The organism is Nocardioides sp. NPDC058538, from assembly GCF_042719275.1.
Classification (GTDB): domain Bacteria; phylum Actinomycetota; class Actinomycetes; order Propionibacteriales; family Nocardioidaceae; genus Nocardioides.
This window is the reverse complement of sequence record NZ_JBHXNY010000027.1, coordinates 1-57671: the sequence shown is the minus strand read 5'-3', so window position 1 is coordinate 57671 and position 57671 is coordinate 1. Positions and strand designations below refer to the sequence as shown.

Genomic DNA, 57671 nt, shown 5'->3' with positions numbered 1-57671 from the left:
GACCCGGTCCAGACCGCCGCCACCGTCGTCGACGGCTGGCTGCACACCGGCGACATCGGCCACTTCGACGCCGATGGCTACCTCTACGTCGACGACCGGATCAAGGACCTGATCATCCGGGGCGGGTTCAACGTCTTCCCCCGCGACGTCGAGGACGCGCTCCTCGCCCACGAGGCCGTCACCGCCGCAGCGGTGGTCGGGCGCCCGGACGCTCAGCGAGGCGAAGAGGTGGTTGCCGCCGTCGCGCTCCATCCCGGCGCCCGCACCACCCCCGAGGAGCTGATCGCCTTCGTCAAGACGCGGCTCGCGCCGCACAAGTACCCCCGCGAGGTGCTCATCCTCGACGCCGTCCCGGTCACCAGCGTGGGCAAGACCGACAGAAAAGCCGTACGCAGCCTGGTCCGCACCACCGAAGGAGAGTCATGACACGCCAGATCGAGGGAACCTCCGTCATCGTCACCGGAGGCGCTCGTGGCATCGGTCGCGCCACGGTCGAGCGGCTGGCCCGCGCCGGGGCGACGGTCGCCGTCGGCGACCTGGACCCGGGCCTGCTCGACGATCTGACCGCCGAGCTCGGGCCGCGGGTCGTGGCCGCGCATCTCGACGTCACCGACCCTGCCTCCTGGCGCACGTTCCTCGAGTCGGTCGGGGACCTGGGGCCGTGGGACGTGCTGGTCAACAACGCCGGGATCATGCCGCTCGGCTCGGTCCTGAAGGAGGAGGACGCGCTCACCCGGGCGATCTTCGAGGTCAACGTGCACGGCCCGATCAACGGGATCAAGGCGGTCGCGCCGGCGATGGTCGATCGGGGCCAGGGTCACATCGTCAACGTCGCCTCGGCCGTCGGGCGGGTGCCGGTGCCGGACGCGGCGACCTACTCGGCCTCGAAGTTCGCCGTCGTCGGCTTCTCGGAGGCGCTGCGGATGGAACTCGCGCCCTCCGGCGTCGACGTCTCGCTCATCCTGCCGGCGGTGGTGCAGACCGAGCTGGCCGACGGGGTGCCGCAGGCCAAGGGGATGAAGCCGGTCACTCCCGAGGACGTCGCCGCCGCGATCGAGTCGGTCATCCGCGAGCCGCGGCCCGAGGTCTGGGTGCCCAGCTGGACCCAGGCCCTGACCAAGATCACCCAGGCGATGCCGCGCCGGTTCCAGGACTTCGTCGACCGTGCCACCAACGCCTCGCAGCTGCTCGCCGGCGTGGATCCGGCGGCGCGGGCGGCGTACGAGAAGCGGGTGCGGCGCAACGTACGTTAGCGCCGGATCGGTCCAGGGATTGGCCCAGGAGACGGGGGCCTGATTGGCCGGGCGCGGAGGGCTCTGCGCTCACTAGCGTCACACTTGTGAACAACGACGGAATCTCCGTACCCCAGGGCGCGGCCCTCACCCTCGGTGCGGTGCTCGGCACCGGTGTCATCTCCCTGCCCGCGCTGGCGGCGAGCGAGGCCGGACCGGCCTCGCTGGTGGCCTGGCTGGCGCTGATCGTGCTCTCGGTGCCGCTGGCGGCGACCTTCGCCGCGCTGGGGGCGCGCCATCCTGACGGCGGCGGGGTGGCGACGTACGCCCGGCTCGCCTTCAACCAGCACGTCGCGACGATGGTCGGCTGGGCGTTCTACCTGACGATCGGCGTGGGGGCGCCGGTCGCGGCCGGGTTCGGTGGGGCGTACGTCGCCGACGCCTTCGGCGGTGGCCGGGCGATGTCCATGTCGGCCACGGCGGGGATCATCGTGCTGGTCACCGTCATGAACTGGTTCGGGATCAAGGTGTCCGGGGGCGTGCAGCTGGCGATCGCCGGGGCCATCGCGGTGCTGCTCGCGGTGGCGGTCGTGGTGGCGCTGCCGCACGCCCAGCTGGAGCGGCTGACGCCGTTCGCGCCGCACGGGTGGGGCTCGGTCGGCACCGCGGCGGCGATGCTGGTGTGGGCGTTCGCGGGGTGGGAGATCCTCTCCTCGCTCTCGGCCGACTACCGCGACCCGGCGCGCGACATCCGCCGGGCGACGGTCATCGCGCTGGTGGTCGTGACGGTTCTCTACCTCGGGATCGCGTTCGCGACGGTCGCCGCGCTCGGGTCCACCTCCGGTGCCGCACCCCTGGCCGACCTGCTCGTGCTGGGCTTCGGGGAGCCCGCACGGCCGGTCACGGCCGTGGTCGCCGTGCTGCTGACCATCGGGGCCATCAACGCCTACTTCGCCGGCGGCTCGCGGCTGGGGGCATCGCTGGCCCGTGAGGGCGGGCTGCCGCGGGTCCTCGCCGCGCCGGCGTCCGAGATCCCCCGACGCTCGCTGCTCGCGATCAGTGCCGTTGCGCTCGGCACCCTCGCGGCGACCTGGGTCGCCGGCGCCTCGACGGACGCGGTGCTGCTGATGGCCTCGGGCACGTTCTCGCTGCTCTACGTGGTGGGCGCCGCGGCCGCGCTCCGGCTGCTGCCGCGGGGAGGACGGTCGTGGTGGGCCGCCGTCTGCTCGCTGGTCGCGGCGCTGATCCTGCTGGGTCTCACCGGCGCCCACCTGCTCGGCCCGGTGCTCTGCGGCGGGGCGGGTCTGGCCTGGTCGCTGGTTGCGTCACGCCGAGAGCGGTCACGCCCAGTCCGCGAGGGTGGCCAGCAGCTCGAGCCCGCGGGGCAGGCTCTCTGTCCGGACGGCTCCGTAGCCTAGGAAGAGTCCGTCGCGTCCAGGCAGCAGTCGATGAGCGGCGATCGTGTCCAGCGCCAGGCCCTCGGCAGCGGCACGCTCGGGAAGGTCGGCGGGGAGCTCCGCGTAGGCGGACAGGTGCAGCCCGGCGGCCGACGGGAGCACCTCGACCGGCCAGGTGGAGAGGGTCTCGAGCAGAAGCGAGCGGCGCTCGGCGTACGTCTTGGACGCCTTGCGCACATGACGGGCGAGGAGGCCCTCCTCCAAGAAGCGGGCCAGGGCGGCCTGGGGCTGGACGGGGCCGAAGCCGTCGCCGAGCTGCTTGGCGGCCAGGAGACTGTCGACAAGCGATCCCGGGGCGACGAGATAACCGGTGCGCAGGCTCGGCAGCAGCGACTTGGAGAAGGTGCCGACATAGATCACCCTGCCCTGATCGTCCATCGCGTGCAGCGGTTCCAGGGGCCGCTCGGTGAAGCGGAACTCGCTGTCGTAGTCGTCCTCCACGATCCCCGCGTCGTGCGTGTTCGCGAAGGCGAGCAGGGCTCGGCGGCGTGGGAGGGAGAAGCGTACGCCGAGCGGGAACTGGTGGCTCGGGGTCGTGTAGACCAGCCGGGCCTGCTCCGGGATCTCCTCGACAACCAGCCCTTCCTCGTCGACCGGGACCGGTACGACCCGGGCGCCGTGGGAGGCGAAGAGGTCGATCGCGGACGGGTAGCCGGGGTCCTCGACGGCGACGACGTCGCCCGGCTCCAGCAGAACGCGGGCGACGAGATCGAGCGCCTGCTGGGTGCCGCTGGTGACCACGATCTGCCCCGGGTCGGCCCGCACCCCGCGGTGGTAGGCCACCGTGTGCGCCAGCGCCTCGCGCAGCCTCGGCAGACCGGCCGGCGAGGCGTAGGTGCCGGGGTTGTGGCCGCGCAGCCGCGACTCGGCCGCGAGGATCCGCCGCCAGGTCTCGAACGGGAAGAGCTCGGCATCAGGGATCCCCACCCGCAGGTCGTACGCCGGGACCGGCGCCTCCGCGCTCGTCGGCCGCGGTGCCCAGCGCCAGCCCGGGCGCGGGGTCAGGGAGCCCGGTGCGCTGGCTCTTCGGGTTCCCGCGGCGGCCGCGACGTACGTCCCCGCGCCCACGCGCGACTCCAGGAACCCCTCCGCGACCAGCCGCTCATAGACCGTGGCGACCGTGTTCCGGGAGATGCCGAGGTCCTTGGCCAGCGCCCGGCTCGCCGGGAGCCGGTCGCCCGCCTTCAGCCTGCCGTCGCCGAGCGCGTCGCGCAGCGCCTGGTAGAGCGACGCGGATCGTACTGCGCGGTCGGTCAGGTCAAGCGCGAGGTCCACAGCGGGATTGGACCATATCCATGTCGATGGTGGGGGGCCTTCAGCTCGGCAGCCCGAGGCGCCCGATGATCTTCTCGGCCACCTCGGCTGCAGTCAGATCGGTGTTGTCGATGACGAAGTGCGGGAGGTCGAGGGGGAACGGCACCTCGGGACCGGTCGAGAGCTCCCAGCGCTCGTTCGACCCGATGACGTCTCTGCGTGCCCATTCGGCGTCGCGTTTGGATGGCTTCGCCGCCAGCCGCTCGGGCGTGCCCTCACGGGCGAGCCGGATCGCCACGTCGGCGTAGAGCTCGACGAAGTCGATCCGCGCTCCCGCCTCGACCGCGGGCGCGATCATCCACTCGACCTCGTCCGCATCCGCGGGGACGTCCAGAGCCCACGCGAAGGTCAGGATCAACCCCGGAAGGTCGTACGCCACCGCCTCCTCGATCACCCGCCTGCGGAACTCCTTCTTCAGCGTGTTGAACGGCGCGGTCCCCCAGTCGAAGACCTCCAGCAACGGCTCGATCGTGGCGTGGTTGTGAAAGAGGCGGTACGTCGTCCGGGACGCGATCTCCCGGCCGACACTCATCTTGCCGACCGCCTGCGGGCCGAAGAGGACGACGAGGTGCATGAGGTCAATCATGGCGTCCGGATGTCGGTGGTCGCGACTAGGTTTGTCCCTATGAGGGACACGCCCCAAGCGTTGGCGCAGTTCAGCGACCCGACATGTACGTGGTTCGCGGCCGCTTTCGCGGCGCCGACCGCGGCTCAGGCCGGCGCCTGGGAGGCGATCGGGGCGGGGCGCAACGCGCTGGTGGTGGCGCCCACAGGATCGGGCAAGACGCTGAGCGCGTTCCTGTGGTCGATCGACAAGCTGCTGAGCGAGCCCGTGCCGGAGAAGAAGCAGCGGTGCCGGGTGCTCTACATCTCCCCGCTCAAGGCGCTCGGCGTCGACGTGGAGCGCAACCTGCGCAGCCCGCTGGTCGGGATCCGGCAGACCGCCGAGCGACTGGGCGTGGAGGCTCCCGAGGTGCGCGTCGGGGTGCGCTCCGGCGACACGACCGCGGCCGACCGGCGCAAGCTGACCACCGCTCCCCCGGACATCCTGATCACCACGCCCGAGTCGCTCTTCCTGATGCTCACCAGCCAGGCCCGCGAGACGCTGCGGAGCGTCGAGACGGTGATCGTCGACGAGGTCCACGCGGTCGCGGCGACCAAGCGCGGCTCCCATCTGGCGCTGACCCTGGAGCGCCTCGACGCGCTCCTGGACAAGCCTGCCCAGCGGATCGGGCTCTCCGCGACCGTACGCCCACTGGAGGAGGTCGCGCGCTACCTCGGCGGTGCCCAGCCCGTCGAGATCGTCGCCCCTCCTGCCGAGAAGCGCTGGGACCTCAGCGTCGTCGTGCCGGTCGAGGACATGACCGCGCCGAGCGCCTACGGCGAGGAGGAGGACGACGATCCGCAGCGAGCCTCCTCGATCTGGCCCCACGTCGAGGAGCACGTCGCCGACCTGGTCACCGCCCACCGCTCCACCATCGTCTTCGCCAACTCGCGCCGGATCGCGGAGCGGCTGACCGCGCGGCTCAACGAGATCGCAACGGACCGCCTCTGGCAGACACCCGCTCCATCCGCTGGTCGGGGCCACTCCGTTCAGACCCCGAGGGAGAGCGAGCGTGTCGAGACCAACACGGTCGGCTCGAGCGCGTCGGGGAACCGTGTTGGTCTCGACACGCCTCCGCCTAGCGGCTCCGGCGGCTCGACCAGCGGCGGGCCGCCTCCCGCACAGGTGATGGCGCAGTCGGGGCAGTCCCACGGCGCGGCCCAGGTGATCGCGAAGGCTCACCACGGAAGCGTGTCCAAGGAGCAGCGTGCTCTGATCGAGGACGACCTCAAGTCCGGCCGGCTGCCGGCCGTGGTCGCGACCTCCAGCCTCGAGCTCGGCATCGACATGGGTGCGGTCGACCTCGTCGTCCAGATCGAGTCGCCGCCGAGCGTCGCCTCCGCTCTCCAGCGCGTCGGGCGCGCCGGCCACCAGGTCGGCGAGGTCTCCCGCGGGGTGCTCTTCCCGAAGCATCGCGGCGACCTCGCGCAGACCGCGGTCAGCGTGCAGCGGATGCGGCAGGGCCTGATCGAGTCGATGAGCCTGCCGGCCAACCCGCTCGACGTACTCGCCCAGCAGATCGTCGCCGCCACGGCACTGGACACCTGGGACGTCGACGAGCTGTTCACGCTGGCCAGAAGGACGGCGTCGTACGCCACCCTCCCCCGCTCCGCCTACGACGCCACCCTCGACCTGCTCGCCGGGCGCTATCCGAGCGAGGAGTTCGCCGAGCTGCGGCCGCGCATCGTGTGGGACCGGGTCGCCGGGACCGTGACCGGGCGTCCGGGAGCGCAGCGGCTGGCCGTCACCAGCGGCGGCACCATCCCCGATCGCGGGCTCTTCGGGGTCTACCTGGTCGGCGAAGGCACCGGAAGGCGCGTCGGCGAGCTCGACGAGGAGATGGTCTACGAGTCCCGGGTCGGTGACGTCTTCGCCCTGGGCGCGACGAGCTGGCGGATCGAGGACATCACCCACGACCGGGTGCTGGTGACCCCGGCTCCCGGCATCCCTGGGCGGCTGCCGTTCTGGAAGGGCGACTCGCTCGGCCGGCCCGCGGAGCTCGGCGAGGCCGTCGGCGCCTATACCCGCGAGCTCGCCGCGCTGCCTGCGAAGAAGGGCGAGGCGCGAGCGCAGGAGGACGGCCTCGACGCCTACGCCGCCGCCAACCTGGTCACCTACCTGCACGAGCAGGCCGAGGCCACCAACGTCCTCCCCTCCGACAGCAACATCGTCGTCGAGCGCTTCCGCGACGAGCTGGGCGACTGGCGGCTGGTGGTCCACTCCCCCTACGGCCGCCCCGTCCACGCACCGTGGGCGCTGGCGATCAATGCGCGGATCCGGGAGCGCTACGGCGTCGACGGGCAGGCGATCGACAGCGACGACGGCATCGTGATCCGGCTCCCCGACACCGATGCCGAGGCGCCGACCGGCGAGATCATCGTCTTCGAGCCCGAAGAGATAGAGGACCTGGTGACCACCGAGGTCGGTGGCTCGGCGCTGTTCGCCAGCCGCTTCCGGGAGTGCGCGGCGCGGGCCCTGCTGCTTCCCCGCCGTGACCCCGGCCGTCGCTCGCCGCTGTGGCAGCAGCGCCAGCGCTCCGCCGCCCTGCTCGAGGTCGCCTCGCAGTACCCGAGCTTCCCGATCATCCTCGAGGCCGTACGCGAGTGCCTCCGCGACGTCTACGACCTCCCCTCCCTCGTCGGCCTCCTCCGCCGCATCGAGCGGCGCGAGATCTCGATCGTCGACGTCGCCACCCCGACCCCGTCGCCCTACGCCCAGTCGCTCCTCTTCGGCTACGTCGCCCAGTTCCTCTACGAGGGCGACTCGCCCCTCGCCGAGCGCCGCGCCGCCGCCCTCACCCTCGATCAGGGCCTCCTCGCCGAGCTCCTCGGCCGCGCCGAGCTCCGTGAGCTCCTCGACCCCGAGGTCCTCGCCGAGGTCGAGTCCGAGCTCCAGCGCCTCGCCCCCGGCCGCAGAGCCCGAGGCGCCGAAGGCATCACCGACCTCATCCGCACCATCGGCCCGCTCACCCTCGACGAGATCACCGCCCGCACCGCGTCCTCACCGCTGGTCGAGCCCGCGAGCGAAGCGAGCGGTGTCGAGACCAACACAGTCGACTCGAGCGCCGATGGGGACCGTGTTGGTCTCGACACGGATTCGTTCGTTCCTCACGAATCCGGCTCGACCAGAGGGGGCAATGGGATACCCGAGGTGCTCGCGGAGCTCGCCAACGCTCGACGGGTGGTCGAGGTGCGGGTTGCCGGGGAGGGTCGGTGGGCGGTGGTCGAGGATGTGGCCAGGCTTCGGGACGGGCTGGGGGTGGCGGTCCCTCCGGGCGTACCGTCGGCCTTCACCGAGCCGGTCGAGGATCCGGTCGGTGACCTGGTCTCGCGGTACGCACGCTCGCACGGTCCGTTCACGGCCGCCGACGTGGCCTCGCGGCTGGGGCTGGGCGAGGCGGTCGTCCGGCACACCCTGGCGCGGCTCTCGGCGCGCGGGCGGGTGCTCGACGGGGAGTTCCGGCCCGGTGGGAGCGGGCTGGAGTGGTGTGACGCCGACGTGCTCCGGATGCTGCGCCGACGCTCGCTGGCCCGGCTGCGCAAGGAGGTCGAGCCTGTCGAGCCGGCAGCGCTGGGCAGGTTCCTGCCGGCGTGGCAGAAGACATCCGTACGCAAGGGCGCGCTGCGCGGGGTCGACGGAGTGCTGAGCGTGGTCGACCAGCTCGCCGGCTGCCCGGTCCCGGCCAGCGCGCTGGAGAGCCTGATCCTGCCGGCCCGGGTGGTGGACTACGAACCCGCGTTCCTCGACGAGCTGACCTCCGGCGGGGAGGTCCTCTGGGCCGGCCACGGCACCCTGCCCGGCACCGACGGCTGGGTCTCGCTGCACCCGGCCGACACCGTCGAGCTGACCCTGCCGCCGCCTGCAGAAATGCCACCGGGCCCGCTCGCCGAACGGCTCCTAGAGGCCCTGGAGCCCGGCGGAGCCTGGTTCTTCCACCAGCTCGCCCGGACGGTGGCGGCCGACAGCGAGGAGACCCCGAGCGACGCCGACCTGAGCGCCGCGCTGTGGGAGCTGGTCTGGTCGGGACGGGTCAGCAACGACACCCTGCTGCCGTTGCGGGCGCTGACCCGTTCCGGCACGCCGTCGCACCGCTCGCGCAGACCCCCGCCGAGGGCTCGCGGCGGTCGCTACACCGGCAATGCGCGGATGCCCGCCCGGGCCGGTCTCCCGCAGACGGCCGGGCGCTGGACGATCCTGCCCGAGCCCGATCCCGACCCGACCAAGCGCGCGCACGCAGCTGCCGAGCGGCTCCTGGACCGTCACGGTGTGGTCACCCGCGGGGCGGTCCAGTCCGAGCGCACCCCCGGAGGGTTCGCCGCCGTCTACAAGGTACTCAGCGCATTCGAGGACTCCGGCCGGGCCCGCCGGGGCTACTTCGTCGAGGGCCTGGGCGCGGCCCAGTTCGGCACCGCGGGCTCGGTCGACCGGCTGCGTACGTTCTCGCGGGTCGAGCCGGCCGACAAGCCGGTCGCTCTCGCGCTCGCCGCGACCGACCCCGCGAACCCCTACGGCGCGGCCCTCCCGTGGCCGGTCGCGGACGAGGGCCACCGGCCCGGCCGCAAGGCGGGCGCGATCGTGGTGCTGGTCGACGGCGAGCTGGCGATGTACGTCGAGCGAGGCGGCCGCACCCTGCTGACCTGGTCGGAGGACCCCAACCTCCTCGAGCCCGGCGCCGAGGCGCTCGCCGACGCCGTCCGGCGCGGGGCGCTGGGACGGCTCACGGTCGAGAAGGCGGACGGCGCCCCGCTGCTCGGGTCCGGCGACACCCCGCTGCGCCAGGCACTCCAGTACGCCGGCTTCATCGCCACCCCGCGCGGCCTGCGCCTGACCTCGCCGAGCAGGTGAGGTCGTGCCCGAGGGTGACGCGGTGCTCCGGACCGCCCGCAGGCTCGACAAGGGGCTGGCGGGGCAGGTGCTCAGGCGTACGGACTTCCGGGTGCCGCAGCTGGCCACGGCGGACCTGTCCGGCGGCACCGTGCGCGGGACGCTGACCCGCGGCAAGCACCTGCTGACCCGGATCGACCACCGCACCGGCGAATGGACGCTGCACACCCATCTGAAGATGGAGGGATCGTGGCGGGTCTTCGAGGCGGGCCGGCGCTGGCCGAAGCCGGGCTTCCAGGCGCGCGTGGTGCTCCGCACCGAGAGGACCGAGGCGGTCGGCTTCCTCCTCGGGATCGTCGAGCTCGTCCCCCGCGACCAGGAGGAGCGACTGGTCGCCCACCTCGGCCCGGACATCCTCGCCGACGACTGGGACCCCGACGCAGCCGTCGAACGCCTCGCCCGGCAACCCGAACGGCCGCTCTTCGAGGCGCTGCGCGACCAGACCAACCTGGCCGGGATCGGCACGATCTACGCCGCCGAGACCTGCTTCATCGCCGGGATGAACCCGCTGCGTACGGTCGCGGATGCCGGCGATCGACTCCCCCGGATCCTTCAGCGAACCCGCGACCAGATGCAGGCCGACTGGTCACGCTCCCGCCAGATGTGGGTCTATGGCCGCCGGGCATGCCGACGCTGCGGCGGCACCGTGACCGTCGCCCGGGTCGGCCCTCCGGGCAAGGAGCGCCCGGCCTACTACTGCGCGAGCTGCCAGGCCTAGCGCCCGTGGAGCAGGCGCAATCGGATCTGGGCGATCCGGACGCGGGTGTCACGCATGTGGCGGGCGACATGCGTCCGCTCGCCGGGAGCGACCGAGGTGAACTCATCGCGAAGGATGTTCAGGGTCTCCTCCAGCCCGAAGAGCTCGGCCTCGAGCAGATCGGGAGAAAGCACGTCGCCCTCGAGACCCGGTGTCGGCACCGTCAGGTCTGGAAACTCGTTCTCGACTGCCATGGTCATCGCACCATCTCCCCATGAATGCGCGAGCCCGTGGTGGGCCCACATCGGCAAGGAGACGGAACCGTCGGCGTTGAGACACCGGGGAGGAAAGCTCCCCCAGATTGGGGAAGAGAATCAGGCGGCTGCGGCGTCGGCCGCGGCGCGGACCGGCATCCGGAGGATGGTGGCCTCTTCGACGGCGACCGCGTTGGAGACGTCGCGAAGGACGTCGGAGAGAGCGACGTCGAGGGCGCTGCAGAGCGAGGCGAGGAGCTCGGAGGAGGCTTCCTTCTGGCCACGCTCGACCTCGGAGATGTAGCCGAGGCTGACTCGCGCCTGCGCGGAGACCTCGCGCAGGGTCATCCCACGCTCCAGCCGCTGGGCACGAAGCACCTCGCCGAGAAGTCGACGGAAGAGCACCATTGCGGTCAGCCTCCTACAGTTCACAAGTCACCGACATCTGGGTGACGTCCTGCTCCAACGCTACCTGACCCTTCGATGTTCCCGCCGAAGTAGTCCGAGTAGTTCATCAACAGCGAACAAACACGTATCACGCTGGATCTCCATGCGCGAGCCCGACAGCCCGAGAAGCGTCGTTGTTTCACCGTGCGGACCGGAAACACCCACATACACCGTCCCGACGGGCTTTCCCTCCTGCTCCTCGGGCCCGGCCACGCCCGTGGTCGAGAGTCCGTACGTCGCGCCCGACCGTTCCCGCGCCCCGGCCGCCATCGCCGCCGCGCACTCCGCGGAGACCACCCCGGCGGTCTCGATCACCGAGACGGGGACACCCAGCAGGGTGTGCTTCAGCTCCGTCGCGTACGTCACGAAACCCCCGCGAAACGTCTTCGAGGCGCCCGGAGGATCGGTGATCATCGCAGCCAGGCGGCCGGCGGTCAGGGACTCGGCGGTCGCGACCGTCGCACCGGCATCGCGCAGCGCGGCATGTAGCTCTTCGACAGCACTCATGGCGACGACGGTAGCGGCCCGGCCGTCGCAGTGACGACCGGGCCGCTGTACCTGTCCCTGATCAGCGAAGCAGCTTCCAGGGACCGTGCTTGTCGCCCGGCCGCTGGTTGCGGGTCCACCACTTCGCCTCGTAGCGGCGGCCCTCGTGAACCACCACGTCACCGGCGGTGAAGATCCGTGACGGCGTCCAGACTGCGGTGCCGTCCTCGGCGGTCACGATCTCCTCCCAGGGGCCGTAGGGGAAGCCGGGCTCCACCGCGGCCGTCCACCACAGCGCCCGCCACAACGACCCTGCATAGGTCACCTCGTCGCCGGTGCGGTAGATGGTGCGCGCATCCCAGGCCGGAGCCTGCGGAACCACCTCCTCGACCGTGATCGGCACCAGCACGGTCGTGCCGGTGCGCTCGCCGACGACGGTGAGCTGGTTCGCACCCGGCGGCGCTGTCGAGGGCAGGACCACCGAGACCGAGGCGGTGCCGTGGTCGTCGTACGTCACCGTGCCGAGGGTGTTGTCGACCGCCGCGGTGCCCAGCACGGTGTCACCGAGCGTGATCTCCACTGACGAGTCGGTGAGGTCCTGACCGGTCATCGCGAGGGAGGCGAGGTCGAAGGTGACCGTCTCCCCCGGTGCGTACTCCGAAGGCGCGGAGGCCGCGAAGGCCACCTCGACGGCCCGCTGCCCGTAGTCGACCGGCAGCGGCCCCTCGGCAGTGCGATCGGCGAGGTAGTCGACCATCGCGCTCAGGTCGATCTTGCCGGTGTCGCGCTTGCCTGCGCCGTTGGCGAGCTCGCGGAAGTTGTCCCCACCGGAGGCCAGGAACGAGTTCACCGTGACCGAGTAGGTCTCCTCCGGGTCCAGAGGCGAACCGTCGAGCCACATGCCGGTCACCGTGCCCAGCGGGGTGCCGGGATGGGCCGGGTCGTCGGCCTGCGTGTAGGTGTAGGTGAACCCGTCGGAGACCCCGAGCCGCAGGAACGGCCGGGACGGCACGGCGCCGGAGGCGTCACGCTGCCACTGCTGCTCCAGGACGGTCTTGATCTGCGCACCGGTCAGGTCCATGTTGACCAGCGTGTTGGCGAAGGGCTGCACCAGCGCGGCCTGCTTGTAGGTGATGTCGCGAGCCTCGCCGGCCGCGGTTCCGGCCATGTCCGCGCGCAGACCGCCGGGGTTCATGAACGCGATCTGCGCCTCACCCGACTCAGGCGCCGCGGTCGCCCAGCGCTGCACCTCGGCGACCGTGTTGCCCAGGGTCGACTCCCCGCCACGGTTCTCGGTGGTCCCGTTGGCGAGCTTGGCGCGGTTGAGCGGCGCCTCGATCTGACCCAGCACCTCGGCACCGAGCACGTCGGCCTTCGCCACCGCGTCGCTGACGATCTTCGCGGTGGCCGCGTCGGGCTGGAAGCCACCCGAGGCGAGCGCGACCAGGCTCGTGGAGAGCCCCTCGACCTCACCCGAGGTGGGGTCGACGGTGTAGACGAGACGGTTCAGGTTGGTGCCGTACTGCCCCGCGGAGACCACCGGCCGCTCGGTCACCGCCCGGTCGGCCCACTCGGCGACCGGGAAGGAGCAGTCGTAGGCCAGATGGGTGTGCCCCGAGACGATGGCGTCGACGTTGGCGTTGACGCCGGTGACGATGTTGCCCCAGGTCGTGCCGGGGTCGTCCATCGCGGCACAGTTGATCGAGGGGGCTCCCTCGTGGACGAGCATGACGACCACGTCGGCACCTTCAGCCTTGAGCTCGTCGGCGTAGGTGTTCGTCGACTCGACGATGTCGCTGACCTCGAGGTCCGCGATGCCCGCGGGCGAGACCAACGACGGGACCTCCTCGGTGACCGCCCCCACGAAGCCGACCTTGACGCCGGACATCTCCTTGATCCAGGTCGCCGGGACGGCCGGGTCACCGGTCGCCTTGAGGGTGACGTTGGCCCCGATGTAGGCCCACTCCGCACCACCCTCGGGGTTGGTCTCCTCGTCGTAGGAGGCCATCACCCGGTTGATCAGGTCGTCGTAGCCGGCGTCGAACTCGTGGTTGCCGACCGCGGAGACCTCGAGGCCGGCCTCGTTGAGCGCGTCGATGGTGGGCTTGTCGTGCTGGATGAACGACTCGAAGGTCGAGGCGCCGATCAGGTCACCGGCGGCGGCGAAGACCGTGTTGGGGTTCTCCGCGCGCATCTGCTTGACCGCGCCGGAGAGCAGCGCTGCGCCCGCCTCGGCCCCGTTGGCCTGGATCCGGCCGTGGAAGTCGTTGGTGGCCAGCACCTGTACGTCGACCGGCGCCGCCGCCGCGGAGATCCCGACGACCACGGGGTTGTGGTCCGAGGAGCGCCACGGGCCGTTCTGGTGCAGGTCGGTGCCGGTGTAGTTGTAGCGGCTGTACTCCTTCAGGATCGGCTCACCGGAGTTCACGTTCCAGATGTCCGTGCCGGTGACCCGGGCCTGCAGCGAGGAGCTGAGCAGGATGTGGTCGAGGGAGCCGACAAGGCCGGAGAAGAGGTAGCTGTACTCGGCGTTGCCCGAGACCTTCTCGGAGTCGGCGTAGCCGGCCTCGTAGAGGACCTGCAGCGGGTCCTCGGAGGTGTAGGAGTTGAAGTCGCCGGCCAGCGCCACGTCGGTGACACCCGCAGACTCCTGGACCGTGGCCACCCAGTCGCGCAGTGCCGTCGCCTGACGGACCCGCGACTCGTTGGAGGCACCCTGGCCGTCACCGGTGTCGGCATCGCCCGGCCACGGACCGGCCGAGCCCTTGGACTTGAAGTGGTTGACCACGAACAGGAGCGGCGCGCCGCCATCGGCCGGCTCGAAGACCTGGCCGATCGGCTCGCGGGCGTTGCCGAAGGCCTGGTCGTCGTTGCTCTGGTCGCCCAGGGCGAGCGCCTCGCCGACCCGGCTCACCGAGCCCGGCTTGTAGATGATCGCGTTGGTGATCACGTCCATGCCGTCGGCCGGGAGCTGGGAGGAGATCGGGTTGGCCGCCCAGGTGCCTGCACCGGCCGCCGCGTTGAGCGCGGCCACGAGCGACTCGGTCGCCTCGCCCGGCTCCTCGCCGAGCGTGGTGGAGTTCTCGATCTCCATCAGGCCCACGACGTCGGCGTCGAGCGCGTTGATCGCGGAGACGATCTTGGTCTGCTGGCGCTCGAAGTCCTCGGGGTCCCAGGCGCCGCGCTGGTCGCAGCCGCCGGAGACGTTGGTGCCGTCACCTGCCCGGTCGGAGTACGCCTCGCAGCCACCGTCACCGACGTTGTCGTCGTCGGCGTCGCCGAGGGTGGTGAAGTAGTTGAGCACGTTGAACGAGGCGACCTTCACGTCGGCGTCGCCGAGCTTGGCGGCGTCGGGGGCCTCGGTGCGTACGTTCTCGAAGTCACCCGGCCACGTCGACGGGTCGGCCGAGATCGGGGCGGTCGGCTGGAGCCGGTAGGTCGGGGCCGTGGGCGAGCCGCCCTCGGTGAAGATGACCGGGTCCAGGTCGGCGGAGGCGCCGACCGCGATCGGGGCGTCGTTGGAGACCCACGGGACGTCCGCGTCGGTCGGGAGCCGCCACGAGGTGGAGCGGCCGTCGTCGAGGACGATCCGGCGGGCGGCGTTGTCGGCCGCGACAGCCGCGGCCTCCGCCGAGCCCGGACGGGCGACCTCGGTCGGCTGGAGCAGCGGCTTGTCGCCGGAGGCGAGGCCGAGCTCGCCGTAGACCGTGGAGCCGGTGTAGGTGTCGGCGACGGTGAGCTCACCAGGGGCGAGGAGCATGCCCTCCAGCGACTCCTTCTGCGCGACCGTGCTCGGCCAGTCGGTCCTCACCGGCGCGATCTCGCCGGTGCCGTCGGCCACGATGGCGGCCGCCGAGCTGACCTCGACCTCGGTCAGACCGGCGTACTCCTTGACCAGGCCGGTCACGGTGACCTTGTCGCCGACCTCGGCGGTGACGGAGCCGGCGGCCTGGGTCTGGTAGACGAAGACCGCGTCCGATGCCGGGTGCTCCGCGAGCGAGCGCTCGCCGCCGGTGCCCTCGGTCTGGAGGTAGAAGCCGGAGAACCCACCGGAGGGGTAGGCCGCGGTCACGATGCCGGAGGTGGTGACGGTCTGGCCGGCCAGCGGGCTGGTGGTGCTCTCGCCCTGGACCTCGGCCGGGGTGGCCGCGACCGGGTCGCCGGGCTCCTCGGGCTCCTCCGGCTCGCCGCCGGAGGGGGTCGGCGTCGGCGCGGTGCGGGTGAAGTCGGCCGAGTTGTCGTCGGTGTCCGCACCGCCGGTGCGGCTCAGCGACTGGGTCGCGGTCGCGGTGGTGCCCGCGGGCGCACCCTCGAAGGAGGTCGCACCCGAGGTGCCGAAGAAGTCGACGATCCCCGCGACCCCGACGGTCGACCCGGAGGTCGCGACCACCGCGGTGCCCTCCTGAAGGGAGATCTGCCCGCCCGCCGCGGCCATCGAGAAGGCGGGCGACGCGGTGTGGTCAGGGGTCGGCAGCGCCTCGCCGGTCGTGCCGGCCGCCGACATCTGGATCAGGTAGTGCGCGCCCGCCGCGACCGAGCCGGACAGCGCCTGCGGGGCACCGCCGCTGCCGCCGCTCGCGGAGCGGTAGTGGACGGCCAGACCGTCGAGGGCGATCGCCTCACCGGTCGGGTTGAAGAGCTCGACGAAGTCCGCGTTGTAGACCGCGCCGGAGTTTCCTCCGGCGCCGTAGACCTCGGAGATGACCAGGTTGTCCCCGGCAGGCGTTGCCTGCGCGACCGGGACAGCCACTGCGTACAGACCGGCGGTTGCGACCGTGAGGCCCACCGCCGATCCGAGCAGCGTACGTGCTGACAGCATTGAGACGACTCCCCGCATGAGGTGAAAGAGTGAGTGCGCCAGCCGGCCTGCCCGATCAGTGCGATCGCTGAGGACCGACCGAAACGACGTGACTCTAACCCGGCGTACGTCTGCTTGGGAGCGCCTTGGGTGAACGTCGGGTAACGGAGTTACAACTAGTGGAAATGGTCCAGACCAGTCGCGGCTACTCGGCGCCGCCACGCAGCGAGGCGCGCTGCTTCCACACCCCGGCGAAGAACTGGGCGCCGGACCACATCGTCAGCGCAACCGCGACCGCGAGGCAGATCTGGAAGGCGTAGAAGAGCAGCTCCCAGACCAGGGCGTCACCGAAGGCACCGCCGTGGGCCGAACCGTGCGGGAGCGGCAGCAGCAGGCCGCCGAGGGCGACCGCCTGCACCGTGGTCTTGATCTTGCCGAGCTGGTCGGCCGGGATCACGATCTTCTTCAGCACCGAGAGCCGCAGCAGCGTGACGCTCCACTCGCGCAGCAGCACGATGATGGTCACCCACCACCAGACGTCGCCCACGATCGAGAGGCCGATCAAGGCCATCCCGGTGACCGCCTTGTCGGCGATCGGGTCGGCGATCTTGCCGAAGTCGGTGATCAGGTTGTGCTTGCGAGCCAGATCGCCGTCGATCTTGTCGGTGATCATGGCCAGCACGAAGATCACGAAGGCGACCCAGCGCAGAGTCGGGTTGTCACCGCCGTCGGCGAGCAGCGCCCACGCGAAGAACGGCACCGCGAGGATCCGCAGCGTGGTCAGCGCGTTGGGTACGTTCCAGTTGCTCGTCTTCTGCACCGATTCCTCGGGGGCAGTGCTCTCGTCGTTCACGCGGCGAACCCTATCCGTTCACTTCGGCGACCAGGTCAACGCCTTCGGAGGCGATGACGGTCGCGTTCACGAGATCACCCGGACGTACGCCCTCGACGTCGCCTTCGAGAGACGTCATCCCGTCGACCTCGGGCCCCTGGTGGGCGGCCCGGCCCAGCACTTCACCGTCGGAGATCTCCTCGACGAGCACGACGACCCGCTCCCCGATCCGCTCTTCGGCGCGCTGGGCGGTGAGCTCCTCGACGAGCTCGTTGACGTGCTCGACGCGGGCGCGGATCTCGTCGGCGTCCAGCTTGAGCGACTCGTCGAAACCGGCTGCCTCGGTGCCCTCCTCGTCGGAGTAGCCGAACACGCCGGTGACGTCCATGCGCGCGGCGACCAGGAAGTCGGTCAGGATCTCGAGGTCCTCCTCGGTCTCACCGGGGAAGCCGACGATGACGTTGGACCGCACCCCGGCCTCGGGCGCGTAGCCGCGGATCTGCTCGAGCAGGCCCAGGAAGCTCTCCGGGTCGCCGAACCGCTTCATCCGCCGCAGGACGGCGTTGGAGGCGTGCTGGAAGCTCAGGTCGAAGTAGGGCGTCACGCCCGGCGTGGTGGCGATGACCTTCAGCAGGTCGGGCCGGGTCTCGGCGGGCTGCAGGTAGGAGACGCGTACGCGCTCGATGCCGTCGATGGCGGCCAGCTCCGGCAGAAGCGTCTCGAGCAGCCGGATGTCGCCGAGGTCCTTGCCGTAGGAGGTGGAGTTCTCCGAGACCAGGAAGAGCTCCTTGACGCCCTGCTGGGCCAGCCACTGGCCCTCGTGGAGCACGTCGGAGGGGCGCCGCGACACGAACGAGCCGCGGAACTGCGGGATCGCGCAGAAGGTGCAGCGGCGGTCACAGCCCGAGGCGAGCTTCAGCGGCGCCCACGGGGCGTCGTCGAGCCGCGTACGCCCCGCGAAACCGGGAACCTGGTCGACGGCCGCCATGCCGGGGACCGAGATGGCGGAGGCGTCGCGCTCGACCGGGGAGATCGGGAGCAGCAGGCGCCGGTCCTGGGGGGTGTGCGGGTGATGGGTCTCCCCGGCGAGGATCGCACGCAGCTTGGCGGCGATGTCGGGGTAGTCGTCGAAGCCGAGCACCGCGTCGGCCTCGGGGAGCTCGGCGGCCAGGTCCTTGCCGTAGCGCTCGGCCATGCAGCCGACCGCGACCACCGCCTGGGCGCGACCCGTCTCCTTGAGATCGGCGGCCTCGAGCAGCGTGTCGACCGAGTCCTTCTTCGCCTGCTCGACGAAGCCGCAGGTGTTGACGACCACGGTGTCGGCCTCGTCCGGGTCGGCGACCAGCCGGAAGCCTCCCGCCGTAAGCCGGCCGGCGAGCTCCTCGGAGTCCACCTCGTTGCGGGTGCACCCGAGGGTCACCATGGCGACCGACAGGAGTGGCTGGGCGGTCTCGGCGGAGGGTTCGGTGGCTGTGCTCATCACCGTGAAGTATGACGCGCACACGCCCCGGAAACCGAACCCTCGCGCCGTGGAGCGGCGATCAGTCTGGCACGGAGCCCGGCTTCACGGAGAGGACCGGGCAGGACGCGCCGAGCAGGATCCGCTGCGCGACGCTGCCCATCAGCAGCTTGCCGACCGGCGTACGCCGCCGCAGACCGACCACGACCAGCTTGGCGTCGAGCTGCTCGGCGGCGTCGAGGACGGCGCCGGCGACGTCCGGGTCGATCGACTGCCGGATCTCGTGCGGCCGGCCCGACTCGGTGAGCCGGCGCTCGAGCTCGGCGACCTGCTCCTCGAGGGCGTAACGGTCGTCGACCAGGGTGTCGCCCCGGGAGGCGTTGACGACCACGACGCCACGGTCGCGACGCTCGGCGTCGGCGAGCGCCCAGTCCAGCGCGACCGAGCCGTAGACGTCGGGCGCCCATGCCACGACCACCCAGCCACCTGCGGGAGTCTCACTCATCACAGCACCTTCTCCTTCTCGTCCTCGAGCTCGTCGGGGTCGGCCGACTGCTCGGCCCGTGCCCTGAGCCGGGCGATGAACGGCCGGCCCAGGATGAACAGTGCGATCAGCACATAGATGACCACCGCCAGCGGCTCGCTCAGCAGCGCCGTGTAGTCACCGCCCGAGATGGTCAGCGCCTCCCGCAGCTTGGTCTCCATCAACGGGCCCAGGATGACACCAAGGATCAGCGGCAGCACGGGCAGGCCGAAGCGACGCATCATCAGCCCGAGCAGACCGAAGGCGACCAGCAGCGCGATGTCGAACGGATCCAGGTTGGTGGCGTACGCACCCAGGCAGGCGAAGAACAGGATGCCTGCGTAGAGCTGCGGCCTCGGGATCCGCAGCAGCCGGGCCCACAGCGGCGCCAGCGGCAGGTTGAGCACCAGCAGCAGGGTGTTGCCGATCAGGAGGCTGGCCAGCAGCGTCCACACCAGGTCGGCGTGGTCTGTCATCAGCTGCGGGCCCGGGGTGATGCCGTAGCCCTGGAGTGCGGAGAGCATCACTGCGGCCGTGGCGGTCACCGGCAGGCCGAGAGCCAGCATCGGCACGAACATCCCGGCGGCCGAGGCGTTGTTGGCCGCCTCCGGCCCGGCGACACCCTCGATCGCGCCCCGGCCGAAGTCGCCGCGCTTGGAGAGCTTCCGCTCGGTCAGGTACGAGAGGAACGTCGGGATCTCCGCACCACCGGCGGGAAGCGCACCGAACGGGAACCCGAAGGCGGTGCCTCGCAGCCACGGCTTCCAGGAGCGGCCCCAGTCGTCGCGTCCCATCCAGGGCCGGCCGACCGGAACCACGTGCGCCGGGCGTCGGCGCAGGTGGGCGGCGACCCACAGGGCCTCGCCGAGGGCGAAGATGCCGACCGCGACGACCACGATGTCGAGGCGGTCGACGAGCTGGGTCACGCCGAAGGTGAGCCGCGGCTGGCCGGTGTTGAGGTCGAGACCGACCAGGCCGATCGTCAGGCCGAGGAACAGCGCGGCGAAGCCGCGCAGGGCCGAGGTGCCGAGCACGGTCGTGGTCATGACCAGGGCCAGGACCATCAGCGCGAAGTACGAGGGCGCGCCCAGGTTGACGGCCACATCGGCCAGGGCCGGCGAGAAGAAGGCCACCAGGATGGTGCCGATGGTGCCGGCGACGAACGAGCCGACCGCGGCGGTGGCCAGCGCCTGCGCGCCACGCCCCGCTCTGGCCATCCGGTTGCCTTCCAGTGCCGTCATCACCGAGGCGGACTCCCCCGGTGTGTTCAGCAGGATCGAGGTGGTGGAGCCGCCGTACATGCCGCCGTAGTAGAGGCCGGCGAACATGATGAACGCGCTGGTCGGCTCGAGCCGGTACGTCACCGGCAGCAGCAGCGCGATGGCCATCGCCGGACCGATGCCGGGCAGTACGCCGACGAAGGTGCCCAGCAGCACGCCGATGGCGGCGTAGAGCAGGTTCATCGGGGTCAGGGCGGACTCGAGTCCACCCATCAGAAGTTCGAAGTTCTCCATCAGTCAGTCCTCACAGGATCCCGTCGAGTACGCCAGGGGTGAGCGGGATGCCCAGACCGACGTAGAAGGCGTACCAGCTGGCGACCGAGAGGACGAGCCCGACGATCACGTCCCGCACGAGCGTCCGGCTGCCGAGGCACCAGGCGGCGCCGGCGAACAGCGCCGCGCCCGAGATCGCCCAGCCGAGCAGGTTCACGGTCGCGACCGTGAACAGCAGGACCGCGACCAGCTTGAGGACCGTCAGCCAGTCGGCCGACGAGCTCAGGTCGACGTCCTCGCCCTCCTCGGGCTCAGGCTGCGAGCCGCGGGCGGTGGCGACCGCCAGCAGCACGCCGACGACGACGAGGCCGGCCCCGATGACGTACGGGAAGACGCGGGGGCCGACCGGGTCGGCGAAGCCGACCTGCAGGCCGGTGGCGTCGATGACGGTGTAGATCCCGACGACGACCAGGAACAGGGCCAGGCCGTACTGGGCCACGTCGACCCGGCGCGCCGGGCTCTTGGGCTCGGGGGGTTGAGTTTCGGTTTCGTGGACGCTCACAGCAGATCCAGCTCCTTCAGGGTCGAGGCGACACGCTGGTCCTGCTCGACCAGCAGGTCGTCGAAGTCATCGCCGGTGATGAAGGCGTCGGTCCAGCCGTTGTCCTTCAGCGCCTGCTGCCACTGCTTCGAGTCGTGCATCCGGGTGAGCAGGTCGATCAGCTCCTGCCGGCGCTCGTCGCTGATTCCCGGCGGGGCGAGTACGCCGCGCCAGTTGAGGAAGACCAGGTCGATGCCGCTCTCGGTCAGCGTGGGTGCATCGGCGAAGACGCCGGTGCCGCGCTCGTCGCCCGAGACGGCCAGGACCCGCAGCTCTCCGGCCTCCACCTGGCCCTCGAACTCGGCGAGTCCGGAGAAGCCGACGTCGATCTTCTGACCAAGGAGCGCGCTGGTGAGCGGGCCACCGCCGTCGTACGGGACGTACGTGACCTTCTTCGGGTCGATGCCCGCGGCTTCGGCCAGCTGCATCGGGAAGAGGTGGTCGGGGCCACCGGGCGAGGAGCCGCCGCCGACCACGATGGACTCGGGGTCCTCGGCCCAGGCCTTCACCAGGTCGTCGATGGTCTTGAACGGCGAGTCGGCCGGAACCAGCACCCCCTCCTGCTCCTCGATGAGCTGGGCGATCGGGGTGGCGTCCTGGGGACGGGCGTCCACACCGAAGGAGTAGGTGGAGCCGACGACGCCCAGGCCGATGGTCATGAGCAGGTTGCCGTTGCCCTCCTCGCTCATCAGGCGGGACATCGCGACGGAGCCGCCGGCGCCCAGGATGTTGGTCACCTGGATGTCGCCGCCGGTCATGTCGCCGCGGTCGAGGACACCCACGGCCGCACGGCCGGTCTGGTCATAGCCGCCACCGGGGCTGTTCGGGATCCACATGTCGAGGTCTTTGGACTCCGCGCCACGGGTCACGCCGCAGGCCGATGCCGCGGCGAGCAGGCAGGTCACGAGCACGACGGCGAGGGCACGGGTACGGCGTATGCTCGCTGCCCGGCCCCGCTGCGTCGGCAGCGGCGGTCGGGGCGGGGACTGCGATGTCGGCGTCGACAACGGCTGGCCTCCAGACTCAGGGGGATGAAACGGTCAGTGGCGATGGTCACAGTCCGGGGTGACCGCCGTCACCATTCGGCAACCAAAGGAGGTTGTGTAACTTGTGGTCACAGGGACCGCGGCGCCACCTGACGCTGGCCGGGCAGGTGCTGCTGCTGCAGCTCTCGGTGCTGCTGCTCGTCGTCGTGGCGACCAGCATCGTCTCCCTGCGGCAGAGCGACGCCGACTTCCGTGACTCCCGCGAGGACCGGCTGCGCGCCGCCGCGGAGAGCCTCGCCGGGATCGCGGCGGTCCAGGACGGGCTCCTGACCAACACTCCCGACCGGCAGGCGCTGGGCTTCTACCTGCAGACCCGGGCCGCGGACGCGGGCGCCGACACCGCCTACCTCACCGCGCTCGACGGCGAGGTCCTCGTCGCCACCGACCCCACCCGGGTGGGCGAGAGGCTCGACCTGGGCAGGCGCGAGACGAGCCGGGCCTGGTCCGGCGACATCGACGACGCCGGCCGCCGGGCTATCGCCGCCCAGGTCCCGGTCTACGGCGGAGGTTCGACGGGTGCGGACGCCGAGGCGCCGCGTCCCGTCGGCGTGGTCGTGGTGACCGAGGACTACCCGCCGCTGACCGAGCGGCTCGCCCGCACCTGGGCCGATGCCCTCACGGTGCTGCTGGCCGGTCTCGCGCTCGGCGTGCTCGGGTCGTGGCTGCTGGCGCGGCTGATCAAGCGGCGTACGCGTGGGCTGGAGCCGCGCGACATCGCCGCCCTCGCCGACCACCGCGAGGGCCTGCTGCGCTCGATCCGCGAGGGGGTGCTGGCCGTCGGCGCCGACGGACGGGTCAGCCTGATGAGCGACAGCGCCCGGGACCTGCTCGGGTTGACCTCGGACCCGACCGGACACCGGCTCGACGAGCTCGATCTGCCCGCCGAGACGCTCGCCCTGCTGAGCGGGCCCGAGGAGGTCCACGACGCGCCGCTGGTCGCCGGTGAGCGGGTGCTGGTGCTCAACCGCAACCGGGTCCGCCACGACGGCCGCCCCGCCGGCACCGTCACCACGCTGCGCGACCGCACCGAGCTGGTGGCGCTGCAGAGCGAGCTCAACGCCCGCGAGAGCGTCACCGAGACCCTGCGGGCGCAGACCCACGAGTTCAGCAACCAGCTGCACACCATCACCGGGCTCCTCGAGCTGGAGGAGTACGCCGAGGTGGGCCGGTTCGTCACCGGGCTGACCGCGCGCCGGGCGGCGCTGAGCGACCACATCACCTCCCGGATCGACGACCCCGCGGTGGCCGCGCTGCTCATCGCCAAGGCCAGCCTGGCCGCCGAGCGGCGAGTGAGCATCGACCTGGACGCCGCCAGCTCGCTCCCCCGGCTCACCCCCGACGGCTCCGCCGACGTCGTCACCGTCCTCGGCAACCTGGTCGACAACGCCGTCGACGCCGCTGCGCAAGGGTCTGTCCCTGAATTCGAAAGCGGCGGCCAGACGCCGCGAATTCAGGGACAGACCCTCGGGCCGCTCGACGGTCGGGTCGGCGTACGCCTGACGGCCGAGGGCGAGACCGTGACGGTCCGCGTCTCCGACACAGGCGGCGGCGTACCGGCCGAGCGGCTGCCCGAGATCTTCCGGCGCGGCTTCAGCACCAAGCCGCGCGACGCCAGCGGCCGAGGTGTCGGGCTCGCGCTGGTCCAGCTGGTGTGCCGTGCGCGCGGCGGCGAGGTCGAGGTGGAGAATAGCGGGTCGGAGGAGCGCCCCGGAGCGGTCTTCATCGCGACCCTGCCGGCCGCCGCGCCGCTCGCCCCACCCACCACCACCGCCCCCGAGGAGGCCCGATGACGTCCGCACCGGAGCTCACCGTGCTCGTGGTCGAGGACGACTTCATGGTGGCCTCTATCCACACCCGCTTCGTCGAGCGCGTCGAGGGGTTCCGGGTCGTCGGCGTGGCCGCCACCGGTGGGCAGGCGCTCGAGGAGACCGCCCGCCTCTCCCCCGACGTGCTGCTGCTCGACGTGCACCTTCCCGACTTCAGCGGCATCGAGCTGCTGCGCCGGCTGCGCGGACGAGGCGACGACGCCGACGTCATCGTCATCACCGCCGCCCGCGAGGCGGACACGGTGCGCGCCGCCGCGGCCGGCGGCGCCGCCCACTACGTGGTGAAGCCGTTCCCGTTCGAGGACCTGGCCGCCCGGCTCGATGACGTACGCCGCTCCCGCGAGGCGCTCGCCCGGATCGGCCAGCGGGCCGATGGAGCCGGGGGTGCCGAGCATCGCGACGAGGTCCAGGCCGGCATCGACGAGGTCTTCAGCCATCAGGGCGCACGCGAGGCTCGTGAGCGGCTGCCGAAGGGGCTCAGCGCGGAGACCGCCCGGGCCGTGCTGGCCGCGCTGCAGACCGCCGGCGAGCTCAGCGCCACCGAGTGCGCCGACGCGATCGGGGTCTCCCGGGTGAGCGCCCGTCGCTATCTCGAGCACTTCGCGAGCACGGGGCGGATCGGCGTACGTCTGAACTACGGCACCGCCGGGCGACCCGAGCGGCGATACCGCGCGGGTGACGCCTGAGGCTCCTGGCTCAGGCGGACTCGCGGATCACCAGCCGCGTCGGGAGCACGACGGAGGCCTCGACCTCCTCCCCCGCCACCAGGCGGAGGATCTGCTCGGCGAGGCGGGTGCCGATCTCGTGGATCGGCTGGTGCACCGTCGTCAGTGGCGGGTCGGTGAACCGCGCCGCCTCGACGTCGTCGAACCCGATCACCGCCACGTCGTCGGGCACCCGGCGGCCGACCCGGCGCAGCGTACGCAGGGCGCCGTCGGCCATCAGGTCGGAGGCCGCGAAGACGGCGTCGATGCCGGGATCGCGCTGCAGCAGCCGCTCCATCGCGTCGATGCCCGACTGGCGCATGAAGTCGCCCTCCTCGACCAGCGGCACCGCCCCGGGGACAGCTTGGAGACCGGTGAGGTAGCCCGCCAGGCGCTCGCGCCCGGCGACCATGTCCTGCGGCCCGGCGATGGTCGCGATCCGGCGCCGGCCGAGACCGACGAGGTGGTTCATCGCCGCTTCGACCCCGCTGGCGTGCTCGACGTCGATGTACGGCACCGTCGCCTCACCCAGCGGCCGCCCGCTGGTGACGACCGGGACGCCCGCCACCCGTAGCTCCTCGGGCAGGGTGTCGGCGCCGTGCATCGAGGCCAGCACGACACCGTCGACGGTACGGCCGTGCACGTAGCGCAGGATCCGGTCGTGGCTCGACTGCGTCGAGGCGAGCAACAGCACCAGCTGCTTGTCCGCCTTCTCCAGCGCCTCGCCGACACCCCGGATCACGCCGGGGAAGAAGGCGTCGTCGGAGAAGACCCGGGTCGCGGACTCCGGCAGGATCAGCGCGATGGAGTCCGTACGCTGCGTCACCAGGCTCCGCGCCGCCGGGTTCGGTACGTAGCCGAGGTCGGCGATGGCCCGGCGGATGCTCTCGGCGACGTCGGCGCGCACGGTCGTGGAGCCGTTGACGACGCGCGAGACCGTCGCCCGCGAGGCCCCGGCCGCCCGCGCCACCGTCTCCAGCGTCGGCCGGCCGGCCGGGGTCTCGTTCATGAGTGGAACCTATCGCCTCCCGCTCACCGGGAGAACGTGAACCAGTTGAGGTTCACGAAGTCGGCCGGCTGGCCGCTGGTGAACCGCAGGAACACCGTGTGCGTGCCGGTCACCCCGCTGATGCTGCCCGGGACCGTACGCCAGCTCTGCCAGCCTCCGGTGTTGGCCACCGAGAAGCTGCCGATCGGGGCGTTGTTCACATTGTCGAGGCGTACCTCGACCAGGCCGCTGACCCCCGCGGGCGCGCCGGAGGCGACCCGCGCCGAGAACGTGCGCGCCGCGGACGAGCCGAAGTTCACGCCGTCGTAGCGGAGCCAGTCGCCGTTGCTTAGGTAGCCGACGTTCTGACCGCCGCCGGAGTCGGTGGTCGCCTCGGTCTGGGTGCCGCTCTGGGCGTTGTAGGACTCCGCCTGGATGGTGGCGTAGGCGTCCCGGCTCCCCGGGGCGGGCGGGTCGGTCGGCTCGGTGGTGCCGCCGCCCTTGGAGTAGACGGCTACGTAGTCCACCAGCATCGGCACACCGGAGGCGGTCGCCGAGGTCGGGTTGCCGGGCCAGCCGCCGCCGATCGCGACGTTGAGGATGATGAAGAAACCGTGGTTGGTCGCGTTGTTCCAGGTCGTCGCATCGACCTGGTCCGAGCGGACCGTGTGGTAGAGCGTGTTGTCGACGTAGAACCGGATCTGCTGCGGGCTGGTGCTGCGGTCCCACTCCATCGCGTAGGTGTGGAACGACGACTGGCAGGTCGAGCCCGGGCAGCCCTGGAGGGTCCCGCCGAGGCCGGTGGTCTCGTTGCACGGGCCGCCGGGCGAAGTGCCGCAGTGCAGCGTGCCCCAGACCTGGTTGGCGCCGTTTACGTTCTCCATGATGTCGATCTCGCCGATGCCCGGCCAGTTCCAGTAGTTGCCGCGGAAGGGCTCTCCCAGCATCCAGAACGCCGGCCAGATGCCCTGGGCCGCCGCGCCGGTGACGTTCGGCATCTGGATGCGGCCCTCGACGCGGAGCACGCCGCCGGAGGGCGGCTGGAAGTCGGTCCGGGTCGTCTCGATGCGGCCGGAGGTCCAGTTGCCGGCACCGTCGCGGATCGGCTTGATGACGAGGTTGCCGTTGCCGTCCTGGTAGACGTTCTGGGTGCTGTCGCTGTGGTACGCGATCTCGCCGGTGCCCCAGTTGGCGGCACCTCCGGGGTAGGAGTGGCCGATGTCGTACATCCAGTTGTTGGTGTTGATCCGCGACCCGGCAGCGCCGGTGAAGTCGTCGCTCCACACCTTCGTCCAGCCGGCCGGGGTGCCCGGCTCCGACGCCTCCGACGCCTGCCCTAACGATGTCAGCGGGATCGCCACCGCGACCACGCCGGCCGCGATCACAGCGGCTCCTAATGCCTTGAGATTTCTCATGATGACTCGCTTCCCGATGAATGAGCGATGAGTCCGGCGACTCGTGAGAGCGCTCTCTCGAGTGTCATGGTCCCAAAGCGGATGTGACCCGCGTCACCAAATCCCGATCTCTTTAACAACCCGCCGAGTCGGCGCGTTCTGACCGAGAACAGCGCCGAGTCGGCTCGTCATGACGAGCCGACTCGGCGTGCTTGAGGTTGAGAGCGTGCTAGTTGGCGGTGTAGGTGCGCTGAGCGGCTTCCCCGGTCTTGCCGAGGGCCTTGGCCTTGCCGTCCCCGACAGCGACCTTGAGGGAACCGTCGGAGGTCTGTACGCGCAGGGGCGGGGTGACCTGGAGCGACTTGGACTCGCCGAAGGCGAGGTCACCGCTGAAGACGACCTTGCCGCGCGAGTCGCGGACGACCACGTGGGCACCGCCGCCTGCGGCGGAGACGGTCACCGCTACGGGCGAGGACTTGCCGTAGGGGCTGTCGGTGCCGGCGGAGCCGTCGAGCTGGATCGCCCCGGCCTCGGGCTCGTGCTGGGTGCCGTCGATGACCAGGCGCGCGACCGACCAGACCAGGATGACCGCCATCACCGCGGCGACCAGGACCGACCAGGACGGCCCGCCACGCATCCGCCGGACCGGGCGGATCGCCGCGCTGTGGGCGAGCTCGGCCTCGAAGACGGCGCGCGGGCTGACCGGGCCGGAGGCGTACTTCTCGTCATAGGTGCGCAGCAGCGGCGCGACCTCGATGCCGAGGACCCGGGCCAGCGTGCGCAGGTGACCGCGGGCGTAGAAGTCGCCGCCGCAGGGGCCGAAGTCGTCGACCTCGATCGCCTCGATGACGTGCGGACGGATCCGGGTCCACTCGGCCAGGCCGTCCATGTCCAGGGCGAGCCGGCGGCGGGCCGCGGCGATCTCGGCACCGATCTCGGGGACCTTGGTCGGCACCACCTCGGTGGGCTCATCGTCGAGACCGTCGATCCGGTGTCCTGAGCTTGTCGAAGGGGCCAGCGCCTTGACCTCCTCGTCAGGCACTGCGATCGGATGTACGCCCTCGAGCTCGGAGTCTTCGACGTCGGACTCGATCGCATCCGCGTCCTCGACGTCCGCGTCGGCGAACGCCGCCTCCGCCAGGTCCAGCTGGAGCGCGTTGGCACCGTGGACCGCGATGGTCTCCTGCGGCTCCTCGGGCACGTAGCGTACGTCCACCCGGACCGCCGTCGAGGGCTCGCGCAGCGGTGCGACCGGCTCCGCCACGGAAGCCACTTCGGGCTCGGGCTCGGGGTCGGTCTTCGGCGTCGTCTCGTCCTGGTTCGTGTCCCGGTCCACCTGGTCCTGCTCCGCCTCGTCCACCACGTCTGCGGCATTGATATCAGGCTCGTCCAAGACCCGGAGCATCCGGGGGTTGGTGTCTCCGGCCTGCTCGGAGAGGGGCGGTCGGACCGCGGTGTCACCGTCGTCCGAGGCGGCATCGACAGTGTGGTCTTCGGTGCTCTCGTCGGTGTCCGCCTCCGGCTCCTCCGCCTCGAGCGCAGGATCGATCTCGACGACCTCGACGCCGTCGGCGGCGACGATCGCGATGGCCTCGGTGACGTCGTCACCGGCACCCAGGACGCGGGTGGAGAGCCCGAGCGGGAGCGAGAACGGGAGGCCGTAGAGGCGCTCGGTCAGCATCGCCTGGCGCCGGGCGGTCGGCGAGAGCTCATCGAGCACCTCGTCCTCGTCGTGCAGCAGCACGCCGATGCGGCCGTCCTTCCAGAACCGCTCGATCCCGTCCGGGCGAGGGGTGTGCTCGACGGACTCGATCTTCGACCACGGGATGCCCTGCCAGGTCTGGCCGAAGCGGAGGCGTACGCCCTGCTCGTCGACGAGCAGCAGCGGCATCCGCGAGTCCCAGACGGTCCAGCCCTGCACCGCCGCGACGGCGAGCAGGATCAGGCCGACCAGGTAGCCCTCGATGCCGCCGCGCAGCACGAAGGCGAGGCCGACCAGCAGCGACGCGAGCGCCACCACCAGCGCGAGGCGTCCGTTGCGGCGTACCTCGACGACGTCGACATCGTGGGCCTCGGCAGAGTCGACTGCCTCGGCAGGATCGACTGTCTCAGCAGGATCGGCGGTCTCGGCAGGGTCGGCGGTCTCGACCGCCGGTGAATTCTCGCTCACATCTCCCCCTGGATCGTTGCGATGACGCCGTCGATCTCGTCAGGCTTGACGAGTACGTCGCGTGCCTTGGAGCCCTCGGAGGGACCGACCACGCCGCGCGACTCGAGGATGTCCATCAGGCGGCCGGCCTTGGCGAACCCGACGCGGAGCTTGCGCTGCAGCATCGAGGTCGACCCGAACTGGGTCGAGACGATCAGCTCGATCGCCTGGATGACCAGGTCCATGTCGTCGCCGATGTCGTCGTCCAGCACCCGCTTGGATTCCGCGGGAGCGGTCACGTCCTCGCGGTAGGAAGGCTCGAGCTGGCCCTTGACCGACTTCACGACCGCGTTGATCTCCGACTCGGAGACCCACGAGCCCTGCACACGGATCGGCTTGGAGGAGCCCATCGGCAGGAACAGCCCGTCACCCTGGCCGACCAGCTTCTCCGCACCCGGCTGGTCGAGGATGACGCGCGAGTCGGCCAGCGACGAGGTCGCGAAGGCGAGCCGCGAGGGCACGTTGGCCTTGATCAGACCCGTGACCACGTCGACCGAGGGCCGCTGCGTGGCCAGCACCAGGTGGATGCCGGCGGCACGGGCGAGCTGGGTGATGCGTACGACCGCGTCCTCGACGTCGCGCGGGGCGACCATCATCAGGTCGGCGAGCTCGTCGACGATGACCAGCAGGTAGGGGTAGGGCGACAGGACCCGCTCGGAGTCGGGCGGGAGCTGCACCTTCCCGGCGCGCACGGCCTTGTTGAAGTCGTCGACGTGGCGGAAGCCGAAGTTGGCCAGGTCGTCGTAGCGCATGTCCATCTCGCGTACGACCCAGGCCAGCGCCTCGGCGGCCTTCTTCGGGTTGGTGATGATCGGCGTGATCAGGTGCGGCACGCCCTCGTAGGAGTTGAGCTCGACCCGCTTGGGGTCGACCATGATCATCCGCACCTCGTCGGGCGTGGCCCGCATCAGCACCGAGGTGATCATCGAGTTGATGAAGGACGACTTACCCGAACCGGTCGCGCCCGCGACCAGCAGGTGGGGCATCTTGGCGAGGTTGGCGACCACGAAGCCGCCCTCGACGTCCTTGCCGACACCGGTGATCATCGGATGGTGGTCGCCGCGCGCGGCGTTGGAGCGGAGCACGTCGCCGAGGGTGACGATCTCCTTGTCGCTGTTCGGGATCTCCACACCGACGGCCGACTTGCCGGGGATCGGCGAGAGGATGCGTACGTCGGCGGAGGCCACCGCGTAGGCGATGTTCTTCTGGATGCCGGTGATCTTCTCGACCTTCACGCCGGCGCCGAGCTCCACGATGTAGCGGGTGACCGTCGGGCCACGGGTGTAACCGGTGACCGCGGCATCGATGTTGAACTCCTCGAGCACCGCCTGGAGCCGGCTGACGATCTCGTCGGAGGCCTTGGAGCGGGCCTTGTGCGGCGAGCCGGGCTTGAGCAGGTCGCTGCCCGGGAGCGTGTAGGCCACGTCGCCGGCGAGCATGAGCTGCTCGACGCGCTGGGGCAGCTCGGCGTGCGGCGGCGGCTCGAGGTCGCGCCGCTTGCCGGGCTTCGGGGCGCCGTCGTTCATGGACCCGGTCGCGACCGCGGGCAGGAGGCCCGCCGCGTCGCTGGGCACAGCCTCGTCGGGCTGGGTGTCGGCGTCCGAGTCCTCGTCGAGGGCGAGCGCGATGTCGAGCCCGTCCTTCTTCCGCTTCTTCTTCGGCTTCTCCTCCTCGAGGAGCGGCGTCTCGTAGGGCTCGAAGCCCTCCGGGTCGAAGGTGTCGTCGTCGGCGAAGAGCTTGTTGCCCCGTCGCACCCGCCGGATGTTGGTGCCGCTCTCGCTCATCTCCTCGGGCGGCGTCAGGCCGAGCGCGCGATCGCGGAGCTCCACCAGGCGACTCGGCACCTGGTAGAGCGGGGTCCCGGTGATCACCAGGATCCCGAAGACGACGAGAAGCGAGAGGAGTACGACGACCACGGCCGTCGAGCGCATGACGTCGAGCAGCAGGCTGGCCACGACGTAGCCGATCGCGCCGCCGGCCCACTGCAGCTCGCTGCTGTCGCCCGAGGTGGGCTGCGGGTTGCCGTTGGCGATCTGGATGATGCCGAGCGTGGCCATCAGGAACGCGGCCCAGCCGATCGCGAGCCGGCCGACCGGGGCGGCGTCGACCGGGTCGCGCATCAGCCGGGCACCGGCGACGACGAGCCCGACCGGCACCAGCCAGCCGACCTTGCCGACGACGCCGGCCACGGCGATGCGGACCACGTCGAAGAACTGCCCGCCGAGCTGGAACCAGACGCCGGCGGCGACGAGGACGGAGAGGCCGATCAGGAACAGGCCGGCACCGTCGCGCCGGTGCTCCGGCTCGAGATCACTGGCGGCCTGGCCACCGACGCGGAAGATGGCCGCCACTCCCCCGGCGATCGCCAGCCACAGGCTCGCGATGGTCGAGAAGATGGCGTCGAAGAGGACCGCGATCGGGCTGGGCCCGTTGCGTACGGCACGAGGTGGCGTACGGTTCGTCGTCTTCCGGTTGGCTGGCCTCTTGTTGGCTGACTTTGCGGCGGGACGGCGCTTGTTCTGGCCTTTGTTCGGCGCTGCCTTTGAGCGGGCCCGGCTCGTGGCCGTTGCTCGCTTTGTCGTGGTCGTACTCCGGGGACGGGTGCTCTTGTTGGTGGTCGAGCTCCGCGAACCCGGCGGGGAAGACGTACGGGTCGCCATACAAGCAGGGTATTTGACCGAGCGGCCTGGCTCCGGGACCCCATGGGGGTGTGTTGCATCGGTGTAGTTTGCCGCCATGCAGAGCCTCGCAGTCCTCATCGCCCTTCTCACCGTCGCCGATGCCGTGGCGGACTGGACCTGCGTGTGGCTCGGCTGGCGGCGAATCCATTACGTCACCAAGCCCCTGGTGATGGTGGGGCTGATGGTGTTGGTGGGACTCGTCAGCGACGGGGAGCCGGCAGCGTGGTGGCTGATCGTCGCGCTCTTCTTCGGGATGCTCGGCGACATCTCGATGATCGGGTCCTCGGCGCGGCGGTTCCTCGGCGGTGTGGGGCTCTTCTTCGTCGGCCACCTGGCATACGCCATGACCTTCCTCGCCCTCGGCCTGGAGACCCCGACGTGGTCCTGGGCAGGCTTCGTGGTCGCGGTCGCGCTGGCGATCCCGATGGGCCGGGTGCTCCGGGGCGCCCGGGAGATGGGCGGCGTGCCGATGGCTGCGGCCCTGGCCGCGTACTCCCTGGTGATCGCCACCATGCTCGTGCTCGGTTGGCTGACCGGGAGCGTGTGGATCGCCGCGGGAGCGACGATCTTCGTCGTCAGCGACACCCTGATCGGGCTCAATCTCGCCGAGCACGGCAACGAGCCGCCGCGCCTGACCGACGTGCAGATCATGGTGACCTATCACGTCGGCCAGGCGCTGATCACGGCTGGCGTTCTACTACAGCTTGTCGCCTAGGTTGCTTCACAGCGTGGATCTCGACCCGATCGATCCCTTCGCGTTGGTCCTGCGAGCTTCGCTCGCAGGACCAGGCTCAGGCCTCGATCACTACGGGGACGATCATCGGGCGGCGGCGGTGGGTGCTGGAGACCCAGCGCCCGAACGTACGCCGGATGGCCTGCTGTAGCTGGTAGGTGTCGGTCGCACCCTCCGAGATGGCCCGGTTGACCGCCTTGACGATCGGCTGCTTGATCGGCTCGAAGGCGTTGTCGGGCCACACATGGCCGCGGGCATGGATCTCGGGGCCGCTGGCGACGGTGCCCTTGACCGAGTCGACCACGACGACGATCGAGACGAAGCCCTCCTCGGACAGGATCCGGCGGTCCTTGAGCTCGGACTCGGTGACGTCCCCGACGGTGGTGCCGTCGACGAAGACGTAGCCGCACTCGACCTTGCCCGCGATCTCGGCCTTGCCGTCGATGAGGTCGACGACGACGCCGTCCTCGGCGTAGACGACGCTCTCGACGCCGGTCTGGCGGGCCAGGTCACCGTTGGCGAGCAGGTGACGCACCTCGCCGTGGACGGGCATCACGTTGCGTGGGCGGACGATGTTGTAGCAGTAGAGCAGCTCGCCGGCGCTGGCGTGGCCCGAGACGTGCACCAGGGCGTTGCCCTTGTGGACCACGTTGGCGCCCAGACGGGCGAGCCCGTTGATCACCCGGTAGATCGAGTTCTCGTTGCCCGGGATCAGGCTGCTGGCCAGCAGGACGGTGTCGCCCGGCTCGATGTGCACGAAGTTGTGGGTGCCGTTGGCGATGCGGGACAGCGCCGACATCGGCTCGCCCTGGGAGCCGGTCGAGACCATGACGACCTTCTCCGGCGGCAGCTCGGCGAGCTCCTTGGCGTCCACGATGACGTCCTCGGGCACGTGCAGGTAGCCCAGGTCGGAGGCGATCTGCATGTTGCGGACCATCGAGCGACCGACGTACGCCACCTTGCGGCCGTGTGCGACCGCGCTGTCGAGCACCTGCTGGACGCGGTGCACGTGGGAGGCGAAGCAGGCCACGATGATGCGCTGGTCGGACTCGCGGAAGACCTGCTCGATCGCGGGCGCGATCTTCTTCTCGGCGGTCGTGAAGCCGGGGACCTCGGCGTTGGTGGAGTCGGTGAGGAACAGGTCCACACCCTCCTCGCCGAGCCGGGCGAACGCGCGCAGGTCGGTGATCCGGCCGTCCAGCGGCAGCTGGTCCATCTTGAAGTCGCCGGTGTGCAGAACGAGGCCGGCGCCGGTGCGGATCGCGACCGCGAGCGCGTCCGGGATGGAGTGGTTGACGGCGACGAACTCGAGCTCGAACGGCCCGAAGGAGATCGTGTCGCCCTCGCGTACCTTGTGCTGCACCGTCTCGCGCAGACGGTGCTCGCGCAGCTTGGAGCCGAGCAGGGCCAGGGTCAGCTCGGAGCCGACCAGCGGGATGTTCTGGCGCTCGCGGAGCAGGTAGGGCGTCGCGCCGATGTGGTCCTCGTGGCCGTGGGTCAGGACCAGCGCCTCGATGTCGCCGAGCCGGTCACGGATCGGGCCGAAGTCGGGCAGGATCAGGTCGACACCGGGCTGCTGCTCCTCAGGGAAGAGCACGCCGCAGTCGACGATCAGCAGCCGGCCGTCGTACTCGAAGACGGTCATGTTGCGGCCGACCTCACCGAGGCCGCCGAGAGGGGTGACCCGCAGGCCGCCCTTGGGGAGCTTGCCGGGTTCGGTCAGCTCCGGGTGTGGGTGAGACAAAGGCGTTCCTTCTAGAGAAGGCCAGAGGCCTCCAGCCCGGCTCGCAGCGCCTCGACCTCGTCCGCGTCGAGCGCCACCAGGGGCCCTCGTACGCTGCGGTTGTCGATCACGCCGGTCAGCTCGAGAGCGGCCTTGGCAGTGGTGGCTCCGTAGTTCGGGACGCCCATGATGGCGTCGATCGCGGGGAGCATCCGCGCATAAGTCTTGCGGGCGGTCTCGATGTCGCTCGCCGCGAAGGCGTCGATCATCGTCCGCGTCTGGTCGCCGAGCACGTGGGCGGCGACGCTGATCACGCCGACGGCGCCGTGCGCCAGCCAGGCGAGGGTGAGCGCGTCGTCACCGGAGTAGATCGAGTAGCCGAGGTCGAGCAGCCTGGTGCCGCGCGGGAAGTCGCCGGCGGCCTCCTTGACCGCGACGACGGTGTCCCAGGTGATCGCCTCCCGGTAGGTGTCGAGGGTGATCGGGGAGCCGGTGCGGCCGGGGACGTCGTAGAGGATGACCGGGGTGTCGGTAGCGGAGACGACGGTGCGGAAGTGCTCGCGGATGCCGCGCTCGCCCGGCTTGTTGTAGTAGGGCGTCACCAGCAGGAGGCCGTCGGCGCCGATCGAGGCCGCCTGCTTGGCGAGCTCGACGGTGGTGCGGGTGTCGTTGGTGCCGATACCGGCCACGATCTTGGCGCGGTCGCCGACGGCGTCCTTGACCGCGGCCAGGATCTCGCCGTCCTCGGCCGGAGTGGTGGTCGGCGACTCGCCGGTGGTGCCGGAGACGACGATGCCGTCGTGGCCGTGATCGACCAGGTGCTTGGCGACTTTCTGGGTCTGCTCCAGGTCGACCGAGCCATCGTCGTTGAACATCGTGACGAGTGCGGAGAGCACGGTGCCGAAGGGAGCATCAGTCATGGCGTACAGACTATCGTCAGACGCGCTGCATGACCTCGTCGGCTACGAGTGCGAGATGGTCCAGATCGCTCAGGTCGAGCACCTGGAGGTAGATGCGGGTCGCGCCGGCGTCCTCGAACCGCTTGATCTTGGCGACCACCTCGTCCGGGGTGCCCCCCAGACCGTTCTCACGCAGCTCGGCGGGCTCGCGGCCGATCGCCCGCGCACGGCCGGCGATCTCGTCCTCGTCGCGGCCGACGCAGAGCACCTGGGCGGCGGAGTAGATGATCGAGTCGTCCCGGCCGGCCGCCTCCACGAAGCGACCGACGTTCTCGAACAGCGCCTGGGACTCCTCGACGGAGACGAAGGCGGCGTTGAACTCGTCGGCGAAGGTCGCGGCCAGCGTCGGCGTACGCTTCTTGCCGCCGCCGCCCACGATCACCGGGATCGAGCCGGCGTGGCCACGGGTCTGGATCGGCTTCGGCAGGCCCGGGCTCTCCTTGATCGTGTAGTGCTTCCCGTTGAAGTCGAAGGTCTCCCCCGGCTCGGTCGCCCACAGCCCGGTGATGATCTCGAGCTGCTCCTCCAGCCGGTCGAACCGCTCCCCCAGGGCCGGGAACGGGATCCCGTACGCCTCGTGCTCCTCCTCGAACCAGCCCGCTCCCAGGCCGAGCTCGACCCGGCCCTCGGACATGTCGTCCACGTTGGCGGCCTGGATCGCCAGCACACCCGGGAGGCGGAAGGTCGCGGAGGTGACCAGGGTGCCGAGCCGGATCGTGCTCGTGTCGCGGGCAAGGCCGGCGAGCGTCGTCCACGCGTCGCTCGGTCCAGGCAGACCGTCGACCGAGCCCATCTTCAGGTAGTGGTCGGAGCGGAAGAACGCCCCGAACCCCAGCTCCTCGGCCTTCTGTGCGACAGCGAGGATGTCGGCGTAGGACGCCCCCTGCTGGGGCTCGGTGAAGATGCGTAGCTCCATGCCGTTTACCTTAGAGGGGCGAGACACCTACTCGCGCGTCAGGGAGCACGAGCGAGGAAGACGCGGTCGTACGCCTCGTGGGGCTCGCGCTTCGTCTCGACCCACTCCGCCTGGTCGAAGGGTGGGTAGAGGGCGTCGCCCTCGGGAGTCAGATGGACGCGGGTGATGACCTGCTCGGTGGCGTACGGCATCGCTGCTGCGTAGACCTGCGCGCCGCCGGCGATGACCGTGTCGCCCCGCTCCTTCGCGGCCAGGGCGAGGGCGGAGTCGATGTCGTGGGCGACCAGCACGCCGTCGTACGACCAGGTCGTGTCACCGGTCAGCACGACCGTGGTGCGGCCCGGCAGGGGGCGGCCGATGGACTCGAAGGTGGTGCGGCCCATGACGAGCGTGTGGCCCATCGTGATCGCCTTGAACTCGGCCTGCTCGCCGGGGATCTTCCAGGGGATGTCGGGGCCGTTGCCGATGACGCCGTTGTCGGCGACCGCCGCGACCATCACGACGCGCCCCGAACCGGCCTCAGACGGCAACGGGGGCCTTGATGCCGGGGGCGGGGTCGTAGCCCTCCACCGTGATGTCCTCGAGCTCGAACGCGTCGATGTCCTTGACGTCCGGGTTGAGCCTCAGCGTCGGCAGCGGCCCCGGCTTGCGGGTGAGCTGGAGACGGGCCTGCTCGAGGTGGTTGCTGTAGAGGTGGGCGTCGCCGAGCGTGTGCACGAAGTCACCGACCTCGAGCCCGGTCACGTGGGCGACCATGTGGGTGAGCAGGGCGTAGGAGGCGATGTTGAAGGGCACCCCCAGGAACACGTCGGCGGAGCGCTGGTAGAGCTGCAGGCTCAGCTTGCCGTCGGCGACGTAGAACTGGCACAGCGTGTGGCACGGCGGCAGCGCCATGTCGTCGATGTCGGCCGGGTTCCAGGCGCTGATCACGTGGCGGCGGCTGTCGGGGTCGGTGCGGATCTGGTCGATGATCTTGGCGATCTGGTCGACGTGGCGCCCGTCCGGGGTCGGCCAGGAGCGCCACTGGTAGCCGTAGACCGGCCCCAGGTCGCCGTTCTCGTCGGCCCACTCGTCCCAGATCGTGATGCCCCGCTCCTGGAGCCAGCGCACGTTGGTGTCGCCGCGCAGGAACCAGAGCAGCTCCCCGAAGACCGATCGGGTGTGGACCTTCTTCGTCGTCAGCAGCGGGAAACCGTCGCTGAGGTCGTAGCGGGTCTGGTGACCGAAGACGCTGATCGTGCCCGTCCCGGTGCGGTCGGACTTCTCCACGCCCTCGTCGAGGATGCGGGTCAACAGATCGAGGTAGGACTGCACGGCCCCAGCCTAGGTCAGAGCCTCGCTCAGAGCTCGACCGTCCCTCGGATGGTGGTCAGCGTGTCTCCACCGACCCACACCTGGTCCTCGACCCGCTCGACGTACACGCGTCCCCGCCGCTTCATCACGGTCCCTTGAGATGCGACGTACGCCTCGGGCAGCTGCGTGCCCGCCAGCCACTGCCCCAGCGCGGCGTTGAGCGACCCGGTGACCGGATCCTCGAAGGCGACACCGTCGGCCGGGAAGTACGCCCGGACCTCGACCGCGCACTCGCTGTCCTCGGGGTAGCGCCCGACGAGACCGACCTTGTGATTGCCCAGAGCGGCGTGGTCGGGCGTGACGGCCAGCACAGCCTCCGCGTCGGCGAGCATCACGCCGACCCAGCCCGGGCCGTTGTCGCACCACCGCGCGCCCTGGATGTCGCCGCGCTCGATCTGCAGGCCCTTGGCGATGGCTCCCAGCGTCTCCTCGTCGACCTCGCCTCCCCGACGCAGCTCCGGTGCTGCGAAGGCGATCCGCTCCTCACGGCGCAGCTCGACCAGCCCGACGCCGCACTCCTGCACCAGGCTCGCACCCTTGGGCCGCCCGCCCGCCTCCAGCCACGCGTGCGCCGACCCGAGCGTCGGGTGGCCGGCGAACGGCAGCTCGCCGCTGACCGTGAAGATCCGCAGCCGATAGTCGGCGGCCGGGTCCGTGGGGGTCAGCAGGAACGTGGTCTCGGACAGGTTGGTCCACCGCGCGAAGGCGGCCATCTGCTCGTCGGTGAGGCCGTCGGCCCCGTGTACGACGGCGACCGGGTTGCCCAGCAGGGGCTCGTTGGTGAAGACGTCGACCTGGCGGAACTCGTAAGCACTCACGGGCCCGAGGCTACTGGTCGGATCGGAATCAGGGACGGCCAGGGAAGTGCGTCTGCCATTGCGGGGACAGGTGAGTCGGGACGCCGGGAAGGCGCCTTGCCACCAGCTGGCGGTGGATTCGCTTCAGGGTGTTGCCCGGGGTGTTGTAGATGTCCTTGGCGATGAAGACGAGGATGCGCCAGCCGTCGTCGTCGATCCTCTCCCGGCGGCCGATGTCCGACTCCCACTGGTCCTCACGCTCGACGTGCTGGCGGCCGTCGTACTCGACGATCAGCTTGATCGATGGCCAGCACATGTCGTACTTGCGAAAGTCGAGCTCGCTCTCCTCCCCCACCAGCTGATTCACCAACGGCTCGGGGAGACCGGCGAGGACGATCAGCATTCGCAGCCGGGTCTCCATCGGCGAGTCGACACCGGTACGCACGTAGGCCAGCGCCCGACGAGCGGCCGCCGCTCCTGGGCCCGTGGCCTTGGCGCAGTAGCGGTGGAGACGGGTCAGCCCGTTGGGGTTCTTCCGCACCAGATAGTCACCGACCACGACGAGGTCGACCAGCGAAAGCAGCGTGGCGAGCTCGACGAAGTTCTGCTCGATCAACGAGACCCGCACACCGTTCACGATCCTGACCTCCGCCTTCGGAGCGCAATGACATACGACCCCGACGATCCGGTGACGGTCCTTCTGTGCCATCACCGTGACGTGCTCGCCTGGTAGATCCGGCAGTTATCCACAGGCACCACCATGACAGTTCAGACGCCAACGACAATGCCCCTCAAGGGTCAAGGTGGTGGTCACATCCAGCGTCGAGACCGCCACCTCGACCCTTGAGGGGCGAGGTAGTTGATGCGCGTCAGGCGGTCAGCTTCATCGGGCCGTAGACCTGCCGGTCGTGCTCGAAGAGCACCACCGCTGCCACGCCGGCGTCCAGGAGGTCCTGCCAGACCTCGCCCACCCACGACTCGGCGTCGCTCTGGTTGGCGAAGCGCTGGCCGGCGAGGTCTCCGTCGACCGACACCTCGGCACCCGAGGCGTCGACGAGCTGCCACCACCACGGCCGGTCGGCGGCGGACGGCTGCTTGAACACCGAGGGAACGTCGGGGATGCTCATGCCGCCACCTCCGTAGCGCAAGCGCCAGAATACGGACGCAGCGGCATGAATGACTGAATGTTCGCTCGCTGGCGCTCGCTCATCAGCCCTCCCGCACGTGCGAAGGGACGAAGGGAGGCTTGGTGAGCTGGAAGATCTCGCGGCGGCCGCGTACGTCGATGCCGATCTCGGCCTCGGGATTGACCGTGGTCGAGACGAGCACCAGGCCGACGCCCTTCTTCAGCGTCGGCGAGAAGGTGCCGGAGGTGACCTCGCCCACCGGCACGTCGGCGGTCAGGGAGGCGGTCATGTGCGGGCGTGGGATGCCGCGGCCGACGGCGACGATGCCGCGCAGGGCGCGCTTCGGACCGGCCTCCTTCTCGGCGACCAGCGTGTCGCGGCCCCAGAAGGCATCCTTCTTCCAGCCGACGGCCCAGCCGAGGCCGGCCTCGTTGGGAGTGACGTCGAGGGCGATGTCCTGGCCGTGGAGCGGATAGCCCATCTCCGTACGCAGGGTGTCGCGGGCGCCGAGGCCGCACGGCACCGCGCCGAGCTCCTCGCCCCGGGACAGCAGCGCGTCCCAGAGGGCGCCGGCGGCCTCGTTGGCGACGATCAGCTCGTAGCCGCGCTCGCCCGAGTAGCCGGAGCGGCACACGACCACGCCGATCTCGTCACCGAGTACGTCGGGAGCGGCCGCCTCCACGAAGGACATGTACTCGTGACCGGCCGGCAGCCCGACCGCCTCGAGCAGCTCGTCCGACTTCGGTCCCTGGACGGCGAGCACTGCGTAGTCGCGGTGGTGGTCGGCGAGGGTGATCCCCTCGGGCGCGGCCTCCTGGAGCCGGCGTACGACCTCGGGGGTGTTGGCGGCGTTGGGGACGATCAGGACGTGCTCGTCGTCGCGGTAGTAGGCGATCAGGTCGTCGACGATGCCGCCGGTCTCCTCGTCGCAGCACAACGTGTATTGAGCCTTGCCGGGCTTGATCCGGCCGAGGTCGTTGGTGAACGACGCGTTGACGAAGTCGGCCGCACCCGACCCGCTGATCATGACCTTGCCCAGGTGGCTGACGTCGAAGACCCCGACGGCCTCTCGGACCGCGGTGTGCTCCTTGACGACGCCGGAGTACTCCAGCGGCATCGACCAGCCGCCGAACTCAGCGAACTTCGCGCCGAGCCCGACGTGGTTTTCGTGCAGAGGGGACTGGAGCAGCTCCGACCCGCCCCCCGTGGAGGTCTCTTCAGCCATACCGCGAACTTATCGCACCAGGGCGACACTCCCCGGTCCGCGCCCCCTCCGGGCGCGCCACACCTAGACTGCACGGCGTGACCCTGCCTGACATCACCTACACGCTGCGTACCGCCTCTCCCGCCAAGACTCGTGCCGAGGCGGTCGTCGTCGGCATCGGCCAGGGCGCGAAGGCTGTCGAGGTGATCGCCGGCGCCGAGGACGTCAAGAGCGCCTACGGACGCCGGTGGCGCGGGATGCTCGCCACGCTCGGCGTCAGCGGCAAGGCGGGTGAGGTCACCCGCCTGCCCGCCGGGAACGAGATCGGTGCCCAGCTCCTGGTGCTGGTCGGGCTCGGCAAGCCCGGTGCGGACGGGACCTACTCGGCCGATGCCGTACGCCGCGCCGCCGGCGCCGCTGCCCGCGCGGTGCCCAACGCGACCTCCGTCGCCGTTTCCCTGCCGGCCGACACCCCCGACCTGGTGCGTGCCGTCACCGAGGGCTACGTCCTCGGCGGCTACACCTTCACCCCCTATAAGTCGAGCACAGCGAAGTCGAGCAGCGGCAAGTCTGGTGGGGACAGCAACGGGCCGAGTGATGTCGCGATCCTGAGCGCGATCGCGCGGCGTACGGACGCGGTCACCGCCTTCGAGGAGGCGCAGATCCTCGCCCAGGCGGTCGCCGGCACGCGCGAGTGGGTCAACGTCCCACCGGCCGACCTGACTCCGCCGGCGTTCGCCGACGCCATCGCGCACGTGGCCGAGCTGGTCGAGGGCGTCGAGACGACCGTGTACGACGAGGTGCAGCTCGCCGAGCTCGGCTGCGGCGGCATCCTCGCCGTGGGCATGGGCTCGGCGGCAAAGCCGCGCCTGGTCGAGCTCACGTACTCCCCCGACGACAGTCGCGCGCACATCGCGCTGGTCGGCAAGGGGATCACCTTCGACTCCGGCGGGCTCACCATCAAGCCGGGCAGCTCGATGTCCACGATGAAGTCGGACATGGCCGGTGCCGCCGCGGTGGCCCAGGCAACCTTCGCGATCGCCCGCCTCGGGCTGCCGGTGAAGGTCTCCGCGTTCGTGCCGATGGCGGAGAACATGGTCTCCGGCTCGTCCTACCGCCCCGGCGACGTGGTCACCCACTACGGCGGCACGACCGTCGAGGTCTCCAACATGGACGCCGAGGGCCGGATGGTCCTCGCCGACGCCCTGGTGCGGGCGACCGAGGTCTCGCCGGACCTGATCATCGACGTCGCCACGCTCACCGGTCACATGGTGATGGCGCTGGGTGACCGGGTCAGCGGCGTACTCGGCTCCGAGGACGTCGTCGACCGCGTCCTCGCCGCCGCCGACGTCGCAGGCGAGCAGATGTGGCCGATGCCCATCCCGGAATGGATGGACGAGCGAATCCGTTCCTCCAAGGTGGCCGACCTCAACCAGCACGACTGGATCCGCTGGGGCGGTGGGCTGTACGCCGCCGCCTTCCTGCGCGAGTTCACCGGCGGTCTCCCCTGGGCCCACCTCGACATCGCCGGACCGTCCTTCAACAGTGGCGGCGCCTCCGGCCATCTCACTCCCGGAGGCACGGGTGTGGCGGTGGCAACACTGGTGGACTACGTACGCGAGATGGCTACCGATCAGTAGTGGTCCGGTTGACACGACGCTGCGGGGGTAGTGACAAGATGGGCTCCGTGATCGACGCCCTTGGCCGCACATCTGGCGGCATCATGAGTGCGTCGGGCAGGTGTCGGCCCAGACCGATGCGCCTCTCTTCTCACGGAGTCTCCTCGGCGAGCCCTCGGGCTCGGCGCTGGCGGCGCGCGTGTCCGGACATACAAGCAGAGCAACGAACAGACGTAGAACGAAGGAATCCATGGCCACCGAAGTAACTCTCCCGGCACTCGGCGAGTCCGTCACCGAGGGCACCGTCACCCGCTGGCTCAAGCAGGTCGGCGACACGGTTGCGGTCGACGAGGCCCTGCTGGAGGTCTCCACCGACAAGGTCGACACCGAGATCCCCTCGCCCGTCGCGGGCACCCTGCTCGAGATCAAGGCCTCTGAGGACGACACCGTCGAGGTCGGTGGCCTGCTCGCCGTCATCGGCGCTGCCGACGAGGCCGGCGCCGATGCCGCTCCCGCGGAGCCTGCCGCTCCTGCGGCCGAGCCCGAGGCTGCCGCTCCCGCCGCCGAGAGCGAGGCTCCGGCTGCTCCGGCCGCTCCGGCCGAGCCCGAGGCTCCCGCCGAGCCCGCCGCCCCTGCCGCTCCGGCGCCTGCCGCCGGCGGAAACGCCACCGAGGTTGCTCTCCCCGCGCTGGGTGAGTCGGTCACCGAGGGCACCGTCACCCGCTGGCTCAAGCAGGTCGGGGACACGGTCGCCGTCGACGACGCGCTGCTCGAGGTATCCACCGACAAGGTCGACACCGAGATCCCTTCGCCCGTCGCAGGCACCCTGCTCGAGATCAAGGTCTCCGAGGACGAGACCGTCGAGGTCGGCGCCGTGCTGGCGCTCGTCGGTGACGCCGGCGCCGCTCCGGCTTCCGAGCCCGCGCCCGCCGCCCCGGCCCCGGAGCCCACCCCCGAGCCCGAGCCGGCTCCTGCCCCGGAGCCCGCTCCCGAGCCCGCTCCGGCCGCCGCCGCGCCGGCGCCTGCCGCTCCGGCTCCGGCCGCGCCCGCCCCCGCCGCTCCGGCTCCTGCTGCCCCGGCTCACGCCGCGCCGTCCACCGACGGTTCCCCGGCCATCCAGCCCGGCGGCTACGTGACCCCGCTCGTACGCAAGCTCGCGTCCCAGCACAACGTCGACCTCGACACCGTCCAGGGTTCGGGCGTCGGTGGCCGCATCCGCAAGGAGGACATCCTCCAGGCGGCCGCCGCCAAGTCGGCTCCGGCCGCTGCCCCGGCAGCCGCCGCTCCCGCGGCCTCGGCCGCTCCGGCCGCTTCCTCCGCCGCTCCCGCGGCCCCGTCGCCGCTGCGTGGCACCACCGAGAAGATCTCGCGTCTGCGCAAGGTGATCGCCGAGCGGATGACCGAGTCGCTGCACACCGCGGCTCAGCTGACCCAGGTCATGGAGGTCGATGTCACCAACATCGCCCGCCTCCGCGAGGCCAACAAGGCCGGGTTCCTGCAGCGCGAGGGCGTCAAGCTGACCTACCTGCCGTTCTTCGCCAAGGCCGCGATCGACGCGCTCAAGGTGCACCCGAAGCTCAACGCCGGGATCGACATCGAGGCCGGCACGGTCACCTACTACGACCGCGAGAACATCGCCTTCGCCGTCGACACCCCGAAGGGTCTGCTGACCCCCGTCGTCAAGGACGCCGGCGACCTCTCGATCGCTGGCATCGCGAAGAAGATCGCGGACGTGGCCGACCGCACGCGCAACAACAAGATCACCCCGGACGAGCTCTCCGGCGGCACCTTCACGATCACCAACCTGGGTTCGTTCGGTGCGCTCTTCGACACCCCGATCATCAACCAGCCGCAGGTCGCCATCCTCGGCCCGGGTGCGGTCGTGAAGCGCCCGGTCGTCATCGACGACCCGGACCTCGGCGAGACGATCGCGGTGCGCTACATGGTCAACGTCGCGCTGACCTACGACCACCGCCTGGTCGACGGCGCCGACGCCGGCCGCTTCCTCCAGGACGTCAAGAAGCGCCTCGAGGCGGCTCAGTTCGAGCTCTGAGCCTGTGACCCTGCGAGCGAGGCGAGCAGGGTCACCACGCGAAGAGATCGAGCGGGTCGAGATCTAGGTAAGAAGTACGCAACGAGCGGCGCGGTCCCCACGGGGGCCGCGCCGCTCGTCATCTCACCCGGTGACGGCTACATGTCCATGTCGGACATGTCGGTGATCTTGCCGCTCGGCTTCTCGATGGTCACCGGCTCGCCGTGAGCGGACAGGTCGAAGACGATGTTCCCGGCATCTCCGCCATCCATCCTCATGCGTACCAGCCGACCCTCGGAGTCGACGTTGACATCGACGGTCGAGCCCTCCGCTCCGAAGTCCGACTCACCCGCATCGAAGGTGTAGTGGGCGGTGTCGACGCTGTCGATCGTCTCCTGCCCCACGTACGTCGTGGTGTCCGCGGAGATCGCGTGGGTGACAGAATCCAGGAAGAGGTTGGGCGCCGGCATCATCGCGGACATCACGGTGGCGAACCCGCCCATCACCCATTCGCCATCCATGCTGGCGTACGCGGTGTCGTCGAGAGTGACGAACTCGACCGTGCTCGGCCCGTCGTCACCGCTGATCTCGCCCTTCACGTGGAACGCCATCGGGTCCTGCTGATAGTCGCCTTCGCCGGTTCCGGCGATCTTCTCGCCCTCCTCGACGGCGTTGATCTCCATGTCGACGTGGACCGTCGACATGGACTCGGCGGCCGCTTTCACGACCTTCATGGCCTCGGACGCCGAGAGCGTGGTGCCGGGCTCGATCGAAGGTGCGGCATCGGCCGTGGAAGCCGGGTCTTTCGCGTCGCTGCCGGTCTCACCGCACGCCGCAACGGCGCAGGTCGCGGTCAGAGCGAGGATGGCCGCCGCGAGGCGGCGACGGTTCTGGGTGGTACGCACGTCTGTGTGCCTTTCAAGACTGATCCGATGACCGATCGCTCCCGAGCGCGGCCAGTCGAAACAGGCGCATTCTGCGCACAACCTCTTTACCCCCGCGGGGTTGTCGCCAAACCGTTATCCGCCCCGGCGTACGATCGCGGGTGTGACTGAGCTGCGCTTCGTTGAGGTCGGGACGATCGACTACCTGGACGCCTGGGAGCTGCAGAAGCAGATCCACCAGCGTGTCGTGGACCGCGAAGAGCCCGACACCGTGCTGCTGCTCGAGCACCCGCCGACCTACACCGCCGGGAAGCGTACGAAGCCGGAGGACCGGCCTGCGGATCCCGGCGGCGCCCCGGTGATCGACGTCGACCGCGGCGGTGAGGTGACCTTTCACGGCCCCGGCCAGATCGTCGCCTACCCGATCGTGCGGCTGCCGGAGAAGGTCAAGGTCGTCGACTTCGTCCGCCGCCTGGAGCAGGCGATGATCCGCACCTGTGCCGCGTTCGGCGTCACCGCCTACCGGGTCCCGGGCCGCAGCGGCGTGTGGCTGCCCGCGGGCGAGACCCCCGACGGCGTACGCCGCCTGGAGCGCAAGGTGGGAGCGATCGGGCTGCGGGTCAGCCAGCACGTGACCATGCACGGCATCGCCCTCAACTGCGACGTCGACCTAGGGTGGTACGAGCGGTTCGTGCCGTGCGGGATCTCCGACGCCGGGGTGACCACGCTCTCGATCGAATCGGGGCGGCGGACCGACAACGCCGAGGCGATGCCCGTCCTCCACGAGCAGGTCGCCGAGATGCTCTCCTGGCGCGCCTACGACCAGGGCGAGAGCCTGGAGCCCAAGCCTGACCCCGCACGGGCTGATCGCACCGGGGCTCCGAGGGTCCCGCTGCTCACCCCGAGTGTGTGACCGACCAGTAACAACCTGGCTTCGAGGTTCCGCCCCCACGCGGCGTAGGCTTGTGGGGTGACTCAAGCTCCTGCCCCAGAAGGTCGCAAGCTCCTCCGTCTCGAGGTCCGCAACGCGCAGACTCCGATCGAACGCAAACCGGAGTGGATCAAGACCAAAGCGAAGATGGGGCCGGAATACAAGGAGCTCACCGCGCTGGTGAAGTCCGAGGGCCTGCACACGGTGTGCCAGGAGGCCGGCTGCCCCAACATCTTCGAGTGCTGGGAGGACCGCGAGGCCACCTTCCTCATCGGCGGCGACCAGTGCACCCGGCGCTGCGACTTCTGCCAGATCGACACCGGCAAGCCGACCGACCTCGACCGCGACGAGCCGCGCCGCGTGGCCGAGTCCGTGCAGACCATGGGCCTGAAGTACGCCACCATCACCGGCGTCGCCCGTGACGACCTCGCCGACGGCGGTGCCTGGCTCTACGCCGAGACGGTCAAGCAGATCCACGAGCTCAACCCCGAAACCGGCGTCGAGAACCTCATCCCCGACTTCAACGGCATCCCGGAGCTTCTCCAGGAGGTCTTCGAGTCCCGTCCCGAGGTTCTCGCGCACAACGTCGAGACCGTCCCGCGGATCTTCAAGCGGATCCGTCCGGCCTTCCGCTACGAGCGCAGCCTCGACCTGATCACCCAGGCTCGCGACTTCGGCCTGGTGACGAAGTCCAACCTGATCCTCGGCATGGGCGAGACCCGCGAAGAGGTCTCCGAGGCGCTGCGTGACCTGCACGCGGCCGGCTGCGAGCTGATCACGATCACGCAGTACCTGCGCCCGAGCGTGCGTCACCACCCGGTCGAGCGGTGGGTCAAGCCCGAGGAGTTCATCGAGCTCCAGGCCGAGGCCGAGGAGATCGGCTTCTCCGGCGTCATGTCCGGTCCGCTCGTTCGTTCGTCCTACCGAGCCGGTCGGCTGTACCGTCAGGCGATCGAGGCGCGAGACACCGCTGCTGCCACAGCCTGACGCAGCGTACGAAAATCTGAAGACTGAAAGAGGAAGATGTCCCAGACCGACCCGAGCACCATGAGTCGCCGCCAGCAGATGGTGGAGACCTACAAGCTCACCAAGCAGTCAGACCCCAAGATCGGCCTCATCCTCGGCTCGATCTTCGTGGTCGTCGCCGCGGTCGCCGGCGTGATCTTCTGGTTCCTGCCCGGCGAGGGCATCTTCTCCTGGATCTTCACGATCGTCGGTGCCCTGCTGGCCGGCCTCCTCGCCGCGATGGTGGTCTTCTCGCGGCGCGCGCAGAAGGTGATGTACTCCCGGCTCGAGGGCCAGGTCGGTGGCGGGTACGCCGCGCTGACCATGCTCCGCCGAGGCTGGACCGTCACCCAGGCCGTCGCCGTCGAGCCGCGCAGCCAGACGCTCGTCCACCGCGTGGTCGGCCCTCCGGGAGTCGTCCTCGTCGGCGAGGGCAACAGCCCGAGCAAGGTCCGCTCGCTGCTGGCCAGCACCAAGCGCACCCACGCCCGCGTCCTGGGCGAGGTGCCGATCACGACCGTCGTCGCCGGCAACGGTGAGGACGAGGTGCCGCTGCCGCAGCTGACCAAGCACGTCACCAAGATCGGCCGCAAGGTCGCCGGCCCCGAGATCACCGACATCCTCAACCGCCTCAAGGCCGTCGACGCCACCCGCGGCACCATGCCGATCCCGAAGGGCCCCGTCCCGACCTCGATGAAGGGCATGCGCGGCAACCTTCGCGGCCGTTAATCAGCGCGGCGTGCCCGGATCGCGTAGAGCAACGGGATCCGGGGCGCCTGCTCGGGGAGCCTGAACCAGCCGTCCTCCCCCGCCACCATGGACGGGAAGCGGGGCCACGGCAGCCGCTCGTCCTCGCGTACGACCTCGATCCGCAGGCCGGCGCCTGCGAGGGCGGTGACGACCTCGCCGACCCCGTGGCGCCATTCGTACGCCGTCGTGGCAGCGCTCAGCGCCGGGCCGTCGGTGTAGGTGTGGCTCGAGTCCTTCGTGATCGCGCCCCGGCCCGAGAGGTAGTCGTGGCGCAGCTCGAGGGAATCCTCCCGCCCCGGCTCCGGCACCTCGCCGAGGGCGTCGAGGAGCGGGTGGAACTCGGCCAGATAGAGGAACCCGCCGGGCTTGAGCAGATCGTGGACGACCCGCGCCCACAGGTCGATGTCCGGTAGGTAGCAGACCGCGCCCTTACCGGTGTAGACGACGTCGAACCGGCCGGCGCCCAGGACCTCGACGGCGTCGTGGACGTCGGCCTCGTGGTAGTCGACGGCCAGCCCGCGCTCGGCGGCGATCCGGCGCGCCGCGGCCACCGCCTCGGCCGAGATGTCCAGCCCGTACGTCACCGCACCCCGCTGTGCGAACGCCACCGTCTCGGTGCCGAGATGACACTGCAGATGCACGACCTCGAGACCGACGAGCTCACCGAGGTCGCTCCACTCGTAGTCGGCGAACCACGACTCGGCGGGCCGTGACCCGTCGGTGCCGTAGAACGCGCTGGCCAGGTGGATCGGCGTACGGGCGTCCCAGTTGGCCCGGTTGGCCTCGATCTGCCGGGTGCTTTCGGGGTCGAGAGTCATGCCGACACAGTGCCACGAAATGGAACAGGGCCGGACCCCGTTCGGGGACCGGCCCTGCTGCGTACGAACTGGCTGTCAGCCGGCCATGCTCGGCATGTCGGTGACCTGGTCCGCCGGCGGCGCCTCGATGGTCACGTCCTCGCCGTGCTTGGACAGCATCATCTCGACGGTGCCCATGTCGCCCATACCGACCTCGGCCTTGCGGAGCAGGCCGTCTGCGTCGACCCAGATGTCCTGGTCGATCGTCTTGGGCATGCCCTTGGTGCTGTCGGCGCCGAGGCTCTCGGCGAGCCCGGCGGAGTCGACGGTGAAGCTGTAGTGCTTGGTGTCGGTGCCGTCGACCTTCTCCTCACCCTCGAACTTGGAGGACTTGATCGACTCCTCCATCCCGTCGAAGAAGGCGAGCGGGTTGCTCATCGACTCCAGGCTGGTCCCGCCCATCTTGGCGAGATCGTCGGCGCTCGCAGTCATCCACGAGTCGCCCATCATGCCCTTGATGTAGATCTTCTCGTCGACGAGGATCGTCTCCAGATCCATGTTCATCGAGCCACCACTCATCTTCATGGTGGAGTGCTGCGCCGGCGGCTCCTTCTGGATGTCACCCTCGCCGGTCATCGAGACCGTCTGACCCGACGCCTTCGCGTCCATCTTCGTGGTGAAGTGGGCGGTGTCGATGTCAGTCGCCTTCTTCATCACCTCGGTCATCTCCTCGGCCGAGACCGAGTCACCCTCGCTGGCGCCGCCGGCTCCACCACCGCCACCGCAGGCCACCAGGCCCGAGAGCGATACGGCCAGCACGCCTGCGACAGCGGCGCGGCGCCAGAGGCCACGTGGCCCGAGAGTACGGTTGAGCGTCATTGAGCTTCCCTTCGTGTTTGCCGCTGCTTGCGGCTGACCGGTCAAACCTACCCCCGGATGCCTTTCAACCAACCCGGCGAAACACGTGTCGATAGGTCTGAAGCGTGACGGTCGCCGTACCTGCCGCCAGATCGTGGAGCCCGCGGCGGTCAGGACGGAAGACCAGCGGCGGTACGACGAGGACGACCAGGATCTGACGGGCGATGCTCCGCAGCGGATCGAGCGGGCGTACGTCCGGCTCACCGGCCGTGACCCGCACCGTACGCAGGCGAGTGACGAGCTTGCCGAAGGAGCCTCCACCGAGCGTGGTGAAGACGGCCGTCTGCACGATGAAGACGACCAGGATCCACAGGTTGTCGGACGGCCGCGGGTCGACACCGGCGAGCAGCGACCCGAACGGCAGGGCCCGTACACCGAGGAAGACCGACGCCACCAGCGACGACGCGAGCCAGTCGATGAACAGGGCCAGGACGCGCCTGCCCCAGCTCGCAGTGTCATAAGGCAGAGTGGGCGTCGCAGGAGTGGCGGAACTGGTCACGTCGTAAGGGTAGGCGGCAACGTCTTGAGGGGTGAGATCCGGGATGGTTGCCGATCAAATCACACAACCTGTTACACGCCTGAAACATTTGCGACACTCCTGTGCAACCGTCCCTTCGTAATTTGCGTGGCACGGTCGGATCCATGAGGGTCCGGCCTCGATCGCGAGAGACCTATCTGGCTCTGCCCGACCGGGTGAGCCAAGGAGGATTGATGTTCAGCACTGACGACGAACTCTTGAAGTTCATCTCTGACGAGGGGGTCGAGTTCGTCGACATCCGTTTCGTCGACCTGCCTGGCGTCCAGCAGCACTTCACGGTGCCCGTGTCGTCGTTCAACCTGGAGCCGATGGCCTTCGACGGTTCGTCGATCCGTGGTTTCCAGACGATCAACGAGTCCGACATGGCGCTCTACCCGGACGTCACGACTGCGTACATCGACCCGTTCCGCGCCGCGAAGACCCTCGCGCTGATGTACTTCGTGCACGACCCGATCACCGGCGAGGCCTACTCTCGCGACCCGCGCAACATCGCGCGCAAGGCTCTGGCGTACCTCGCCTCGACCGGCATCGGTGACACCGCGTTCTTCGCACCCGAGGCCGAGTTCTTCATCTTCGACAAGGTCGCCTACAACACCTCCGAGGGCGAGTCGTTCTACAAGATCGACTCCGTCGAGGCCTGGTGGAACTCGGGTGCCGACAAGAACCCCGACGGCTCGAACAACCTGGGCTACAAGACGCGCTACAAGGGCGGCTACTTCCCGGTCTCCCCCACCGACCACTTCGCCGACCTGCGCGACACGATGGTCAAGAACCTCGAGGCCTCCGGGCTGCTCGTCGAGCGCGCCCACCACGAGGTCGGCACCGCCGGCCAGGCCGAGATCAACTACAAGTTCGACACGCTGCTCAAGGCTGCCGACGATGTCATGAAGTTCAAGTACATCGTCAAGAACACCGCCTGGGAGGCCGGCAAGACGGTCACCTTCATGCCGAAGCCCGTCTTCGGTGACAACGGGTCGGGCATGCACGTCCACCAGTCGATCTGGAACGCCGGCGAGCCGCTGTTCTACGACGAGACCGGCTACGGCGGCCTCTCCGACATGGCCCGCTGGTACATCGGCGGTGTCCTGAAGCACGCCCCGTCGGTGCTGGCGTTCACCAACCCGACGGTGAACTCCTTCCACCGCCTGGTGCCGGGCTTCGAGGCTCCGATCTCGCTGGTCTACTCCTCGCGCAACCGCTCCGCCGCGGTCCGCATCCCGATCACCGGCACCAACCCGAAGGCCAAGCGCGTCGAGACCCGGTTCCCGGACCCGTCCTCGAACCCGTACCTCGCTTTCTCGGCCCTGCTCCTCGCCGGCATCGACGGAATCCAGAACAAGATCGAGCCGCCCGCTCCGATCGACAAGGACATCTACGAGCTCCCGCCGGACGAGATGGCCGAGATCAACCAGGTGCCGACCTCCCTCGGTGCCGTCCTGTCGGCTCTGGAGAACGACCACGACTTCCTCACCGTGGGCGACGTCTTCACCCCCGACCTGATCGAGACCTGGATCGACTACAAGACCAACGACGAGATCCTCCCGATCCAGCTCCGCCCGCACCCGCACGAGTTCGAGCTCTACTACGACATCTAGAATTCGTTCTAGGTCGCAAGTGGCCCCTGACCTGCATCTACGCAGGCTCAGGGGCCACTGTCGTTCGGGCTGTGAGGGTGAAATTCCGCAGGGATTCCGCAGGAGAAGGGCCTCAGATGCCGATTCCGGGCGGTTCCCGCCCTGCTGACCTGCCCGGATCGTGGCTCCGAGTCGCCGGTCGCTGGTGGTAGACCTTCGCCACTGCGGCTCGGGACGTGTCGTCACGGTCGGGCCACAGATGCCCGTACGTGTCGAGGGTCGTCTTCGCCGAGGCGTGCCGGAGCCTCGCCTGGACGATCTTGACGTCCAGCCCCGACGCGATCAGCAGCGAGGCGAAGTAGTGACGCAGGTCGTGGAACCGGAAGTCCTCCGGCAGACCCTTGACCTTCTCCCGAGCAGCGCGCATGGCTCGCTCGATGGTCCAGGGGCTCGCCGGGTTGCCCCACTCGTCGGTCATGATGCTGCGTCCTCTGGCCCGCTTCACGCCGGTGGCGAGCTCGCGCACCATCTGGGTGGGGATCGGGATCGCCGTTTGGCTCATGTCGGACTTCAGCGGGTCCTCGGGCCACTGGACGGCGGGCTTGATGAGGCCCTGCTTGAAGTCGACGTCGGCCGGGCGAAGGGCCGCGGCCTCGGCCAGCCGCAGCCCCGCGTGTGCGCCGAGCAGGATCGCCGGGCGTACGCCGACCGGGAAATGCTCGTACAGCGCCCAGACCTGGCCGGTGGTGGCAACGAAGGGCCGTTGCTTGCCCGTCCCGGGTGACGTACGCCGCGAACAGGGGTTGCGCGCGACCAGGCCGTCGTGGACGGCGTCGGTGAACAGTTGCGAGAGGCGGGAGTGGAGTGCGTAGACGTAGGAGTCGGCGTACCCCTCGGCCTTGAGCACCGAGGTCCACGCGCGGACGTCGGAAGGGCGGACCGCGCTGAGCGGTACGGCTGCGAACTCCTCCTTGATGAGTTTCAAGTGGGTCTTGGCTTGGGTGACGGTGGACTTGCGACGGGTGCCGTAGCCGGCCAGCCACCGGTCGGCCCACTCCCCCACGGTCAGCTTGGCGTCCTTCGGGGCGACGTGGTCGCCGCGTACGACGGAGGCGATCTGCTGGTCGAGCCAGGTCTGCGCCTCGGCCTTGCGGTGGAAGTGTCGGGTGCGCTCCTCACCGGCGCTGTCGACGTATCTGGCTCGCCAGCGGGTGACCTTCCCGGCGACCGCGGACGGGACCTCGATCGTGTTGCCGTCGGGGTCCTTGACCCGCTTGCGCCAGCGGTCCTCAACGGCTCCTCGCTGGCGGCGGTACGCCGTGCTCATGCGCGCCTCCCGCGGGTGATGGGCAGGATGTCGGGTCTGTCGGCCAGGCGCTGCTGGCGGATGTAGCCGCGGACGTCGCCGACGGTGGTGACGAGCCGGCGGCCCATCTTGAAGAAGGACGGGCCGGTGCCGAGCTGGCGCCACCAGCGCAGCGTGTTGACCGGGACCCTGAGGATCTCGGCGGTCTCGGTCAGGGTGAGGAGCTCCTCGGCGTCGCGCTCGGGGAACGGAATGTTGGTGCTGGTCATGCCTACCTCCGGCGTGTGGATGCTCCCCAAGGCGTTCGACGGGTCATGAGCGGCCATCGTGGGCTGTGGCCAACCGTCGGCGGAGGGAGCTGGTTCAGCAGTTAGGTGTGCAGGGCTTCCCAGCAGATCCCCGAAATATCTCTGATCGGGTAATTTGATGCCAATGGATCGGCCGACGATCATCGAGGAGGCGCGGCGCGCACGCGGGCTGACGCAGGCCGAGCTCGCCCGTCGGGCGGGTACCTCGCAGTCGACGTTGTCCGCCTACGAGCGTGGCCTGAAGTCACCGTCGCTCAGGGTGACCGAGCGGCTGATGCTTGCTGCGGACTACGACCTCGGCATGATCACGCGAGTGCGCTTCGATGCCGTGATGGAGACCCGCACGTCAGGGTTCTATGTGCCTGATCGGCTCTGGCGAGTCGAGGTACCCCTGTGCTTCGCCATCGTTCGCTTCCCTGACTACGCACATGGCGGCAAGCCCGAGGCGTGGAATCTTCGCCGGCGCGCGGAGCGCCGCGGGCTCTACGAGAACGTGCTCAGCCGGGGTCGGTCCGACCAGATCTTCCGCTGGGTCGACGGCGCACTACTCGTCGACCTGTGGAACGAGCTCGACCTGCATGCCCGGATCCGACGAGCATGGGATCCCGTGGTTGATGCGGCCTCGCATGGCGGGCTGGATTTCTACTGACCCCAAAGCATCTTTCGAAAGAAACGAAAACGAGTTACGCTTTCTTCGAAAGGAGGCGCATCATGACCGCCGAACCACTGGACCAGCAGACCTACACGGCCACGCCGACCGACAGGCTCGCCGATGTCCTCGACTTCATCCAGGCGTACGAGTCCCGCCGCTCAACCGGCACCGGAGACCAGCATCTTTCCCTCGGTTCCGACGACGAGAGCCACATCGAACTGCCCGAGCCCGTCTACCGCGCGCTCGCTCAGATCGTGGAGGCACTGGCCGCCGGCAAGGCCGTGACCGTTGCGCCGCAGAATCAGCTGCTCACTACCCAGCAGGCCGCCGACCTGCTCGGCGTCAGCCGCCCCACGGTGGTCAAGCTGATCGATGACGGCAGCCTGCCGGCATCGACTCCCGGCACGAAGCGGCGGATGATCCGGCTCGACGACCTCATCGCCTACCGTGCAGGTCGTCGCGAGGCACAGCTGCAGGCGATCTTCGAGACCTCCGCAGGAGACCCCAGCCTCGACGACGACCCCGAGTCGATCGCTGAGCAGCTGCGCTTCGCACGCGCCGAGGTCGGTGCCCGACGCCGAGCTCGCACTGAGGGCTGACAGGAGCACTGCGTGCGAGTCGCTGTCTTGGACACCAGCGTGCTGTGGCCGAACCTCCAGCGTGACTTCCTGCTCTCCATGGTCGCCTTCGGGATGTACCGACCGCTGTGGAGCGAGGCGATCCTCGAGGAGCTCGAGTATCACGAGGGGCTCAAGCTGACGAAACGCGGCACCGACGTTGACTCTGCGGCGGCGGCCGCCAGTCGGCTCGTCACGACCATGCGCAGAGCCTTCGACGATGCCATGGTGACCGGCTGGGAGCCGCTGGACGGCACCTTCGGCCTACCCGACCGCGACGACGAGCATGTGCTCGCCGCTGCGGTCACCGGAGGGGCGAGCGTGATCGTCACCGACAACCTGAAGCACTTCCCGGAGCAACTGCTCCCCGACCGGATCACGGCCCTGCCTGCGAAGGAGTTCGCCGCCACGCTCGCTGAGAACGATCCGTCCGGTGCGGCCGCCGCACTTCGCGCGATCTCCGCTCGATACAGCAACCCACCACGTACGAGCCTGGATCTCCTCGACATCCTGGCTGCCCGGTACGGGATGAAGCAGGTCGACGAACTGGTCCGCCCTCACCTGACCGACACGATGGGGTGACCGAACGTGGCTCTTCCCAGATGAGGGTGTAGGTCGGCCGGGCGCGTCGGTCCGCAGATAGACGTCGAGGTCTCCCGACGATGGAGGTTCCTACGCCATCCATCCGAAAGACCTCGACGTGACCGACGCTACCCCGCCGGCCGGCTTCGGCCGCCCTGACCTGACCGCCTTCGCGTCTCATCCCAATCGACCCTGATCGAGTCTGCTGACCCCCTCGACGAGAACGCAGCGACATCACAGCCACCCAACCCCGACCGTCCGGGAAGCCGGGACACGTCACATGGCCTGTGCTGCGGGCGTGTCGAGTGGGTCGTCCAGGGGCGACGCAGGAGCGTCGACGCGACGCGCTGAGAGGTGGTTCCAGTCGAGCACTAGGACACCGGCTACAGGCATGGCGATAGGTCAGGAACGGCGTCGCTCCCTACGCAGGAGGGAGCGCAGAGTCTCGGCGTTCGCGTAGCCGACCCGTAGCGCGATCTCGGCGGAGGTAAGGTCCGTGGTTGCTGAGAGGTGCCGAGCTCGTTCGATGCGAAGCCGTTGGACGAAGCCGAGCGGAGTGAGGTTGAGCGCCGCACGGACTCGTCGTTCGAGGGTGCGCCGGCTGGTGCCGAGCGACTGCGCGACGAAGGCGACGTTGAACGGTTCGTCCAGGCGGGCGCGCACGAAGCGTTCGAACTCGACGACGATCGGGTCCTCGTGCCGGAGATGTTCGTAGGCGACGAAGGCCGCCTGCGACGGACGCTCGTCGATGATGAGGAGCTTGGCGACATGTTGGGCCAGGTCGGGGCTGATCGATCGCACGAGTGAGAGCGCGAGGTCGATGTGGGCGAACGCGGCGCCGGCGGTGACGAGGTTCCCGTCGACCACGACCATGGTGTCGAGATCGAGGGCGACGGTCGGATAGCGCTTCAGGAACTCCGGCCCCAGGAACCAGCTGGTCGTCGCCCGCCGATGATGCATCCGTCCGGTCTCGGCGACAGCGAACACGCCGGTGCACGCCGCGGCGATCCGGGTGGTCGCGTCGTCGAGGCGCCCGAGCGAGGCGATGACCGAACGAGCATCTCGGCTCTGGAGGGCGTCGTTGGTAGCGGCGGCCGTGAGGGTTCCAAGCGCAGGGACGACGACCACGTCGAACTCTGCGGACTCCGACAGCGGGTGGTCCACCGACAGGGTCATCGATGCCGTCGTGGTCACTCTCCGTTTCGGTCCGAGGATGGCGAGTTCGATCGGGTCGATCCGCGGGTCGACATCGCCGCGGGCTCCGTCGGCCACCCGCACGATGTCGATGACCGACGCGACAGCCGAACCGAAGCAGCCGTCGATCGCGATCAGTCCGATACGCATGGCGCGAACAATAGCAATACTGCCGTATACGCCACTTCTCACATGCCCTTGCTCGTCATACGCTGAACTCGCTTCACCAAGAAACCTCGACACCTAGGAGAACCCCTCATGTCCACACCCGCCTCACTTCCGTATGCCTTCGTCGCCAAGATCGTCGCGGCCGATGGACAGCACGACGCGCTCGCCGATCTGCTCGCCGGCGCTGTCGCGCTCGCCAACGAAGAAGTAGGAACGATTGTCTGGTTCGCGGTCAGGACCCACGCCGACACCTTCTGGATCTTCGATGCATTCCCCGACGAGGCCGCTCGCGACGCCCACGCCAACGGCGCCATCGTCGCAGCCCTGATGGCCAACCAGCACCTCCTCGGCGCAGCACCCGAGATCCTGGCGGCCGACGTCCTCGCGTCCAAGCTCCCGTAGTCCGCCAACGCACGAGACGATCGCGCCCCGCCGAGCCGTCGCCAGGTCGCGCCGCAACGCCACGCTGCGTTGCCGAGCGGTGCGAGGCCTATCGGCACACGGACAGGATGCCGGCCGCGAGCGCTCAGCCGGCGAGGGGTCCGTCGCAGAGGAGAGCGACGTCGGTGTCGGGCAGAGCCGTGAGGCCAGCGCATCGCGCGACCACCAGAACCGAACCGCCCCTGCCCTGCGTTTCCGCAGGTCAGGGGCTGTTCGCCGGAGCCGCCTGTCGGAATCGAACCGACGACCTAATCACGTCGGCTTTGCGTCTATCGCTTGATGCGCCCACTGGGCGAACGAGCCGCTGACCTGCGCAAACGCCGAGCGTGGGGGACGCCGCCATCCGGTGGTGACCGACGACGACCGACCAGTACCGACCGTTTCACCGGAGCTTGCGGCGGCGTCGAAGCCGAGCAAGCTCCATTCCTTTAGCCCACCGCGCCCTCCTCCTCGCCGGTCCCGTCGTCGTCGAAGACGTTTCAGGGGTCTTCTCAGATGACGGTGTAGGTCGGCCGGGCGTGTGATGTCTCGGGAGATCGTGCACGGATATGTCTCATGACATCGTGGACATCGGCATGTCTCAGGACGTCGTGGACGGTTGAGCCTCGGTGGGG

At 69.8% G+C, this 57671-nt stretch carries 50 protein-coding genes (1 of these 50 running past the window's edge); 18 read left to right on the top strand and 32 right to left on the bottom strand.

Annotation, left to right across the window (positions count from 1 at the left end; translation table 11 throughout):
* From ACFWQC_RS21275 to ACFWQC_RS21265, 3 genes are all read left to right on the top strand, one after another.
* On the top strand, nucleotides 1-426 hold the end of the coding sequence (locus ACFWQC_RS21275) for a class I adenylate-forming enzyme family protein (protein WP_378682491.1). Its footprint begins 1110 nt before the window's first position; only the last 426 of its 1536 coding nucleotides appear in the window; its start codon lies off the left edge, out of view; the stop codon is at nucleotides 424-426.
* Nucleotides 423-1253, top strand: coding sequence for an SDR family oxidoreductase (locus ACFWQC_RS21270; RefSeq protein WP_378682488.1), 831 nt, complete (start codon nucleotides 423-425; stop codon nucleotides 1251-1253). The genes ACFWQC_RS21275 and ACFWQC_RS21270 overlap by 4 nt, the downstream gene beginning before the upstream one ends.
* 86 nt (nucleotides 1254-1339) lie before the next feature.
* Nucleotides 1340-2650 (top strand): APC family permease, encoded by a 1311-nt coding sequence (locus ACFWQC_RS21265; RefSeq protein WP_378682485.1) that lies wholly within the window; start codon nucleotides 1340-1342, stop codon nucleotides 2648-2650.
* Here the strand turns inward: ACFWQC_RS21265 and ACFWQC_RS21260 are convergent.
* Nucleotides 2573-3964 carry a PLP-dependent aminotransferase family protein gene (locus ACFWQC_RS21260; protein WP_378682482.1) on the bottom strand — a complete coding sequence of 464 codons (1392 nt, stop codon included), beginning with the start codon at nucleotides 3962-3964 and terminating at the stop codon, nucleotides 2573-2575. The two genes, ACFWQC_RS21265 and ACFWQC_RS21260, sit on opposite strands and share 78 nt — an antisense overlap.
* Nucleotides 3965-4004: 40 nt before the next feature.
* Nucleotides 4005-4577, bottom strand: coding sequence for a hypothetical protein (locus ACFWQC_RS21255; protein ID WP_378682480.1), 573 nt, complete (start codon nucleotides 4575-4577; stop codon nucleotides 4005-4007).
* 51 nt (nucleotides 4578-4628) lie between these two features.
* Between ACFWQC_RS21255 and ACFWQC_RS21250 the strand changes: the two genes are divergently transcribed.
* Both ACFWQC_RS21250 and ACFWQC_RS21245 read left to right on the top strand, forming a co-directional pair.
* The gene (locus ACFWQC_RS21250; protein ID WP_378682478.1) at nucleotides 4629-9452 is read left to right on the top strand and encodes a DEAD/DEAH box helicase; all 4824 of its coding nucleotides are present in this window, start codon (nucleotides 4629-4631) and stop codon (nucleotides 9450-9452) included.
* A gap of 4 nt (nucleotides 9453-9456) precedes the next feature.
* Nucleotides 9457-10209 (top strand): DNA-formamidopyrimidine glycosylase family protein, encoded by a 753-nt coding sequence (locus ACFWQC_RS21245; protein ID WP_378682476.1) that lies wholly within the window; start codon nucleotides 9457-9459, stop codon nucleotides 10207-10209.
* Here the strand turns inward: ACFWQC_RS21245 and ACFWQC_RS21240 are convergent.
* The 10 genes from ACFWQC_RS21240 to ACFWQC_RS21195 form a co-directional block, all read right to left on the bottom strand.
* Nucleotides 10206-10442, bottom strand: coding sequence for a hypothetical protein (locus ACFWQC_RS21240; RefSeq protein ID WP_378682473.1), 237 nt, complete (start codon nucleotides 10440-10442; stop codon nucleotides 10206-10208). The two genes, ACFWQC_RS21245 and ACFWQC_RS21240, sit on opposite strands and share 4 nt — an antisense overlap.
* A 120-nt stretch (nucleotides 10443-10562) precedes the next feature.
* Nucleotides 10563-10850 (bottom strand): helix-turn-helix transcriptional regulator, encoded by a 288-nt coding sequence (locus ACFWQC_RS21235; RefSeq protein WP_350659077.1) that lies wholly within the window; start codon nucleotides 10848-10850, stop codon nucleotides 10563-10565.
* A gap of 60 nt (nucleotides 10851-10910) precedes the next feature.
* Nucleotides 10911-11396, bottom strand: a complete 486-nt coding sequence (locus ACFWQC_RS21230; protein WP_378682468.1) for a CinA family protein — start codon at nucleotides 11394-11396, stop codon at nucleotides 10911-10913.
* Between the two features lie 61 nt (nucleotides 11397-11457).
* Nucleotides 11458-16194 (bottom strand): ExeM/NucH family extracellular endonuclease, encoded by a 4737-nt coding sequence (locus ACFWQC_RS21225; protein WP_378682466.1) that lies wholly within the window; start codon nucleotides 16192-16194, stop codon nucleotides 11458-11460.
* Between the two features lie 184 nt (nucleotides 16195-16378).
* Nucleotides 16379-17026 (bottom strand): CDP-diacylglycerol--glycerol-3-phosphate 3-phosphatidyltransferase, encoded by a 648-nt coding sequence (pgsA, locus tag ACFWQC_RS21220; RefSeq protein ID WP_378682463.1) that lies wholly within the window; start codon nucleotides 17024-17026, stop codon nucleotides 16379-16381.
* Nucleotides 17027-17036: 10 nt separating this feature from the next.
* Nucleotides 17037-18440: a 30S ribosomal protein S12 methylthiotransferase RimO gene (gene rimO / locus ACFWQC_RS21215; protein ID WP_378682505.1), complete on the bottom strand. Its 1404-nt coding sequence runs from the start codon at nucleotides 18438-18440 to the stop codon at nucleotides 17037-17039.
* Nucleotides 18441-18546: 106 nt separating this feature from the next.
* Complete coding sequence (locus ACFWQC_RS21210; RefSeq protein ID WP_378682460.1) at nucleotides 18547-18969, bottom strand: universal stress protein; 423 nt, start codon at nucleotides 18967-18969, stop codon at nucleotides 18547-18549.
* Nucleotides 18969-20501: a tripartite tricarboxylate transporter permease gene (locus ACFWQC_RS21205; protein ID WP_378682458.1), complete on the bottom strand. Its 1533-nt coding sequence runs from the start codon at nucleotides 20499-20501 to the stop codon at nucleotides 18969-18971. The genes ACFWQC_RS21210 and ACFWQC_RS21205 overlap by 1 nt, the downstream gene beginning before the upstream one ends.
* A gap of 10 nt (nucleotides 20502-20511) precedes the next feature.
* Nucleotides 20512-21042, bottom strand: coding sequence for a tripartite tricarboxylate transporter TctB family protein (locus ACFWQC_RS21200; protein WP_378682455.1), 531 nt, complete (start codon nucleotides 21040-21042; stop codon nucleotides 20512-20514).
* The gene (locus tag ACFWQC_RS21195) at nucleotides 21039-21992 is read right to left on the bottom strand and encodes a Bug family tripartite tricarboxylate transporter substrate binding protein (protein WP_378682452.1); all 954 of its coding nucleotides are present in this window, start codon (nucleotides 21990-21992) and stop codon (nucleotides 21039-21041) included. Before ACFWQC_RS21195 ends, ACFWQC_RS21200 begins: the two co-directional genes overlap by 4 nt.
* 197 nt (nucleotides 21993-22189) lie before the next feature.
* Here ACFWQC_RS21195 and ACFWQC_RS21190 point away from each other — a divergent pair, with 197 nt between their 5' ends.
* Nucleotides 22190-23917: an ATP-binding protein gene (locus ACFWQC_RS21190; RefSeq protein WP_378682449.1), complete on the top strand. Its 1728-nt coding sequence runs from the start codon at nucleotides 22190-22192 to the stop codon at nucleotides 23915-23917.
* On the top strand, nucleotides 23914-24639 hold the full coding sequence (locus ACFWQC_RS21185; protein ID WP_378682446.1) for a response regulator: 726 nt from the start codon (nucleotides 23914-23916) through the stop codon (nucleotides 24637-24639). Before ACFWQC_RS21190 ends, ACFWQC_RS21185 begins: the two co-directional genes overlap by 4 nt.
* 10 nt (nucleotides 24640-24649) lie before the next feature.
* On the opposite strand, the gene ACFWQC_RS21180 is transcribed toward ACFWQC_RS21185, so the two are convergent.
* From ACFWQC_RS21180 to ACFWQC_RS21165, 4 genes are all read right to left on the bottom strand, one after another.
* Entirely contained in the window at nucleotides 24650-25666 is a 1017-nt protein-coding gene (locus ACFWQC_RS21180; RefSeq protein ID WP_378682443.1) for a LacI family DNA-binding transcriptional regulator, read from the bottom strand.
* Between the two features lie 23 nt (nucleotides 25667-25689).
* Nucleotides 25690-27060, bottom strand: coding sequence for a glycoside hydrolase family 16 protein (locus tag ACFWQC_RS21175; RefSeq protein WP_378682440.1), 1371 nt, complete (start codon nucleotides 27058-27060; stop codon nucleotides 25690-25692).
* Nucleotides 27061-27268: 208 nt separating this feature from the next.
* Nucleotides 27269-29209, bottom strand: a complete 1941-nt coding sequence (locus tag ACFWQC_RS21170; protein ID WP_378682438.1) for a helix-turn-helix domain-containing protein — start codon at nucleotides 29207-29209, stop codon at nucleotides 27269-27271.
* Nucleotides 29206-31908, bottom strand: coding sequence for a DNA translocase FtsK (locus ACFWQC_RS21165; protein ID WP_378682435.1), 2703 nt, complete (start codon nucleotides 31906-31908; stop codon nucleotides 29206-29208). Before ACFWQC_RS21165 ends, ACFWQC_RS21170 begins: the two co-directional genes overlap by 4 nt.
* Nucleotides 31909-31984: 76 nt before the next feature.
* Here ACFWQC_RS21165 and ACFWQC_RS21160 point away from each other — a divergent pair, with 76 nt between their 5' ends.
* The gene (locus ACFWQC_RS21160) at nucleotides 31985-32644 is read left to right on the top strand and encodes a lysoplasmalogenase (protein WP_378682432.1); all 660 of its coding nucleotides are present in this window, start codon (nucleotides 31985-31987) and stop codon (nucleotides 32642-32644) included.
* Between the two features lie 76 nt (nucleotides 32645-32720).
* On the opposite strand, the gene ACFWQC_RS21155 is transcribed toward ACFWQC_RS21160, so the two are convergent.
* From ACFWQC_RS21155 to gcvT, 9 genes are all read right to left on the bottom strand, one after another.
* Nucleotides 32721-34406, bottom strand: a complete 1686-nt coding sequence (locus tag ACFWQC_RS21155; protein ID WP_378682429.1) for a ribonuclease J — start codon at nucleotides 34404-34406, stop codon at nucleotides 32721-32723.
* 11 nt (nucleotides 34407-34417) lie between these two features.
* A complete protein-coding gene (dapA, locus tag ACFWQC_RS21150) occupies nucleotides 34418-35305 on the bottom strand; it encodes a 4-hydroxy-tetrahydrodipicolinate synthase (RefSeq protein WP_378682426.1) in 888 nt (295 codons plus the stop codon).
* Between the two features lie 16 nt (nucleotides 35306-35321).
* The gene (locus ACFWQC_RS21145; protein ID WP_378682423.1) at nucleotides 35322-36260 is read right to left on the bottom strand and encodes an LLM class F420-dependent oxidoreductase; all 939 of its coding nucleotides are present in this window, start codon (nucleotides 36258-36260) and stop codon (nucleotides 35322-35324) included.
* A 38-nt stretch (nucleotides 36261-36298) separates the two neighbouring features.
* Nucleotides 36299-36790: a dihydrofolate reductase gene (locus tag ACFWQC_RS21140; RefSeq protein WP_378682421.1), complete on the bottom strand. Its 492-nt coding sequence runs from the start codon at nucleotides 36788-36790 to the stop codon at nucleotides 36299-36301.
* Nucleotides 36780-37574 carry a thymidylate synthase gene (locus tag ACFWQC_RS21135; protein ID WP_378682418.1) on the bottom strand — a complete coding sequence of 265 codons (795 nt, stop codon included), beginning with the start codon at nucleotides 37572-37574 and terminating at the stop codon, nucleotides 36780-36782. Before ACFWQC_RS21135 ends, ACFWQC_RS21140 begins: the two co-directional genes overlap by 11 nt.
* Before the next feature lie 26 nt (nucleotides 37575-37600).
* Nucleotides 37601-38431, bottom strand: a complete 831-nt coding sequence (locus tag ACFWQC_RS21130) for a PhzF family phenazine biosynthesis protein (RefSeq protein WP_378682416.1) — start codon at nucleotides 38429-38431, stop codon at nucleotides 37601-37603.
* Nucleotides 38432-38459: 28 nt separating this feature from the next.
* A complete protein-coding gene (locus tag ACFWQC_RS21125) occupies nucleotides 38460-39047 on the bottom strand; it encodes a DUF559 domain-containing protein (RefSeq protein WP_378682413.1) in 588 nt (195 codons plus the stop codon).
* A gap of 232 nt (nucleotides 39048-39279) precedes the next feature.
* Nucleotides 39280-39537: a hypothetical protein gene (locus ACFWQC_RS21120; RefSeq protein WP_176883497.1), complete on the bottom strand. Its 258-nt coding sequence runs from the start codon at nucleotides 39535-39537 to the stop codon at nucleotides 39280-39282.
* 82 nt (nucleotides 39538-39619) lie between these two features.
* Complete coding sequence (gcvT, locus tag ACFWQC_RS21115; RefSeq protein WP_378682410.1) at nucleotides 39620-40762, bottom strand: glycine cleavage system aminomethyltransferase GcvT; 1143 nt, start codon at nucleotides 40760-40762, stop codon at nucleotides 39620-39622.
* A gap of 77 nt (nucleotides 40763-40839) precedes the next feature.
* On the opposite strand from gcvT, the gene ACFWQC_RS21110 reads away from it, so the two are divergent.
* Both ACFWQC_RS21110 and sucB read left to right on the top strand, forming a co-directional pair.
* Nucleotides 40840-42381, top strand: coding sequence for a leucyl aminopeptidase (locus ACFWQC_RS21110; RefSeq protein ID WP_378682407.1), 1542 nt, complete (start codon nucleotides 40840-40842; stop codon nucleotides 42379-42381).
* A gap of 229 nt (nucleotides 42382-42610) precedes the next feature.
* On the top strand, nucleotides 42611-44413 hold the full coding sequence (sucB, locus tag ACFWQC_RS21105) for a 2-oxoglutarate dehydrogenase, E2 component, dihydrolipoamide succinyltransferase (protein ID WP_378682404.1): 1803 nt from the start codon (nucleotides 42611-42613) through the stop codon (nucleotides 44411-44413).
* Between the two features lie 137 nt (nucleotides 44414-44550).
* Here sucB and ACFWQC_RS21100 read toward each other — a convergent pair whose 3' ends face one another.
* Nucleotides 44551-45297, bottom strand: a complete 747-nt coding sequence (locus ACFWQC_RS21100; protein ID WP_378682401.1) for a DUF6612 family protein — start codon at nucleotides 45295-45297, stop codon at nucleotides 44551-44553.
* 142 nt (nucleotides 45298-45439) lie between these two features.
* On the opposite strand from ACFWQC_RS21100, the gene lipB reads away from it, so the two are divergent.
* From lipB to ACFWQC_RS21085, 3 genes are read left to right on the top strand one after another with little or no spacing between them, the layout of a single operon-like run.
* A complete protein-coding gene (lipB, locus tag ACFWQC_RS21095) occupies nucleotides 45440-46189 on the top strand; it encodes a lipoyl(octanoyl) transferase LipB (RefSeq protein ID WP_378682398.1) in 750 nt (249 codons plus the stop codon).
* Nucleotides 46190-46246: 57 nt separating this feature from the next.
* Nucleotides 46247-47194: a lipoyl synthase gene (gene lipA / locus ACFWQC_RS21090; protein ID WP_378682395.1), complete on the top strand. Its 948-nt coding sequence runs from the start codon at nucleotides 46247-46249 to the stop codon at nucleotides 47192-47194.
* Between the two features lie 36 nt (nucleotides 47195-47230).
* Nucleotides 47231-47941, top strand: coding sequence for a DUF4191 domain-containing protein (locus ACFWQC_RS21085; RefSeq protein WP_378682392.1), 711 nt, complete (start codon nucleotides 47231-47233; stop codon nucleotides 47939-47941).
* Here ACFWQC_RS21085 and ACFWQC_RS21080 read toward each other — a convergent pair.
* From ACFWQC_RS21080 to ACFWQC_RS21070, 3 genes are all read right to left on the bottom strand, one after another.
* A complete protein-coding gene (locus ACFWQC_RS21080; RefSeq protein WP_378682390.1) occupies nucleotides 47938-48780 on the bottom strand; it encodes a class I SAM-dependent methyltransferase in 843 nt (280 codons plus the stop codon). The genes ACFWQC_RS21085 and ACFWQC_RS21080 overlap by 4 nt on opposite strands.
* 75 nt (nucleotides 48781-48855) lie before the next feature.
* On the bottom strand, nucleotides 48856-49638 hold the full coding sequence (locus tag ACFWQC_RS21075; protein ID WP_378682387.1) for a DUF6612 family protein: 783 nt from the start codon (nucleotides 49636-49638) through the stop codon (nucleotides 48856-48858).
* A gap of 64 nt (nucleotides 49639-49702) precedes the next feature.
* Nucleotides 49703-50176, bottom strand: coding sequence for an RDD family protein (locus tag ACFWQC_RS21070; RefSeq protein ID WP_357360051.1), 474 nt, complete (start codon nucleotides 50174-50176; stop codon nucleotides 49703-49705).
* 212 nt (nucleotides 50177-50388) lie between these two features.
* On the opposite strand from ACFWQC_RS21070, the gene glnA reads away from it, so the two are divergent.
* Nucleotides 50389-51810 (top strand): type I glutamate--ammonia ligase, encoded by a 1422-nt coding sequence (gene glnA, locus ACFWQC_RS21065; protein ID WP_355022021.1) that lies wholly within the window; start codon nucleotides 50389-50391, stop codon nucleotides 51808-51810.
* Between the two features lie 112 nt (nucleotides 51811-51922).
* On the opposite strand, the gene ACFWQC_RS21060 is transcribed toward glnA, so the two are convergent.
* Nucleotides 51923-53116, bottom strand: a complete 1194-nt coding sequence (locus ACFWQC_RS21060) for a tyrosine-type recombinase/integrase (protein WP_378682382.1) — start codon at nucleotides 53114-53116, stop codon at nucleotides 51923-51925.
* Entirely contained in the window at nucleotides 53113-53364 is a 252-nt protein-coding gene (locus tag ACFWQC_RS21055; protein WP_378682379.1) for a helix-turn-helix domain-containing protein, read from the bottom strand. Before ACFWQC_RS21055 ends, ACFWQC_RS21060 begins: the two co-directional genes overlap by 4 nt.
* Before the next feature lie 163 nt (nucleotides 53365-53527).
* Between ACFWQC_RS21055 and ACFWQC_RS21050 the strand changes: the two genes are divergently transcribed.
* From ACFWQC_RS21050 to ACFWQC_RS21040, 3 genes are all read left to right on the top strand, one after another.
* Nucleotides 53528-54052, top strand: coding sequence for a helix-turn-helix domain-containing protein (locus tag ACFWQC_RS21050; RefSeq protein ID WP_378682376.1), 525 nt, complete (start codon nucleotides 53528-53530; stop codon nucleotides 54050-54052).
* A gap of 62 nt (nucleotides 54053-54114) precedes the next feature.
* A complete protein-coding gene (locus ACFWQC_RS21045; protein WP_378682373.1) occupies nucleotides 54115-54654 on the top strand; it encodes a helix-turn-helix domain-containing protein in 540 nt (179 codons plus the stop codon).
* A 12-nt stretch (nucleotides 54655-54666) separates the two neighbouring features.
* A complete protein-coding gene (locus ACFWQC_RS21040) occupies nucleotides 54667-55254 on the top strand; it encodes a PIN domain-containing protein (protein WP_378682370.1) in 588 nt (195 codons plus the stop codon).
* Nucleotides 55255-55656: 402 nt separating this feature from the next.
* Here ACFWQC_RS21040 and ACFWQC_RS21035 read toward each other — a convergent pair whose 3' ends face one another.
* Nucleotides 55657-56598 (bottom strand): GlxA family transcriptional regulator, encoded by a 942-nt coding sequence (locus tag ACFWQC_RS21035; protein WP_003941078.1) that lies wholly within the window; start codon nucleotides 56596-56598, stop codon nucleotides 55657-55659.
* A 108-nt stretch (nucleotides 56599-56706) separates the two neighbouring features.
* Between ACFWQC_RS21035 and ACFWQC_RS21030 the strand changes: the two genes are divergently transcribed.
* Nucleotides 56707-57018: a putative quinol monooxygenase gene (locus ACFWQC_RS21030; protein WP_003941073.1), complete on the top strand. Its 312-nt coding sequence runs from the start codon at nucleotides 56707-56709 to the stop codon at nucleotides 57016-57018.
* The last annotated feature ends 653 nt before the right edge of the window (nucleotides 57019-57671 follow it).

Bases quoted from the DNA above. Each gene is read 5' to 3' on its own strand.
- ACFWQC_RS21270 (WP_378682488.1), top strand. From the start codon at position 423: ATGACACGCCAGATCGAGGGAACCTCCGTCATCGTCACCGGAGGCGCT.
- ACFWQC_RS21255 (WP_378682480.1), bottom strand. From the start codon at position 4,577: ATGCACCTCGTCGTCCTCTTCGGCCCGCAGGCGGTCGGCAAGATGAGT.
- ACFWQC_RS21250 (WP_378682478.1), top strand. From the start codon at position 4,629: ATGAGGGACACGCCCCAAGCGTTGGCGCAGTTCAGCGACCCGACATGT.
- ACFWQC_RS21240 (WP_378682473.1), bottom strand. From the start codon at position 10,442: ATGGCAGTCGAGAACGAGTTTCCAGACCTGACGGTGCCGACACCGGGT.
- ACFWQC_RS21235 (WP_350659077.1), bottom strand. From the start codon at position 10,850: ATGGTGCTCTTCCGTCGACTTCTCGGCGAGGTGCTTCGTGCCCAGCGG.
- ACFWQC_RS21230 (WP_378682468.1), bottom strand. From the start codon at position 11,396: ATGAGTGCTGTCGAAGAGCTACATGCCGCGCTGCGCGATGCCGGTGCG.
- ACFWQC_RS21225 (WP_378682466.1), bottom strand. From the start codon at position 16,194: ATGCTGTCAGCACGTACGCTGCTCGGATCGGCGGTGGGCCTCACGGTC.
- ACFWQC_RS21210 (WP_378682460.1), bottom strand. From the start codon at position 18,969: ATGAGTGAGACTCCCGCAGGTGGCTGGGTGGTCGTGGCATGGGCGCCC.
- ACFWQC_RS21205 (WP_378682458.1), bottom strand. From the start codon at position 20,501: ATGGAGAACTTCGAACTTCTGATGGGTGGACTCGAGTCCGCCCTGACC.
- ACFWQC_RS21185 (WP_378682446.1), top strand. From the start codon at position 23,914: ATGACGTCCGCACCGGAGCTCACCGTGCTCGTGGTCGAGGACGACTTC.
- ACFWQC_RS21180 (WP_378682443.1), bottom strand. From the start codon at position 25,666: ATGAACGAGACCCCGGCCGGCCGGCCGACGCTGGAGACGGTGGCGCGG.
- ACFWQC_RS21175 (WP_378682440.1), bottom strand. From the start codon at position 27,060: ATGAGAAATCTCAAGGCATTAGGAGCCGCTGTGATCGCGGCCGGCGTG.
- ACFWQC_RS21165 (WP_378682435.1), bottom strand. From the start codon at position 31,908: ATGGCGACCCGTACGTCTTCCCCGCCGGGTTCGCGGAGCTCGACCACC.
- ACFWQC_RS21160 (WP_378682432.1), top strand. From the start codon at position 31,985: ATGCAGAGCCTCGCAGTCCTCATCGCCCTTCTCACCGTCGCCGATGCC.
- dapA (WP_378682426.1), bottom strand. From the start codon at position 35,305: ATGACTGATGCTCCCTTCGGCACCGTGCTCTCCGCACTCGTCACGATG.
- ACFWQC_RS21145 (WP_378682423.1), bottom strand. From the start codon at position 36,260: ATGGAGCTACGCATCTTCACCGAGCCCCAGCAGGGGGCGTCCTACGCC.
- ACFWQC_RS21120 (WP_176883497.1), bottom strand. From the start codon at position 39,537: ATGAGCATCCCCGACGTTCCCTCGGTGTTCAAGCAGCCGTCCGCCGCC.
- gcvT (WP_378682410.1), bottom strand. From the start codon at position 40,762: ATGGCTGAAGAGACCTCCACGGGGGGCGGGTCGGAGCTGCTCCAGTCC.
- sucB (WP_378682404.1), top strand. From the start codon at position 42,611: ATGGCCACCGAAGTAACTCTCCCGGCACTCGGCGAGTCCGTCACCGAG.
- ACFWQC_RS21085 (WP_378682392.1), top strand. From the start codon at position 47,231: ATGTCCCAGACCGACCCGAGCACCATGAGTCGCCGCCAGCAGATGGTG.
- ACFWQC_RS21080 (WP_378682390.1), bottom strand. From the start codon at position 48,780: ATGACTCTCGACCCCGAAAGCACCCGGCAGATCGAGGCCAACCGGGCC.
- ACFWQC_RS21075 (WP_378682387.1), bottom strand. From the start codon at position 49,638: ATGACGCTCAACCGTACTCTCGGGCCACGTGGCCTCTGGCGCCGCGCC.
- glnA (WP_355022021.1), top strand. From the start codon at position 50,389: ATGTTCAGCACTGACGACGAACTCTTGAAGTTCATCTCTGACGAGGGG.
- ACFWQC_RS21060 (WP_378682382.1), bottom strand. From the start codon at position 53,116: ATGAGCACGGCGTACCGCCGCCAGCGAGGAGCCGTTGAGGACCGCTGG.
- ACFWQC_RS21055 (WP_378682379.1), bottom strand. From the start codon at position 53,364: ATGACCAGCACCAACATTCCGTTCCCCGAGCGCGACGCCGAGGAGCTC.
- ACFWQC_RS21050 (WP_378682376.1), top strand. From the start codon at position 53,528: ATGGATCGGCCGACGATCATCGAGGAGGCGCGGCGCGCACGCGGGCTG.
- ACFWQC_RS21045 (WP_378682373.1), top strand. From the start codon at position 54,115: ATGACCGCCGAACCACTGGACCAGCAGACCTACACGGCCACGCCGACC.
- ACFWQC_RS21035 (WP_003941078.1), bottom strand. From the start codon at position 56,598: ATGCGTATCGGACTGATCGCGATCGACGGCTGCTTCGGTTCGGCTGTC.
- ACFWQC_RS21030 (WP_003941073.1), top strand. From the start codon at position 56,707: ATGTCCACACCCGCCTCACTTCCGTATGCCTTCGTCGCCAAGATCGTC.